A 57,671-nucleotide genomic window follows, 5' to 3' on the forward strand; every position below is an offset into this window, starting at 1 on the left:
CTTCCGCCTGTTCCGCATCGAGGGCCTGGGCCAGCGCGCGATTGCCGAGCATCTCGGGCTCAGCCTCAGCACGGTCGAGAAGGATCTGCAAAAGGCCTATCGCGCGCTGATCCGCCTAAAGGAGATGCACGATGCGGAATGAGCCCGGCGGCGACGTCCATGTCTCAGGATGGTCAGCATGACAGACACGAACGAACATATCCGCCAGGAAGCGCTCGAATGGGCATTGGCCTCGCAGGAGGCCGATTTTGCCGGCTGGGATGCGCTGACCGCTTGGCTCGAGGCCGATGCGCGCCACAACCAGGCCTATGACGCGGCGATGGCCGCCGGGAGCTGGATGGCCGATCTGGTCGCGGCTGTCCCTGCCCTGCCGCAACCGGCGAACGACGAGCAGCCCCTGCCGCCAGCCAGCGCGCGGAGCTGGCGGCGCGGTTATCTGGCGCTGGCGGCCGCGATCGTCGCGATCATGCTGATCCCGCTCTGGCAGATGCGGCCGCAGCCCTACAGCGTCATTACCCCGAACGGCCAGACCAAGACGATCGCGCTCGAGGATGGCAGCCGCATCCTCGTCAACGGCGGCACCCGCCTCACGCTCGACCGGAACGAGCCGCGTTTCGCCAGGCTCGAACGCGGCGAGGCGATGTTCATCGTCCGGCACGATGAATCCGATCCGTTCGTCGTTGAGGCGGGCGATGTGCGTCTGGTCGACGCAGGCACCGCCTTCAACGTGGTGCGCAGTGGCGCCGGGCTGGACGTCGCGGTGTCGGAAGGTGCGGTGATCGTCAACCCGGACGGCGAAAATGTCCGCCTGAACCCCGGGCGGCGTGCCCAGATCGATGGCGCGAGCGGGCGCATCACCGTGTCCGATATCGCGGCCCGCGAGATAGGCGGCTGGCGATCGGGCCAGATCGCCTTTGCCGATGCGCCGCTGCACGAGGTGGCGCAGGCGCTCGAACGCACATTGGGCGCAAGCGTGACGGTTTCGCCCGACCTTGCCGGAGCGCGGTTCAGCGGCATCCTGCAGGTGGCGGGGCGCACGCCCGATGCCCTGCCGCAGATCGCCCCGGTATTGGGCGCACGTGCGGTGCGGCGCGGACAGGGTTGGGAATTGGTGAGCATCGATGCACAGCCGTGACGGCCCGCTCAAGGCCCGGTATCTGCTGCCCGCATTGTGCGTGCTGGCGGCACCGGTCGAGGCGCATGCCGAAGCCCGGACGCAGATCGATATCTCTGCCGGACGGCTCGACAGCGCGATTGTCGCGCTGGGGCGTCAGGCAGGGATCAGCATCGGCCTCACCGATCGTCAGCTCGGCGCGCAACGGGTGCGGAGGCTGCGCGGGGTGATGTCCGCCGAGGAAGCGCTACGGCGGCTGCTCGACGACAGCAACGCGCGTGCGGTGCGACTGTCGGCGCGCGACTGGCGGATCGTGCGCGCGGCACCCGCGGCACGCGCGAGCGGAACGCCGCTGCGCCTGGCCGTCGCCGCGCCTGCCGACCTGTCGCCGCCCGTCGCAGAGATCGTGGTCACGGGCGTGCGAACCGCTGCCGAAATCAGCGCCGCGCGCGAGCAAGGCCTGATCGCGCTGGACGGCCAGTTCGCGATCGACGCGCACAATCGCGGGTCGGATGCGCTGGCCGAGCGTGTGCCGGGACTCGGATCAACGCAGCTCGGGCCGGGGCGCAACCGGCTGTTCCTGCGCGCGATTGCCGATACCAGTTTCAACGGCCCCACCCAGGCGGTGGTCGGCCAGTATCTCGGCACCGCGCGGCTCAACTACAACGCGCCCGATCCCGATCTCCGATTGATCGACCTCAATCTCATCGAGATCCGCCAAGGCCCGCAGGGCACGCTCTACGGCGCGGGCACGCTGGGCGGGGTCATCCGGCTGCTGCCCAACATGCCCGACAGCGCGAACTGGCAGGCGGCGCAGTCCGCCTCGGTCGCCGCGACCTGGCATGGCGAACCCTCGTTCGATGCGAGCGCGATGCTCAACGCGCCGGTGATCGAGGGCAAGCTTGGTGTGCGCGCCGTGGTCTATACCGGGCGTGACGGCGGTTATATCGACGACCGACTGCGGCAGAAGAACGACATCAACCGCGTGCACACCACCGGCGGGCGGATCATCGCCAGGCTGGAGCCGGGCGACGGGTGGACGATCGATCTGGTCGGTGCCGCGCAGAACATCGACGGGCGCGACAGCCAATATGCCGACCGGCTGGGCGACCGTCTGAACCGCGCAAGCCCCTTTGCCCAGCCCTTTCGCAACCGCTTCCGGCTGGGCCAGGCCTCGATCGCCAAGGCCTGGGATACGTTCGAGTTGCTCACCACCACCACCATCACCAGCCTCGACCTCGACGAGACGTTCGATGCAAGCGAGCCGGGCCAGGCCCCCAGCCTGTTCCGCCAGCGTGGGCAAACCCGGCTGATTTCAAACGAGACCCGGTTGTCGGGGATGACCGATGGAGGGCTGACCTGGCTGGTCGGAGGCCAGCTGCTCGGCAATCGATATCGCATCCGCCGCGCGCGGGGCGAACTCGCGCGCGTGTCCGCCATTTCGGGGATCGAGAACCGGGTCGAGGAGGCGACCGGCTTTGCCGATCTCGCCCTGCCCCTGACCGGGAGGCTGGTGCTGATGGCGGGCGGACGTCTAACCCATGCACGGCTGTCGGGCGAGGCGCTCGAACAACCGCTGACGCTCGATGCCTTCCGCCTCGCGCGCAGCCGCAGCCAGACCGCGTTCCTTCCGAGCGCAGGGCTGCGCTATCGCTTTTCCGATGCGCTGTCGGGCCATGTCCGCTATCAGGAGGGCTTCCGCCCCGGCGGGATCAGCGTTCGCGACGACATGATCCGGCGCTTCCTGCCCGACAATGTCGCTGCCATCGAGGCCGGACTGGCGCTCAACAGCGGCAATTTCAGCGCCGATGCGACATTCGCACACACCCGCTGGCGCAACATCCAGGCGGATCTGATCGACAGCGACGGATTGCCCACGACCGAGAACATCGGCGATGGACGCATCATCACGCTCGACGCCAATATGGCGTGGCAGCCACTGCCTGGTTTCACCATCGAGGCATCGGGCGTTTGGGCCGACAGCCGCCTGACCCAGCCTTCGGCGCGCATCTTCCTTGTGTCCGCCCAGCGCGGCAACCCGGTCAGCACGGCCGTGCCGGAGGGCGCCGTGATCGTCGATGGCGACGACCTGCCCAATGTCGCGCGCCTGTCGGGACGGCTCGGCGCGAACTGGAAGACCGAGACCCAGGCGGGCGAGACCCTGACACTGGCTGGGTCGCTGCGCTATGTCGGCAGGTCGCGGCTGGGCGTCGGCCCGATCCTCGGCGTCCGCCAGGGCGATGTGCTCGATACCAGCCTGTCGGTGGAGCTATCGCGCCAGGGCCGGTCGATCTGGATCCGCGCGTCGAACCTGCTCGACAGCCGCGGCAACCGCTTCGCCATGGGCTCGCCGTTCACGCTTGCGCAGGGCGATCAGATCACGCCCTTGCGGCCGCGCACGATCGCCATTGGCGCCGATTTCTCGTTCTGAAATCCGGATTGCCACAAATAATTGCTACTGAATGACATTTGCATTGCGGGTTTCGCGTCCCGGCATCGTCTGAGGGAGAGAACACACTCCCCGCTTCCGAAAAGCTGAAAGGACGATCATGCGCCTCTTGCTGGCCTGCACCTGTTTGACTCCCGTTACCCTGCTCCTCCCGCTGCAAGGTGCCCTTGCCGAGACCACAGTCACCACCGCGCGCACTACCCCCATCGCCACCGGCAGCGCCAAAAATGGTGGCGCGGACAGCATCAAGATCACTTCTGCCGGTTCGATCAAGCCGACATCGGGCGTCGCGGTGACGATCAATTCCAACCATGCCGTGATCAACGAAGGCACGATCCAGCTGACCGATGCCAGTAATGCGGCGGGAATCGTCGCCAATGCGGGGGTGGCTGCCAATATCACCAACAGCGGCACGATCACGATCGACGAGACCTACAAGGCCACCGACAGCGACAAGGACGGCGATCTCGACGGGCCGTTGGCGCAAGGGCAGAACCGCTTCGGCATCCGCACGCTCGGCGCGCTCACCGGATCGGTGGTCAACACCGGAAGCATCACCATCGGTGGCAATGCGAGCGCGGGTATCAGCCTAGAAGGACCACTCACCGGATCGCTGACGCACAGCGGCGCAATCACGGTGGTGGGCGACAGCAGCACCGGCATCCGCGCCGGGGCGGTCTCGGGCAATGTCGCGCTGACGGGCAGCGTATCGGCGACGGGAGCCAATGCGATCGCGATCGATCTTGCCGGTCCGATCGGCGGCGCGCTCACCATCCAGGGGGCGGTGACCGCCACCGGCTATCGCAGCACCACGGCACCTGCCGATACCAGCAAGCTCGATGCCGACGATCTGCTCCAGGGTGGCCCGGCGCTGCGCATCGCGGGATCGGTCGGAGGCGGCATCCTGTTCGACATTCCGCCCAAGGACCTCAAGCCCGACGACAAGGACGAGGACAAGGACGGCGTCGAGGATGCCAAGGAAGGCAGCGCGAGCGTGATCTCCTATGGCGCCGCGCCCGCCGTCCGCATCGGATCGGCAACGCAGGAGGTCGCTATCGGTGCGGTCGCGGGCACTGCCGCAGCGGGCCATGGCTTCGTCAATAACGGACGGATCGAGGGCAATGGCGTTTACAAGGACGTCGCCGCGACCGGTATGGCGATCGGCGGACTGGGCCAGAAGACCATGATCGCTGGCGGCATCCTCAACAACGGCACAATCGCGGCGAAATCGAATGGCGGCAATGCCACCGCGCTGCACATCGGCGCACTGGCGAGCGTTCCTGCGCTGCAGAACAGCGGCACGATCGAGGCGACCGGCGGCTCTGCCGCGACCACCCAGGTGCGTGCGCTGGTGATCGAGAGCACCGGATCGATGACGCGGCTGACCAATAGCGGCCGCATCGCCGCCACAGCCGCCACCGACGGCGCGGCAGGGGCGATCATCGACCTGTCGGGCACGCTGGCGACACTCGACAATAGCGGCACGATTGCCGCGACCGCCGCCAAGCCCGGCGAGGGCAAGGCGGTGGCGATCGACCTTTCGGCCAAGGCCAGCGGCGCGACCATCCGGCAAACTGCGGCGAGCGCGGGTGCCAAGCCGTCGATCACCGGCGACATTCGCCTCGGCGCGGGCAATGATCTGGTCGATATTTCCGCAGGCACCGTCACCGGCGCGATGCGCTTCGGCAATGGCGCCAACCGGCTGCTCGCCAGCGGCGACGCCGCGCTGGTAGGCAATGCGACGTTCGGCAGCGGCGCGGACACTGTCCAGCTTGCGGGCAAGGCGAGCCTGGTCGGCGCGCTCGATCTGGGCGGAGGCGCCGATACGCTATCGCTCGGCGGCACCTCGCTGTTCCGCGGTACGCTGGCCAATGCCGGCCAGGCAGCGGTCACGATCGCAGGCGGCACGCTGCAGCTGACCGCGCCTACCACCGTATCGCTCGCGTCGCTGGCGGTGAGCGACAAGGGCACGCTGGGCGTGTCCATCGATGGCAAGACCGGCACCGCAACACGCATCGTGGTGGCGGGCAGCGCGACCATTGCTGCAGGATCGAAGCTAGCGGTCACCCTTACCAGCATCGGCAAGTCGGCGGGCACGTACCAGATCCTGACTGCAGGCCAGCTGACCGGCAGCGCTAACCTGACGAGCGCCGATGTCGTGTTGCCCTATCTGTTCACCTCGACGGTGACCGGCAACGACACGGCAGGCACCGTGAGCATCGCGATCAAGCCCAAGGCGGCCAGCGAGCTTGCCTTCACGCGGTCGCAGGCGCGCGCCTATGATGCGGTGTTCAAGGCGGTGGACAGCGACGCCGATGTCGCCGCGAGCCTGCTCGCCACCACCACCGCAGAACAGGCGCGGGCGGTGATGCAGCAGATGCTGCCCGATCATGCTGGCGGCACCTTCGCTACGGTCACGCAGGGCTCGCGCGCCACCGCGCGCTTCCTGACCGATCCGGCTGCCGCCTATAGCGACCAAGGCAATTGGGGCTTCTGGCTGCAACAGACCGTCTGGGGCAGCGACAAGGACCGCGGCCAGACCGCATCGTTCGACACCTCCGGCTGGGGTGCGACCGGCGGGGCGGAACTCAAGGCGGGCGATTTCGGCGCCATCGGCTTGTCGATCGCCTATCTGAACGGGCGAAACGACAACAAACAGACCGGCGGCGAAATCCGCGCGAACCAGTATGAGCTCGCGGCACACTGGCGCGGGCAATGGGGTCCGGTGCGCGCATTCGTGCGCGGATCGGCGGCGAAAATCGATTTCGGCGGAACGCGCCGCTTCGCGCAGATGCTGAATGGCAAGCTGGTCGAGCGAAGCGCCAAGGGCGACTGGTCGGGCGATCTCTACAGCGCTTCGGCTGGGCTCGGCTATGAAGCACGTATCGGTAAGCGCCTGATCCTGCGTCCGACGGCGGTGATCGACTATTACAAGCTGGACGAGAATGGCTATGCGGAGACCGGCGGCGGTAATGCCTTCAACCTGATCGTGGACAAGCGGAGCAGCGACGAGCTGGCAGTCAACGGCACGCTGGTGGCGGGATACGAGTTCGGCAGCCTGCGCCCTGACGATGTCTGGATCCGTGCAGAGATCGAAGGCGGTCGCCGCCAGATCATCGGCGGTTCGCTCGGCGAGACCACCGCCCGCTTCAAGGACGGTGCGGCCTTCACGCTGCTGTCCGACGCACGCAGCGATGGCTGGATCGGCTGGCTGCGGCTGGTCGGCGGGCAGCAGGGCTTTGCGATGGCCGGGGAAGTCGGCGCCGAAGAGCAATATGGCAATCTCGCGCTCAACGTTCGCGTGTCGCTCAGGATCGGCTTCTGACCACGTGGTTCGGCCTCGGCCCCGGCCTCTATGCAAGCTGGGCCGGGGCCGAACCGCTTCATCAGCGCGACAGGCATGGCGCTATCCAGCAGCGACGAAACTCAATTGACTCTTGGCATATTTATTTTACCACTCGTCAAACATCCTTCGCGATGGGAAACAGAGAGGATCATTGCCGGTCATGAGCCAAGCCGTCGTCGTCACCTGCGCCATCACTGGCTCGCACCAGGATTTCCACAAGCACCCTGATTATCCGATCACCCCGGCGCAGATTGCGCGCGATTGCATCGCGGCATCGAAGGCGGGCGCAGCGGTCGCGCATGTTCACGCGCGCGATCCCGAAACCGGCTGGCCGTCGATGGATACCGCACTGTACCGGGAGATCATCGACCGGGTGCGCAGCGCGGACTGCGACATCATCCTCAACCTGACGGCGGGCGAAGGCGCTGTGTTCGAACCGCGCCCGGACGATCCCAATCGCAACACCGACCGCGGCAATCTCGCTTCGCCTGCCGCACGCGTGGCGCATATCGAGGCGTTGCAGCCCGAAATCTGCACGATCGATGTCGCCACGATGAATTTCGGCGAGTTCGCCTTCATCAACATGGCGCGCGACCTTCGCGTGATGGCCGATCGGATGATCGCAGCGGGGACCCAGCCCGAGATCGAAGTGTTCGATATCGGGCACGTCGTGCTCGCCAATCGCCTGATCGAAGAGGGCCATCTGCGCGCGCCGTTCCTGTTCCAGCTGTGCCTCGGCATCGCCTATGGCGCGCCTGCGACGCCGCAGGCCATGGCGCTGATGGCCTCAATGCTGCCCGAAGGCGCGGTGTGGAGTGCCTTCGGCGTCGGTCCCAAGGAGTTCGACATTGTCGCCACTGCGGTGACGATGGGCGGCCACGTCCGGGTCGGTCTGGAAGACAATATGTATCTGTCGCGCGGCCGGTTCGCGACCAATGCCGAACTGGTCGACCGCGCGGTGAACATCGTCGGCATGCTCAACCGCAACGTCGCCACGGCCGACCAGGCGCGCGAGATCATGGGTATCAGCGCGCGCCGAAAAGGACTGTCCGCAGCAGCATGATTCCCGGCATGACTTGACGCCCGCCTGGGCTGGCCGGAATGATGGTGCCGCAAGGTTCGCAAAAAGGCGTTAAATGACCCAGCGTGTGAGCATCAATGCGGTCAGCCATGCCGAGCGTCAGAGCGTGATCCACGCGATCGCCACTGCCCTCGGCGAACTCGGCGGCTGGATCGATGACGTGCATCTCTTCTCGAACATTTCGGTCGCGATCCGCAGCTTCCTGCCGCCGGACCGGGTTCAGCCATTTGGCGAGCGACTGGCTGGGCTGGGGCTGAAACTGTCCGACTCCGCCCAGCGCGACCTCGCGGCATTCGCCGCCGCGCCGGGCTCGGCTGTGGAGGTGCTCTGTACCGTCCAGATCACCTTCTTCCACAGCGAGCCCGATCTCAGGCGACCGGTTCCCAGTGTCCCGGGCTGAGCCCGGCAAGCGCACCAGATCTCAGTAGCGCACGCTGAACTCGATCCCGTACGTGCGCGGCGCGGCGTAGAAGGCCGAGGCGATGCCGTTGGGGCCTTCGTTGACCGTTTCGAAATAGGCCTTGTCCCCCAGATTTCGGCCATAGAGCGCCAGGCTCCACGCGCCTTGGTCCGGCGCGATCGTGAGGCGCGCATTCCACAGCGAGAAGGCGCGCTGCGCCGTAAGATCGCGTTCGAACTCGCTGAAGAACATCTTGCTGCGGTGCACGAACTCCACCCTGGGCGTTACGCTGACGCTTCCGACCTCAGCCGCATATTGCGCAGCGAGGTTGACCGTGTGCCGAGGCGAGCGCGGCAGCGTGTTGCCATCGAGCACGATCGTCGGCGGCGCGAGCGCGTTCTGGAAGCTGTCGTTATTGGTGAACCGGTCATAGGTCGCGTCGAGATAGGCATAGGATGCGCTCAGCTCGAGCGCGGGCACGGGTTGTGCCAGCAGCTCGGCCTCGAAACCCTTGACCGTCGCCGCAGCCGCATTCTGGAACCCGGCAGACAATCCGCCATTGCCGGTCGAGATCACGCCGAAGGCCTGCAGATCGGTATAGTCATAATAGAAGCCGACCAGGTTGAACTGGGCGCGATTGTCGAAAGCCCGCGCTTTCAGCCCCGCCTCATAGGCCCAGATGAACTCGGGCCGCACGGGTCTCTGGCCGAAGGTCAGGTTGGAGTTGCCGGGCTTGAAGCCGCGCGTGACCGATGCATAGATCATCGTCCTATCGGCCAGGTCATATTCGAGCGCCAGCTTGGGGGTGAAGGCGTCCCAGCTATTGTCGACCGTGGCAATGCCGCCGATCGGGATCACGCCCAATATGCCGCCGAGATCGAACAGCGAGCTGTCGTCCAGACCCTGCCCTTCCTTTTCATCACGCGTGTAGCGTGCACCGGCGACGACCCGGAACCGATCGGTCAACGAATAGGTCGCCTGTCCGAACACCGCATAGGAACGGCTGCGGATGTCCTGGGTCAGCGTCTGGCGGAACTGGATCGGGCCGGTCGAAAAACCGGGGAACAGCTGGAAGCTTTCGGCCGTGATCGTCCTCAGATCGTAATTGCCGATGGCGTGCTCGCGATAATAATAGGCCCCGACCACCCATTTCAGCCGCCCCTGGTCGTCGCTGAGCAGCTGGATTTCCTGGCTGAACTGGTTCGCAGTCTCGTTCGTCCGCGTGAACGAGCGCGGATCGCTCGAAGCGCTGAGCGAGTTGAGCGCGCGCCAGCTATTCTCGCGATAGGCGGTGATCGTGCGCAGCGTCAGCTCGCCGATGGGAATTTCCATGCTATAGGTGAGTCCCCAGGATTCGCGGTCGGAGCGATTGGGCACGCCTTGCGCCACCCGGTCGGGATCGGTGGTGAAGATGGTGCCGGGAGGCGCACTGGGCGAGACCGACCTTGCCCCCAGAAAATTCTGCGGCAGCTGCCCTGCCGAGGTAAAGGTCTGGTAATCGGCGATCAGGCGAAGCACCAGATCGGACCCATTGGGCTGATATTGCAGCGTCCCGCGGATGCCGTTCAGCTCCTCGCCCGGAATCCGCGGCCCGTTCGTCACGATGTTGCGGCGATAGGGATCGTGCTTGTCGACGATCCCGGCGACGCGAGCGGAAAAGCCTCCCCCCAGCCCACCGCTGGCAAAGGCCTCGAGCTTGATGCGGTCGTAATTCCCGTAGCCCATGATAGCGCCGACCGATAGGTCCTGCGTGGGCTTGGCCGAGTTGATGTTGATGGCGCCGCCGGTGGCATTGCGTCCGTAGAGCGTGCCCTGCGGACCGCGCAGAACCTCGACGCTCTCAAGGTCGTAATAGGCCTGCACCGCCGAGGCGCGGCCGATATAGACAGAGTCGATATTGGTCGCGACGCCCGATTCCACCGCCGATCCGGGCTGTGATGTTCCAACCCCGCGCAAGGTGGTGAAGGCAGCACCGTTCTGGCTGAACACCAGCCCCGGCGCATAGAATTGCAAATCGGCCACCGTCGCAATGCCGCTGCGCGCCAGATCCTCGGCATCGATCTTGGTGACGGCGAGTGAGACTTTCTGCGAATCCTCGGCCCGGCGATTGGCCGTCACCACGATTTCCTTGAGCCCGCCATCATCGGTTTCCTGGGCATCGCCCGGTGCCTGCTCTTGCGCCTGAACCGATGTCGCCATCGCGACCAGGCACGCCCCCGCCAGCCAATATGCTGCCCCGGAAATCCGCATAGCCCTCTCCCCTCACAGTGCATGCGCCGCTTGCTGCGACGCTGCGTTTCGCGAAGGTCTAACGGGTTTTCGCCCCATTGGTCAATACTGCTTGACGATGGGCAAGCAAATTATTTGGTGCATCAGACTGGAGACAGCCTGTGCTCCGCACAGTGCGCCTTCACCCGCTAGAGCGAGCGGGCGATCATCAGCTTCATGATCTCGTTGGTGCCGCCGTAGATTTTCTGGATGCGGCTGTCGCGGTACATCCGGGCGATCGGGTATTCGAGCATATAGCCATAGCCGCCATGCAGCTGCAGGCATTCGTCGACGATGCGGCATTGTGCCTCGCTCACCCAGTATTTCGCCATGGACGCGGTCGCGGCATCGAGCCGCCCCTGCAGATGCCGCACGATGCAATGCTCGACAAAGGCCTTGGCTACGGTTGCCTCGGTCTTGCATTCGGCGAGCTTGAACTGGGTGTTCTGGAACTCTCCGATCGGCTTGCCGAACGCGGTGCGGTCCCGGGTATAGGCGATGGTTTCCGCAAGCGCGCGGTCGATGGTACCCAGGCCCTGGATCGCGATCAGCAGGCGCTCCTGCGGCAACTTTTCCATCAGCTGGTAGAAGCCCTGCCCCTCGCGCCCACCCAGCAGATTGGCGGCTGGCACGGCGACGTTATCGAAGAACAGCTCGGATGTATCGGCCGCTTCGAGCCCCAGCTTGTCCAGATTGCGACCGCGCCGGAAGCCCTCGACCCGGTCTGTTTCCACCACCAGCAGCGAGATGCCCCCTGCCCTTGCGCCCGGATCCGTCTTGCAGACCACGACGATCAGATTGGCGGTCTGCCCGCTGCTGATGAAGGTCTTCTGGCCATTGAGAATGTAATGGTCGCCTTGCCGGATCGCGGTGGTCGTGATGCCTTGCAGGTCCGATCCCGCGCCCGGCTCGGTCATCGCGATCGCGGTCAACAGGTCGCCTGAAACCAGCCCGGGCAGCCAGCGCCGCTTCTGTTCGGCTGTCGCGTAATCGATCAGATAGGGCGCGACCATCGCGTTGTGCAGCGGCAGCGCAAAGGCATCGAGACCGTGGAGATAGATTTCATAGGCCAGCAGCGCCTCGTAGCGAAAATCGGCACCCAGCCCGCCATGGTCCGGATCGACCGACAGGCCGAGCAGGCCGGCGTCGGCAGCCGCGCTCCAGAAGCTGCGCGGTATGACCCCTGCCTTGCGCCACTCTTCCATTGCGGCCGAAGGAGCATGGCGCGCCAGGAACCGGCGGACCGTTGCCCGCATCTGTTCGAGTTCGCCATCCAGCTCCGAGAAATCCATACTCCCTCCCGCCCATTAGGTAGATTGACGATCCTATGAATATTTTTACCTGTCGTCAAACGCTCTCGATCGCGGGGAAATCATCATCAATGCGGGTCACCAAGCCCCTTGCTGGCCGGTAATTTTCATTGCTCGCCTGCCGCGAACATGTCACCAAGCCGAATAGACACCGGTGAACTGGGGATTTTGCAGCGTGGACGCATATATCAAGGGTTGGGAAGCGGCAGATCAGGAGCGTGCGCAATCGCGGGCGCGGCAGCGCGATCTGAAGCTGCAGACCCTTGTCCGGCTGGCCTCGGTGATGCTCAACAAATCGGGCTATGAAGGGCTGTCGCTCGCCGAGATCGCCAATGTCCTCGGCATCACCAAGCAGGCGCTCTATTATTACACCAAGAGCAAGGAAGACCTGCTGTTCAAATGCTATACCCGCGCGCTCGATCTGGCCGAACAGGCCTATGACCATAGCGATGCCCAGGGCGGCACCGGGTTCGACAAGATCGCCAGCTTCGTTCGTTTTCACCTTAACCCCGATGCCGAACCCTATGCCATTCTCGACAATCTGGGTGCGCTGAACGAAGAGCACCGCCAGGCGATCAGCGGCCGCGCCAAGGCGCTGGAACAACGGATGCGCGGGTTCATCCGCGAAGGTGTGGAAGACGGCAGCATCAACCCGATCGATCCGAAATTCGCCGAATTCTGGATCCTCGGCTCGCTGTCGTGGATGCCCAAATGGTTCAAGCCCGACGGCGCGGTGTCGGCCACCGAAGTCGCCGATTCCTTCATCCAGCTCATCGGCGACGGGCTGCGCCCCCGCTAGAACGTCAGCACACCGATCCGGCGGCCCGCATCGCGACTATCGCGCCCTTCTCATAGCCAAGTTCGGTGAGGATCGCTTCGGTCGAGGCTTCATCCGCCATCATGGGCTCGGGCAGGCGCGCGGGCGTCGCACCGATGCGCGGCGACGGCGCCGGTTGCAGCCCCTCCACCCCTCCAAACACGCCCCGTGCTCGGTTGTGTGGATGGTGTGCCGCCTCTTCCAGCGACAGTACGGGCGTGACACAGGCATCGCTGCCATCGAACAGCGCGCACCATTCGTCGCGCGTGCGGCCGATCAGCACTTCGGCCAGACGCTGCTTCTGCGCCGGCCAGTCCGATCGGTGGTGCTGCCGGGCAAAGAGCGGATCGTCTGCAAGCCCCGTGCGCTCGAGCAGTTGCGCATAGAATTGCGGTTCGACCGCCCCCACCGCGAGATACTTGCCATCGCGCGTTTCATAGGTGTCGTAAAAGGGCGCACCGCCATCGATCAGGTTGGACTCGCGGCGGTTCGACCACTGGCCCTGCGCGAAGAGCGAATAGATCATCGTCATCAGTGTGGCGCTGCCGTCTACCATCGCGCAATCGACGATCTGCCCCCTGCCCGTTCGCGCTGCCGCATGCAGCGCGGCCAGCAGGCCGAAGGCGAGCATCAGGCCACCCCCGCCGAAATCGCCGATCAGATTGAGCGGGGGGACCGGGCGCGCGCCGCGCCGACCGATCGCATGCAGTGCGCCCGACAGCGCGACATAATTGATGTCGTGTCCCGCCCTGGAGGCCAAAGGCCCGTCCTGGCCCCATCCGGTCATGCGGCCATAGACCAGACGCGGGTTGTCGCGCATCAGCGCGTCCGGTCCCAGGCCAATCCGCTCCATCACGCCGGGGCGGAAGCCTTCGATCAGCGCATCGCTCCGGCGGCACAGCGCTTTTGCAACGTCCAGGCCATCGGGCGACTTGAGATCGATGGCGATGCTGCGGCGCGAGCGGAGCAGGAAATCGCGCTCGTCCGACCCCGCCATGGCGGTCTGACCGGGACGGCTGATGCGGATCACCTCCGCGCCATGGTCCGCCAGCATCATCGCGCAGAAGGGCGCTGGGCCGATCCCGGCGAATTCGACAACGCGAAGCCCCTGCAATGCCCCGGTCACGCACGCAATCCCGGATCAACGCGTGCGGTCGAGCGCGGCGAAATAATCGTGAATTCCCTCACGCAACCCATCGGGAAGGCCGCTGGGGTCAACGGGAATCCCGTAGATGTTGCGCCAATGGCTGTGGCACAGCTGATGGATCGAAAAGGATTGCAGCATCGCCGTGCGGCGGCCGCAGGCATCCTGGCTCTGGTTGAGAGCCTCCTTGGCCATCTTAAGCGCGAAGCTCGATTTGAGCGCGATGCGTTCGGCGAGCAGCCCGGTCTGTTCGGCAAGGTCATCATCGGCGAACACCCGCGCCACCATGCCGATCGCGCGCGCCTCCTCGGCGCCCAGCCAGTCGGAGGTGAACAGCCAGTCCTTGGCGCGGCGAATGCCCAGTTCGAATGGGTGCATGAAGAATTCCGATCCGCACATGCCAAAGGCGAGCACCGGGTCCTGAAACTTCGTGCTCTCGCCCGCGACGATCAGGTCGCACACCCAGGCGAGCATCAGGCCGCCAGCGATGCACTTGCCCTGCACCTGCGCGATCGTCGGCTTGGGAAGTGCGCGCCAGCGTTCGCAAAAGCCGAGATAGATTTCCCATTCGCGCGCCATCATGCCTTCCTGGCCGGGGGCGCCGAAATCGGCCCAGAGCCCGACCAGCGGGAAATCCTCGGGCCGCTTGCCCGAATCCCCCTTCAGATCATGCCCGGACGAGAAGGTGTCGCCCGCCGCGTCGACGATGATGACCCGCACGTCCCGGTCCTGCGCGGCGCGGCGGAACGCATCATCAAGCGCATAGAGCATCGCCACGTCCTGCGCATTCTTGCGCTCCGGGCGATTGAGCGTGATGCGGACCACCCCGTTTGCAGGCGCGCCATATCGGACGGGATCGGTACCCTCGCTCATCGCGGATCAGGCCGGCAGCGGCCGCTGGACAAGCTCCAGCACATTGCCATCGGGATCACGGAAGCACACGAAGAATGGCGCCCTGGTCCCATCGGGCAGCGTCCGATAGACCGGGTCGGACAGAAAGCTCACCCCCATCTCGCGCAGCGCCGCGACATCGGCTTCGAAATCGGTGGTGGACAGCGCGATCCGGACCATGCCCGGGTCGGTCAGCGTCAGCGGAGATGGCTCCTGGTTGCGCGGGCGGATCCATTCGAGCAGATCGAGCCGGGTCGCGCCATGATCCGATCCCAGGCGGAGCAGCGCGCCCTTGACCCAATGGTCGCCCACCGCCAGCCCTTCGCTCACCATCGGATTGCCCGCTTCGGGAAAGGGCATCTCCACCACGAAGCCGAGCTTCTGGTAGAAGGCAAGCGACACGTCGAAATCGCGGCAGTTGATGTTGATATGGTACATGCTGGTAATGTGCATGGGTCAGGATCCTTTCGCGTGCGCACCGTTCAGCCCGCCCGCAAAGGCGAAGCGCATGACGGCGCAGACTTCCTCAAAGGCGATGCGCGCCTGGAGGATCTGGGGAAACATCGAGAAGAAGCCGTGGATCTGCCCGGCATGGTGGCGGTGCGTGACCGGCACGCCTTCACTCCGCAGGCGCGCGACATAGGCAATGCCCTCGTCGCGCAGCGGGTCGAGCCCGGCGGTGATGACATAGGCGGGGGCAACGCCCGCAAGCGTTTCAGCCCTTAGCGGCGAGGCGCGGCGCGGCGGACGATCGTCGCCGAAATACATGCGCGAGCCGAAGCGGATGTCGCGCTTGGCCAGCATGTAACGAAATTCGTTGATCGACGGGGTCTCCGCCTCATGGTCGAGCAGCGGCTCGGCGAGCACCTGCATCAGCGGCTGGCGCACCCCAGCCTCGCGCGCCTCTAGACAAACCGAAGCTGCCAGGGTCGCGCCCGAGCTTTCGCCGTGCAGGATGATCCGCTGCGGATCACCGCCCCATTGGCCAGCATGCTGGGTCAGCCAGCGATAGACGGCCAAAGCATCGTCATAGGCAGCCGGGAACGGGTGCTCGGGCGGCACGCGGTGCAATGGCACGACCACCAGACACCCCACCTGCATCGCCATCGCGGTTGGTGGCGGCCCCAGATGATCGAGCGAGGTCGCTACGAACGTCCCGCCCAAATAATGGACGATGATGGGCAGATTGCCTTTCGAATCCCACGGACGGAAAATCCGGCACTCGATGTCGCCGCCGGGTCCGGGGATCACTCGGCGCTCGTCGACACAGCCTTCGGGGACGGGCGCTGCCATCAGCGGCCCGTTGCGGTTGTAAAGCGCACGGATGTCCTCGAGGTTCAGCTCCGAATAGTCGCCGAACTGTGCCGCCAGCATGTCCAGGATCGGGCGAACCTCCGGATCGACATAGTGACTGTCAAACACCCATCTCTCCCCCCATTCGGCGCGGCTCCGCGCTTGATTGCCAATCGGTAAAACGTAGATTGCCGATCGTCAAACAAAATCGAATGCTGGGGGTTATATCCCGGCAGATGCGTTACCGGCCAAGCCCGATCGCTGCACGCGCAGGCCTTGCTGTCGTCAGAGAAAATATCCTGCGTACCGCGCGCGCAACTGCTTCTTGTCGATCTTGCCGGTGGCCGTCAGCGGGACCTCCGCAATCTCGATCGCGTCGGGCAACCACCAGCGCGCGACGCTCTGCTGCAGCCGATCCATCACTGCCTTGCGGTCTATCTCCGCCCCATCGTGCGGCTCGATAACGAGGAGCGGCCGCTCGTCCCATTTGGGATGGGCCAGTCCCACGACTGCAGCGACCTTGACACCCGGCGCCCCGGCAGCGGCATTTTCCAGATCGATCGAGCTGATCCATTCGCCGCCGGACTTGATGACATCCTTGGCGCGGTCGGTGATCCGCATGAATCCATCCTGGTCGAGCGTGGCGACATCGCCGGTGTCGAACCAGCCGTCGGCATCGACCGCCGACAGGTCCGTCCCGAAATAGCGCTCGACCACCCACGGCCCGCGCACCAGCAGCGCGCCCGACGTTTCACCGTCGGGCGGTACAGCATTCCCGCAGTCATCGACGATCTTCAGGTCGATACCGAACTGCAACCGGCCCTGGCGCGTCCAGATGGTCTCCCACATCGCATCCTCGCCCCGTTCGGCAAGCTGCGGTGTCGGTGTCGCCACCACGCCGAGCGGGCAGGTTTCGGTCATGCCCCAGATTTGCAGCACATCGACCTGATGCTTGTGGCGAAAGGCCTGGGCCATCGACACGGGAACTGCAGAGCCACCGATGACCACGCGCTTCAGGCTGGTGGGGCTTTGCTGCGTCCGATCGAGCCAGTCGAGATAGGCGGTCCAGATCGTGGGCACACCGCCAGTAAAGGTGACATGTTCGCCCGCGATCAGCTCGTGCAGCGAGGCCGGGTCCATCTTCTCGGCAGGCAGCACGAAGCTCGCCCCCGCCATCGCCGCCACGAACGGCAATCCCCAGGCGGTGGCGTGATAGAGCGACGAACAGGGCATCACGACATCGAATGCACTGAGCCCGAAGGCTGAGGGCAGACCTGCGGCCATGGCGTGGAGCACGATCGCGCGATGGCTGTAAAGCACGCCCTTGGGATCGCCAGTGGTGCCCGAAGTATAGCAGAGGATGGCCCCGGCATTTTCGTCGAACTGCGGCCAGGCCAGATCGTCGGAAGCGCTGGCGATCACTGCCTCATAATGCAGCCCCGACGCGTTCGAGGAAAGCGCGACGAAATGCTCCACTCGGGGCAGACGGTCGCGGATATTCGCAACCAGACTCTCAAAGCTGCTGTCATAGAACAGGACGCGGCTTGCGGCATGGTTGATGGTATAGACCAGCTGGTCGACATGCAGCCTGGGATTGGCGGTATGCAGCACCGCCCCGATGCCCGGCACCGCGAAGAACAGCTCCATGTGACGATGCGTGTTCCAGGCGAGCGAAGAAACGCGATCGCCCGAGGCTATTCCCATCGCCTGAAGCGCCCGGGCCATCTGCCGGGCGCGGCGCACCATGGCGGCGTAATCATAGCGCCACAAAGGTTCGTCGGGCAGCCTCGAGATGATCGGACGCGCCCCGTGCGCGCGTTCGGCATGCTCGGCGATCGAAGCGACCATCAGCGGCCTTGGCTGCATCAAACCTGGAATCAACTCTCGCGCCTTTCTGAATGTTTCCGTGCCGATAGCGTGTTCGAACGGCTCCGTGAGCAAGTGGCATGTGTACAGCCTGGGTCAGGATACGGCTGCACGCGGCCTTTCCGGTCATGCCGGCCTATGGGCATCCGTCCCGACAGCTCAGAGGCTAGGGATTGCGCTTGACGACTGTCAAGCCGAATTTACCCAGCGCCCTGCAATAAAGGATCGGCCGTTCAAGTCGCGTTTCGGCGCTGCTGTTTTTCCAGAATCGCACGCTCGGCCTCGTCCAGCGCGGCGGTATCCGCCAGCACCGCGCCGCGCTGCCCCATCGGCCTGTCGGGGCCTACCGTGGAGTCGCGAAAGGTCTGCCGCTCGGTCTCGGCATTGATTTCCGCGCCGATCAGCACCGCATAGGCAGACAGGAACAGCCACATCAGGAAAATGACGATCGCGGCGAGCGAGCCATAGGTAGCGTTGTAATCGCTGAGATTGGCGGCATAGAATCCGAAGCCCAGCGTGATGGCCAGCCAAAGCACCGTCGATGCCACCGACCCCAGCGACAGCCAGCGCCATTTGGCGGCGCGCCGGTCGGGCGCATAGCGAAAGAAGATGGCGAAGGTGGCGCTGACCAGCAACGCGGCAACCGCCCAGGTCAGCACCTGGATCAGCAACAATGCTCCGCCCCCCAGAAACGGAGCCAGAAAGTTGCGAATATAGCCGAACAGCGAAATGGCGATCAGCCCGATCACGGCGACGGCCGCCATGCCCAGGGTGATGAGCACGGCGACGCCTGTAGTGCGCAGGAACCCCCTGGTTTCGTGCTCCTCGTAGATGATGTTGAGCGCCCCCATGATCGCGGTCGCTGCGCGCATCGCGCCATAGGTCGACAGGAGCAGCGCCAGCACCAGCCCCAGCCCCTGCCGGGTCGCGCTGGTGGTCACGATCTGGATCAACTGTTCGCGCAGGATGACGAGCACTTCGGGTGGTACGACATCGACCAGCAGGTCGAGGCTCGCGGCGACGGTCGAGGGATCTGCGATCAGGCCATAAAGCAGCACCACCACCGCGATCAGCGGGACGAAAGCGAGAAAGGCGAAGAACGCAACGCCTGCAGCGAGCAGCGAAAGATTGTGCACGCCGTTCATCAGATAGACGCGCTTGAGGATGGCGAACCAGGCGCTGCGCGGCATCTGCAACGGGGAATCCGACAGTGCACCAGGTACCTGCTGCGCCATCTCCGTCACGCCATCGCCTGACTGTTCCGCTGCTCTCGCACTGTCGACCGGGGTGGATGCCATCGTCAGTCAGCGGTCAATTCGGCAGGTGCTGCGACAGACTGCGACCGGTCCAATTCGGCAGCGGCCTGTTCAGCCTCGCGCGCCGCAGCGAGCTGCGCCTTGGTCTCTGCCTCGATCTTGCGTGCCTTTGCGCTCAAGTCGCGCGATTGCTGCTCGAATTTCTCGTCGAAACTCGGCTCGCGCTGACAGGCCGAGACCAGCGCCAGGCTTGCCACTGCTGCAAGGGTGAGGCGGACGCGCATCAATAGTCCTTCCGATACTGCACATTGACGTTCGAGCCGCCGAAACTGCCAACCTGGCTGAGCACCGACAAGGCCTTGCTCAGGCTGATCTCTATCTGCGTCGCGGTAAAGCCGCGCGTGTCGGTGATGATTTCGACATAGACGTCGTTCGAGATATACTGGCCGACGGCAAGCGAGGTGCCGCGGCCCGTCTCCTCATCCGCACCCAGAATGCGCAACCGGTCGATGCCCGACGCCGACTGCAGCACGCCCAGCGGATTGAGCCCACCGCTGCCGCCACGCAGGCTGTTCAGCGACGCCGCCAGCTGCACGGCCTGGATAGGGGTGAGCTCGCCGATCGAATTGCCGAACAGGATGCGCGCCATCACCTCGTCCTGCGGCAGCGAGGGGGTCGAGGAGAAGGCGATGTCCGGGTTCTCCCCGGTACCTGACACGACGATGTTCACCGTCACGTCGCCCGCCTCGCCGCTCGCGCGCAGGTTGAGCTCGGGATTGGTCGCGCTGCCACCATTGAAGCGCAGCCGCCCCTCTTCCAGGTCGAACGAACGACCGGCAAAACCGAGCGTGCCGCGCACCAGATCGATCCCGCCGGTGATACGCGGATTGCCCGTGGTGCCGGTGATCCGGATATCCGCCGCCCATTCGGAATCGAGGCCCATGCCCGAGACATAGATCTGGTTGTCGGCGACCACCTTCACATCGAGCTTCCAGTTGCTGGGCACGCCTGAGATCGGTTCGGGATCGCCCGTGATCCGCGCGCGACCGAGCGCCGGCTTGCGCCGTACACCGGTGAGCTTGGCGACCCGCGCCGAGCCCTGGCGGACGATGCGATAGCGCGTTTCGGGCAGGCTGATCGTGCCCGAGATGACCGCGCCCTGCGCAGCGCTGTTGACGATGCGGAGCTGGCCGGTGGCGGTCGCCGCAAGATCATTGCCCTGCGCGAGGCGCGCCTTGTCGAGGTCGAGCGCCAGCTGGACAGGGAAGCCCTGGGCCGAGCTTAGCGAGACAAAGCCCTCGCCGCGGATCGTGCCTTCGCCGGCGCGCGCGGTGAGTTCCTCGACCTGCAGCCGGTCGCCGGTAAAGCTGCCGCGTAGCCGCATGTTGGTGAGCCGCGTGCCATATTGCTCGTTCTCATAGGTCAGGCTGTTCGCCCGCACGATACCGCGCAGCTGCGGCTGCTGAACCCGTCCGGTGAAATCGGCGGCAACCCCGATCGCCCCGGTCAGGCTCTGGTCGGGCAAGGCCGCGAGCGAGAAGAGCGTATCGGCAGGGCCGTTGTAACGCAGGCCTCCGCTCAACGGCGCAGCGAGCAGCCGCGTCGTCCAGCTGCCAGCGCCGGGCGGAAGCGGGTTCAGGCTGACCTGCATCCGCCCGATGATCGCGCCACGTCTGCGGATAATCGCATTGGCCGAGCCGCCATCGGGCTGCAAGCGCCCGACGACGCTCATGTCCACCGGCTGTGAAACCGATGCCAGGCTGGTGCGGGTAAAGTCCTCGATCCGCAGGCGTGCGTCCGCCGAGGGGAAGCTCGTCGCGCTCGCCTGCGCGAAATCGAGGCTGCCCGATGCTGTGCCGCCCAGACCGAGCCCTGGCATGATCGGGTTGATCAGCGCAAGATCGACATCGCTCAGCCGCGCCTCGACATTCATGCCCGCGCCATAGCTGCCGGCGAGCTGGATGGTGCCGCGCGAAAGGTCGATCGTGGTCGGCATCAGCCGATATTGCGCGTTCTGCGGGATGATCCGGGCGGGGCTGCGCGTCTTGAAATCGATGCCATTGGCGCGCCCATCAAGCGCGATCCGCCACAATTCGGGCTGCAATGCGGCGTTGGCAGCGACGCGGAACGGAAAGCCGTTGCGCCCTTCGGCCATGACCCGCGCGCTTCCCCGGCCATCGCGATAGTCCAGCTTGGCGCGTGCGGCGACGATTTGCAGCTGGTTCATCCGCGCACCGGCTATCTGGACATCGGCAACGACCTGCGGCGTCTCGGCCAGAACCATGTCGGCCGCGATGATCGCGCGGCCGATAGTCAGCCCTGCCGGCCCCGGCAGCCGTGCGTCACGGGCATTGAGCGCCAGCACCGCGCGCTGATAGGCACCAGCGGCAGACAGGCTGACATTGCCCGCAACGCCCGCGCCATCGGCAGCCAGGTCGCCTGCAAAGGGTCCGGCGGCGGTCTGGCGCACACGCCCGGTGATCCCGATATCGGCAAAGCGGGTCCCAGGATTGACCGCGATCTCGAGCGGGCCTCGGCTGGTGAAGATGTCGACATCGGCAGTGAACGGACCGTAATCGGTGTCGCCCGATCCCTCGACCGCATAGCTCTCGCCATTGCCGCGCAGGGTCGCGACGACATTCGACATGCCGACGCCGAGGCCGGGCCGTGCCGCCCTGACGGTCGCGACCGGACGCGTCACCGTGCCGGTCACCGCGACGGTGAGCGGCCCATATTGGTTGGAGCTGCCGCTGGCATTAAAGCGGATCTGGCCGTCGGCGCTGTAGGACCCGCTGCCCTGCGACAGGCGGAAGGCGGGCGCTGCCACGGTCAGACGCGTCACGCGGCCGATGCCGTCGCTGCCATAGCTGACATTGGCGTTGATCAGCGCGTTGCCGCCGAGAAACTCACGCAGGCCATCGTTGAAAATCTGGCTCGACCGCGCGCGGACGGTGCCCGCGAGACGGAAGCCGCCATTGCCCGTCGTCTCGAGGTCGATATCGGTCGCGACATTGAAAACGCCGACGCTCTCGACCCGATAGCCGTCGACGCGGCCGTTCAACGCACCGGTGTACAGCCCGGTATTCAGATCGGCGAGGAGCACCGCGATCGCGTCGATCCGGCTCGAGCGGATGCGCATATTGTCCGACATCAGCCGGGCGTTCGAATAGGCGAGATCGCCGTCGAGCCGGACATTCTCGAGCAGTCCGCCCGCCGCAGCGTTCAGCCCTGCGATCCGGCTCGCACGCGCGCTGACAGGGATGATCCAGGCATCGCGGTCAAGCCGCGCTGCACCGCTGGCGCGCAATCCGAGGATCGCCATGTCGTTGAAGCCTAGCCTTGATGCGTTGACCTCATAAGCGATGGTCGGCGAAGCAAATGCGCCGTCGAGCGTGAGATTGGCCACGATACCCGCACCATTCAGGTTCTCTGCAATGGTGCCCGGGCGCAACAGGCGGAAGCCTATCGCCAGATCGCGCATCCGGCTTTCACCGAGATCAATCAGGCCCTTGGCGTCCAGCGCGAAATTCTCGTTTCCGATCCGTGCGGCAAGATCGAACCGGCGCTCGTCGGCAGTGGTCGTGATGTCGATCGCGGTCTCGGGTGCCAGCAGCGTTCCGGGCTGGCTCCTGAGCAGCAAGGCCGGGCGCATTGTGCCGCGCGCAGCGAAGGTGCCGTTGCGGGCGGTCAGCGCGATATCACCGAGCGACTGGTCGCCCAGCGAGCCCCTGAGCGCGCCGTTCCAGGCCTTCCAGTCGCCCTTGCCGCTGAGATCGACCCGCATCGGCTGGGAGATGCCGGTCAGACCCGCAATCAGGCCCTCAGCCGGCGCATCGAGGCGGAAGGTCAGGTCGAGCGTGTTGGTTTCAGGCACCGCGCGCAGATCGATCGCCGCGCTTTCGCCGCCCGCAAATCCCACGCCGCCGGTGGTGGCCGCGCGCGCGCTGACCACGGCGGTGCGGTCGGCGATATGCACCTTGCCGTTCAGCGATGCGCGGTGTCGCCGGCCCGTTACCGGCGCGTCGATATCGATCCGGCGAAGCTGCAGATTGGCGATATCAATGTCGAGATCGGGCAGCAGCGGCTCGTTGGTCGGCGGGGTTTCCTTGAACGCAGGCAGTCGCCGCAGACGCATCTGCGGCACGATCAGCGAGCGGATATCGACATGGCTGCCGATAAAGGCAAACGGCCGCCAGTCGACCGCGACCAAAGGCGAGGATGCGAACACGCCCTTGGGATCGCGCAGGGTCAGCTCGCGAATGCGCATTTCGCCATAGAGCGACCCTTCGATCGCGCCGATGCCGATGCTCATCCCGTTCTCGAACTCCATGCCTTCGATTTGCCTGGCGACGAAGCGCTTGCCGCTGCTGCTGTCCAGCCAGACATAGGCGATGGCGAGCAGCGCCACGATCGTGCCGATCAGCACCGCAAGGCCGATGGCGATCCGGCGCGGCCAGGATGCGCGCGCCGGGCGCGTCACAGCCTGCTCCTCGGCGGGGATGGCGACGCTGTCTTCGGTTCCGGCCATCAGAAGGCCTGCCCGATCGAGATATAGATCGCAACGCGCGATTCCCCCGGGCGGCGGCCCAGCGGCGTGGCGACATCGAGCCGCATCGGGCCGAAATTGGTATAGAAGCGCCCGCCAATGCCGACGCCATAGCGCAGGTCGTCAAAGCCGGGCGTCGAGCGGGTCGAGACTTGGCCCGCATCGATGAAACCGACGATCCCGTAATTGCCGAAGCGATAGCGGACTTCCGCCGCGGCCTCGACCAGGCTGCGTCCGCCGATGGGGCGGTTGTCGGGGTCCTTGGGCCCCAGCTCCTGATAGCCGAAGCCGCGCACCGAACCGCCTCCGCCAGCATAGAAGCGCCGCGACGGGGCTATGTCCGCGCGATCCGCGCCATAGATCGAACCGACGCGTGCGCGCCCGGCGATGACGATATTGTCGCCGACCGGATAATAGCCGGTCGCCTCGAACAGCCCGCGGCCATAAAATTGCGTGCCGCTGCCCAGCGATGCTTCAGGCGATATCTGGGCCGACAGGCGGAAGCCGCTGGTCGGGTCGAGCAGGTCGTTCGAGCGGTCCCAGGTGATCTGCCCGGGCAATGCCGCGACATAATAGGTTCGGCGGTCGCGCTGGCCGGTGGTGAAATTGAAATCCTGCTCGTTGGTGCCGAGCAGTTCGAAGCCATAGCTGTAGGTCACCGGCTTCTGCCAGATCGGCGTGCTGTAATAGGATACACGGCCGGCCAGACGCCCGGTAAAGGCCTCATAGGCGGCAAAGTCGCTGCGCAGCGCGGACAGGCTCAATTCGACCGCGCGGTCGCGTCGGCCCGCATTGGAACGGCGAAAGGTGACCGATGCGCCTTGTTCCTGCGTGCCCCCGGTGGCGCTGACGATCAGCGCGCCTTCGGGCGGAAACAGGTTACGATGCGTCCAGCTGCCCTGCGCGCGGATGCCCTGGCCGGTGCCGTAACCGGCATTGGCCGCCAGCGTACGCGCCGGACCTGCCTCCTGATCGACGGCGAGATCGGCATATTGCGTGCCGCCGGGCGCCTCGACGCCGGTCGGCTGCGGTTGCACCGCCACGGTCGAGTAGAGCCCGGTCGCGACCAGCGCCTTGCGCAGATCATCGACCAGGCGGCTGTCATACAGGTCGCCCTTATCGAACCGTGCCAGCTTGCTGATATGATCCGCATCGAACACGGTCGACCCGCGCGTCACGATGTCGCCGAAGCTGCTGCGCGGCCCCGGCGTCACGGGAAGCGTGTAATCGCCGGTCTCGGTTTCGGGATCGAGAAGCACGTCGCGCTGGCCGACCTGCGCGAACGGGTAGCCAGCCTGGGGCAGCGCCACGGCAATGTTCGCCTCGGCCGCAAGCACCCGCTCGGCATCGATCGGCTGGCCCGGCTTGGGCACAAAATTGCGCGCGATAAGGTCCTCCGGCTCGACTGGCGGAGCGTCGAAGGTGATCGAGCCAAAGCGGTAACAGGGCCCCGGCGAAGCGGTGAGCACGACCACCAGCGGCCCGGTTCCGGCCTCGGGAAATTCGATCGCGCCGTTGACCGTTGCGTCGTGAAAGCATTCGCCGATCAGCAGGTCGGCCAGAAGCTGCTGGTCCTCCAGCATCCGCGCAGAGACCATCGCCCCGTTGCTCGCCTTGCCATCCCCGTCGTCGAGCGCCGAAAGTTCCTCGAACCTGGACCGGATCGCCCCAGCGCCATCGGGGCTGGGATCGGAACCCGCAGCCGCTGCCCCGAGCGAATCCAGCCCTTCGATACGATAGCTGTAGCGTACCGTCTTCGACACGCTGTCGTCCGCCTCGGTATACCGGCTTTCGTCGAAGGGCTCGACGTCGAAGCTCTCGATCGGGCCCAGCGGGGCATCGATCTCGGGTTCGTCGGACAGGCGCGGCAGCATCGGATCGGTGGACAGCGATGGATCGCGCGCGGGCCGCGCCTGCGCTTCAAGCTCAGTCTGTTCGGCATCCCAATCCTCGACCGTGCCCAGCGGGGCATCCGGATCGATTGCAGGGATGGTGGCATCGAACTCCTCGTCGTCGATGATCGCAGGCTCAGCGGGACTGGGAGCCGGTTGCGCTGGGATACTCTGATCCGCCGGCTGCATGGCCTGGGCGGCAGGGCTGGCACATAAGGCGGGCAGAACAACGCAGCAGAACGAGCGAAGGCGCAAAGACATCGAAAATCCTGGTTTCCAGGGCGCCTGGCTGAACGTCCCCCGGCCCACTACGCGCCATCCAGCCAATTGGTTCACGCACATGGGTTAGAATGATGGGCTCAAGCGGCCGAAGCGCTGGGTCGCCTGCATCAAGCCCCGTTTAGGATCGCATCTCGGGTTGAACAGTACTGCAATCGGCCCGACGAAATTCCTTGCGTTACGATGCCGGGACCCGAAGGACAGAGGCATGACGACATCCATTGCATCGCCAGCCCTGCGCAGCATCTCGCTCGATCGGGTCGGTTACGATGACACGCCCGCAGACCGCGTCGACCGCAGCGTACCGGTCGAAGCGCCAATCGCGATCGAATATAACGGTATCGGCTATGCGGTGATGATGGGCACGCCGACCGATCTTGCAGACTTCGTCATGGGCTTCACGCTCAGCGAAGGCCTCGCGCAAGCCGACGAACTGGCCGCGCCGCAGATCGTGCCCGTGGAGGGAGGATGGGTCGCGAGGCTCAATCTGCCGCCGGGTTCGCTGCCGCGTATCCTGGAGCGTGCGCGCAGCCGCGTTTCGGAAAGCGGGTGCGGCATCTGCGGTATCGACAGCATCGCAGCTGCCCTTGCACCGCTGCCAAAGGTCGTCGCTCGGATCGAGGTTGCGCGCAAAGCTATAGCCCATGCGCTGAACGCGCTCAGCGATCGCCAGCTGCTCGGCAAGGAAACCGGGGCCACCCATGCCGCAGCCTTTTGTTCGCCCACCGGCGAGATACTGGCGGTGCGCGAGGATGTCGGACGGCACAACGCGCTCGACAAGCTGGTTGGAACGCTCGCCCGGACAGGCGTGTCACCAGCGACAGGCTTTGTCGTGCTATCGGCCCGGTGCAGCCAGGAACTGGTCGAGAAATGCGTGAGGGCGGGCTTTCCCTTGCTGATCACGATCAGCGCGCCGACCAGCCTGGCGATCGACCGCGCGCGCGAAGCCGGACTCGCGCTCGGCGTGCTGGCGCGCCACGACACGATGCTGATCGCGAACGACCCGCATAAGCTGATTGTGTGAGCGAGGGCGCTGGGGACACGCGCCAACAGGGATCGAATGGCAGCGCTGCGGGTAGGACCGGGATATGTCCGTTTCCACCATTCCCGAATGGCAGCAGCTCGCACTTTATGCAGTCGGAGCAGCACTGGCGCTGGTCGTGCTGTTCAATATCCCGTTCCTGGGGCGGATCTTCCGCAGCCTGTTCTCGGTCGCGATCCTGGCGTTCATGGTCTTCGTGCTGCTGCAACAGGCCCCTTATGACCCGATCTTGTCGCGCTGGACCGAGCGTCTGGGGCTGAGCACACAACAGGTCGTCGGTAACGAGGTACGGATCAGGCTGGCATCCGACGGACATTTCTGGGCGCGCGTGGAGATCAACGGCACCGAGCAGCGCATGATGATCGACAGCGGGGCCACGATCACGGCGCTGTCGGCAGAGACGGCGCGGCAAGCAGGTGTCGGCAAAGAGCTGGCCATCGCGCCAGTGATGCTGCGGACCGCCAACGGGGTGTTGCGGGCCGACACCGGAACTGTCGAGCGGCTGCAGATCGAGGGCATCGAGGCGCGCAACCTCAAGGTCGTCATATCCCCCGCGTTCGGCGGAACCAGCGTGCTGGGGATGAACTTTCTGTCGCAACTCGCATCCTGGCGGGTGGAGAAGGACACGCTCGTCCTCGTCCCTGCCGAAGCACAATGAACGACCCGAGCCGGGTTTTGCACTCTCGGATTCAGTCTTGCGCGAGGATGCGTACCGGGACCGCCTTGCTGGCTGGCGTCTTCGACGCCTGATCATGGTGCGAAAGCGCGATCAGCGTATTGAGTTCGGGATAATAGCCGGCGATCGTGCCTGACGGCAGGTTGAAGGCGATGATTTCCAGCCCGCCAATCCGGCGGTCGATGCCATCATCCGCATCGCCCACCAACGTGATGCGCTGACCGGGTCCCAGACCGGCGGCGGCGATGTCCGCAGGCGACATCAGCACGACATCGCGCTTGCCTTCGATGCCACGCAGCCGGTCACTATAGCCATAGATGGTGGTGTTGAACTGGTCGTTCGATCGCAAGGTCACCAGCCGGTAGCGGCCATGACCATCGGGAATGTTGGTCGCCGCGAGCATGCCGGGCGCGGTGAACTGCGCCTTGCCGCTATCGGTCTTCCACACCCGCTCGCGTGCACTGTTACCGCGATAGAAGCCGCCTGGCTCGAACATGCGGGCGTTCATGTCATGAAACTCGTCGGGATAGGTCTGGGCGATCAGATCGCGCACCAGGCTGTAATCGCCGGTCCAGTCATCCCATCGAACGTTCGGATTGGGCGCCAGGCTATGCTTGGCCATGCCGGCCACGATCGCCAGCTCTGACTTGAGATGCGGACTGGCGGGCGTGCGGTGGCCGAGCGAGCCATGAATATGGCTGAAGCTGTCCTCGATCGTGACGGTCTGCGGCCCGGTCGCCTGGCTGTCTTCTTCGCTCCGCCCCAGGCACGGCAGCAGGAACGACACGCGACCGTTGAACAGATGGCTACGGTTGAGCTTGGTTGCGATCTGCACCGTCAGCTGCAGCTCTTCCCATTGCTGTTCGACGCGGGCCTGGTCGGGGACGGCGCGCAGGTAATTGCCGCCGAGCCCGACGAAAGCCCGGGCGCTGCCATCGAGCACTGCCTCGCAAACCTCCACCGTGGTCATGCCGGTGTCCCGCGGCGGATCGAAGCCGAACATCTCTGCCAGCCTGTCGAGCGGGACCAGTTCGGGCTTTTCCGATATACCGACCGTGCGTTGCCCCTGAACGTTGGAATGGCCGCGCACCGGGCATATTCCCGCGCCTGGCCTGCCGATATTTCCCCGCATCAGCAGCAGGTTGAGCAGCATCGCGATATTCTCGAAGCCGTGGACGTGCTGGGTCAGGCCCATGCCGTACACGCCGATCACGCGTTCTGATGAGACATAGACCTCGCCTGCCCTTTCCAGATCGGCGCGGCTGAGCCCCGATTCACGCTCGATATCCTTCCAGTATGTCGCATCGGCCTTGTCGCGGAACGCCTCGAAGCCGGTGCAATGGTCGGCGACAAAGGCCCGGTCGATCAGCGTCCCGCCGCGCAGTGCGTCCTGCTCGAACACATATTTGCACAGTCCCATGATAGCCGCGATGTCGCCGCCTGCGCGCACCTGCAGATACTGGCAGCTCAATTCGGTATCGCTGCCCGTCAGCATCTGCGCGGGACTTTGCGGATTGGTGAAACTGAGCAGACCCTTTTCGCGGATCGGGTTGAACGTGACGATCCTGCAGCCGCGCTGCGCCGCCTTCTGCAACGGATGTAGAAAGCGCTGGCTGTTGGTCCCGGTATTCTGACCAAAGAAGAACAGCGCATCGCAATGTTCGAAATCGTCGAGCGTGCAGGTGCCCACCGGAGAGCCGATCAGCTTTTTCAGCGTCACCGATGTGGTCTCATGGCACATGTTCGAACTGTCGGGCAAATTGTTATGGCCATAAAGCCGCGCGAACAGCGCGTAGAGATAGGATGTCTCCAGGCTGGCGCGGCCCGACGCGTAGAACACCGCCTTTTTCGGATCGATCGCCTTCAGCAGGGCACCGATCTCGGCAAAGGCCTCGTCCCACTCGCAGGCGACATAACGGTCGGTCGCAGCGTCATAGCGCATCGGGTGCGTCAGTCGCCCGACGCTCTCGAGCGCATGGTCGGTCCATCCGCGCAATTCGGTGACGCTGTGGCTGGCAAAGAAATCGGGCGTGCAGCGATGCGTGGTCAGCTCCCAGAGTGTCGCCTTTGCACCGTTTTCGCAGAATTCAAAGGCGTGCGGGTGCTTGGGCTTGCCCCATGCGCAGCTGGTGCACATGAACCCGCCGGGCTTGTTCTGCGTCCGCAACGTGGCCAGCGCGCCCGGCGAGGGTTTCTCCCGCGCCACCATTTCGGCCATTCCACGAACCGACCCCCAGCCACCTGCAGGTCCGGAATAGCTGGTGGTTCCAGCATCCCTGTCATCGCCGCGTTCGTCCGCCATCTGGGCTCCAATGCTGTTTTCACACCCAGATAAGCCATGGCAGCCATCGGAGTTCCCTGCCTCGGGAAATGTCAGCGCATGGGCGTAAGACCGCGCGTTGCACGCGGACACGTCAGGCCGGGCTGGAAGCCTTCATGCGATAGAAGATGCCGCTTTCGTCCTGACCGGTCAGCTCCAGCACGCCGCTGACCACGATCATCTTGGTCTCGTTTGTCGGAAACGGAATATCGGCATAAACCTCGATGAACTGGTTGGGGACTGCATGGAAGTGGAAGGGACAACCTGGAGGATAGGCGAGCAGCACGAAATGCTTCTGGCGACCACCGGTTTCAAGCGGCTTCATCCAGCCTGCGACCTTGATCCTCTTGCCTGCCAGCGCCCTGACCGCCGGAGTGAACAGGGGCTTGGAATAGAGATAGCCGTCCTTGCCGGTGCGGGTCTGTTCCTTGGTTGCCTCCAGCACGGCCCAGGACACGCCGCCCTTGGGCGTTGCGGCGGGCTTCCAGACATCCTCTACCGGTGCCTTCTTGCCCTGCTGCATCGCGGCCTGGCCTGCGGTCTGCGGTAAGGCGATGAGGCTCAATATGGCAAGAGCGAGAAGGGGCAGGCGCATGTCGTCTTCCTCAGCTGTAGCGGGCAAGCGTGGTGGCAAGGTCGACCCGGAAGATCCGGATCGCGGGGATCAGGGCGGCGACGAGGCCGATGGCGAGCGCGGCAACCAGAATGCCGCCCTCGCCGGGCAGGAAGCGCATTGCGGACAGCCCCAGTTCGTCGAGCGTCAGGAAGCTCGCGCTAGCCAGCGCGATCAGGCCGTGCGCCACGGCAATGCCGCCCAGCGCACCGATCGCGGCGATCAGCAGGCCCTCGATCAGGATCGTGCCGAACACGGTGGAAGGCCGCGCCCCCATGACGCGCAGCAGCGCCAGATCGCCCTCTCGCGCACGCGTCGCATTCCACAGCGCCACGAACAGGCTGAGCCCCGCAGACAGCGCCAGCAGCCAGCCGAACAGCCGCGCACCTTCGATGATCGATCCGAACAGCCCCAGCAGCCGTGCCGCCTCGGCGGCGGGGCCGCAGCCTGAAGCGCGCTCTGGCGGTTGATCTGGCTGGGCAGCCGCATCGCAGCCGAAGCGTTGCGATAGCGCACCAGCAATGCGGTAATCTCCGGCTCCATGCCCGGCATGGCGGCATCTTCATGATGCTCGTCATGTTGAGCGGAATCGGCATCGTGATCGTGATCGTGCCAGGCATGCTCCTCATCGTGATCATGCCCGGCCTCGTCATGATCAACATGCTCGATGCCATGCACGTCCCACACCGATTCGACCGAGGTCAGGATCAGCCGGTCCAGCACCGTGCCGCTCGGGGCGAGGATCCCGACGGTCTCGAATGGCGCATGGTCGTGCCCCTGCCCGTCTGCCTCGCCTGTCTCCAGCCCGTGGCTGCCGATGAACTTCTGCCCCAGCTTCGCGCCGGTGCGCCGGGCCACCTCTGCGCCGAGCACCGCCTCGGCCGGACGGGCAAAACTGCGTCCCTGGGCCATGGTTGCGCCGTAGAGTGGCAGCAATCGGTCGTCGCTGCCGACGATCCGGAAGCCCTGGAAATTGTCGCCCAGCGCGAGAGGGACGACTTCGGCGACACCAGGATCGGCGCGCAGGCGCTCGAGTTCGCCAAGCGGGATGTTTCCGGTCGGAACATCGATATGATAAACGCTGGAAAGCACCAGCTGCAGCGGCGAGCCCTTGGCTCCGACGACCAGATCGATCCCGCGCGCGTCGCGCTCGAATCGCTCGCCGGCCTGCTCGGCAAATTGCAGCAGCAGCACCAGCGTCGCGACCGCAATTCCGAGCAGCAGCGCGTTGAGCGCCACGCCGAGCGGCCTGTCGCGCATATAGGCAAGCGCCAGGCGGATCATGCCGCAGGCTCTGCCGCCAAGGCCGTGATATGCCGCACCGAGGCGACATGATCGCGCAAGCGGTCGTCATGCGTGACGATCAGCAGACTGGCTCCGGCCTCGGCTGCGCATTCGCGCAGCAGCGCGGCCACCTTTTCCATATTGGCATGATCGAGCGCGGACGTCGGTTCGTCCGCAATGATCAGATCGGGCCGACCGATCAGCGCGCGTGCGATCGCGGCACGCTGCGCCTCGCCCTGGCTCAGCTCGCGCGGGTGGGCATGGGCGCGATGCGCCAGACCCAGCCGCTCGATCAGCATCGGCACACGCTCGGTTTCGGTCGCGTGCCCGCTGAGCCGCTGAGCCAGCCGCAGATTGGAGCTAAGATCGAGTGCCGAGACGAGCTTCAGCGTCTGGAAGACCAGTCCGATGCGTCGGCGGCGCAGGTCGTCACGCTGGCTGGGGCCGATGCCGGTCATGCTTTCGCCAGCGATGGAGATCGTCCCCGCATCCGGGCTCAGCAAGCCGCAGATAAGATTGACCAGGGTCGACTTTCCGCTGCCCGAGGCGCCGATCAGCAGGCTCTGTTCGCCTGCCGCCATGTCGAAGCTGAAATCATCGAGTATCTGTCGCCCTCCGTAACGGAAGGCGAGATTGCGGATCGTGAGGCTCATGATCGCAGCGGTGCCGTCAATCCTTGGTCGCCGTGAATCGCTGTGACTGCGCGGCGGCAGCGTCCGCCGACACGGGGGTGAAGCCCTGTTGCGACGAGGCCGAGCGGGACGCATCGGCGCTCGCCTGCTCCTTCTGATCGCTGGACGATGAGCTCTGCGCCTGCTGTTGCGGCTTGGCCTGCGATGCCTGCTGATCGGCGGGGACATTCCAGGCCGCGTGCTGGGCGAAGGGGTTGATCCGGGTGTAGCCGCCAAATCCCTCCATGTCGCAGGCTGCTGCTGGCGATGCTGTCGCCAGAATTCCACCAAGACCGACCAATGCTGCTGCCGCAAACCGCATGTGAACACCCCTTCGCTGAAGAAGGGTGGATGTTACAACATATCTGCAACGATTGGCAAAGGCTTTGTGCGTCCAACGCCTGGCCTGGCGGCGGCCCTAACCGTGCACCAGCAACCTGGGATGCCGCGCCAGCCAGTTGGCGATGTGCGCAAATGCCAGCGAAAGGCTGCCGATGCTGCTGATCACGATTTCCTGGCGCTCGGTGACAGGCAAAACCAGCGCAGCCATGAGCAGCGAGAGGCCGCAGAGCCCCAGCAGCAAAATGCCGTGACGTCGCTGCCACGCTGCCCGGATCAATATCCACAAGCTGACAGGGCCGGCCAGCAGCACGATCCACAGGTGCAGGTCGAAGGGCAGTTCCAAGCTCTGGCTGAGCGCGGGGGCCGAGGCAAGCAGCAAAGGCAGCACCAGGCAATGCGCCAGGCACAGCAGCGACGCGGTGATAGCGGCCCCTTCCGCCACATCCGCCGCCTTTGGCGCGTGGCTGGGCGTTACCCTTCGGCTTTCGGACATGAGCACATTTCTCCACTTGTGCAGCTCGGCTTCCCCCTATAATAATATAACGTATCATAACAACCCCGGAAAGGTCCCCGATGCCCCTCGCCTCTTCGATCCGCAAACTGCCTGTCACGGTGCTGTCGGGTTTCCTGGGGGCGGGAAAGACGACCTTGCTCAACCATATCCTTGCCAATGTCGAAGGTCTGCGCGTCGCGGTGATCGTCAACGACATGTCCGAGGTCAATATCGACGCCGCACTGGTGCGCGGCGGCGAGGCGGCGCTGTCGCGCGCCAGCGAAGAGCTGGTCGAGATGACCAATGGCTGCATCTGCTGCACGCTGCGCGACGATCTGCTGAAAGAGGTGCGCGCGCTGGCTGAAGCCGGGCGTTTCGACTATCTGGTCATCGAAAGCACGGGCATTTCGGAGCCGCTGCCGGTCGCGGCGACCTTCAGCTTCCGCGACGAGGCGGGCGCATGCCTGGGCGATGTCGCCACGCTCGACACGATGGTCACCGTGGTCGATGCGGTCAATCTGCTCAAGGACTATGCCAGCCACGAATTCCTCGCCGATCGCGGCGAATCGCTGGGCGAGGACGACACGCGCAGCCTGGTCGGCCTGCTGGTCGAGCAGATCGAATTTGCCGACGTGATCATCATCAACAAGGCATCGGACGTCAGCGCGGAACATCTCGCCACGGTGACCAAGCTCTGCGCCTCGCTCAACGCCGACGCGCGGATCATCACCGCCGATCGATCGAAGGTCGCGCTCGATCAGATTTTGGGCACCGGGCTGTTCGACGACGATCGCGCCGCCGAGCACCCGCTCTGGGCCAAGGAACTTTACGGCTATGCCAGCCATCGGCCCGAGAGCGAAGAATATGGCATCGAAAGCTTCGTCTATCGCGCGCGCCAGCCGTTCGCGCCGCAGGCCTTTTACGACTTCCTGACCGGCGACGGACTTGAAGCCGTGGTCCGCGCAAAGGGCTTTTTCTGGCTGGCGACGCGTCCGGCCTGGGTGGGCGAGCTGGCTGTGGCCGGATCGCAGACGATGACCGCGCGGCTCGGTCGGTGGTGGGCTTCGGTCCCCAAAAATCAGTGGCCGCACGACAATCAGTTCGAGGATTTCGTCGCGCACAACTGGGACAGACTCTGGGGTGATCGGCGGCAAGAGCTTGTGTTTATCGGCATCGACATTGACGACGCACGGCTGCGGGCAGCGCTCGACGCGTGCCTGGTCGACGCCGATGGCTATACTCCCGAGAGCTGGCAGACCCTGCCCGATCCATTTCCCGAATGGGGCGAGCATGCCCGCATCCTGGAGAGTGCCTGAGCCATGGCAGCCCTGAACCTTCTCGAGTCCCGCGCGCTTGCCCACCAGCGCTGGGACGCGATCCACCACCCCCAAACCCGGATCGTGATCGACAAGGATGCGGTGCTGCTGCCGCGGGGCGATATCGAGCCGCTGCTGGATATCGCCCCCTTCGGCTACCGCGCGGCCGGAAAGCCCGACGCACTGCTGGCCGACCTGCCAGCGCTGCCCGACAGTATCGCACGGTCCATCACGGACCTTGCCCGCCGCTTCGCATCACTGATGCAGTGCGAGACGGTTCGCGTCCGGCTGGAGGGCATTACCGGCAATGCCTGTCGCAAGGTGCATGCGGATTACACCGATCTCAGGCTCATCTGCACCCTGGCGGGGCCGGGTACCGACTATACGCTCGAAGACGATCCCGACGGACCGCTGCAGCGCATTCCGGCGGGGTCCGTCGCCCTGTTCAAGGGGCATGAGTTCGGCGCGGGCCACCAGCCGTGCCTCCACCGCTCGCCGCCGATCGAGGACAGCGGGGAACGCAGGCTCGTGCTGGTCATCGACACCCCGGCGCGCCACGACGCGGGCTGATACGCGTCTCGTCGATCAATCCCCATTGCCCCTCAAGATCTCGCGAATCTTGATCGCCAGCGCGTCAAGCTGGAATGGCTTGGTCATGATCGACATGTCGTGATCGAGCTGGCCCTGGCGGATCGCGGAATTCTCCGCATAGCCGGTGATGAACAGCACCTTGAGCTCGGGTCGCAGGATGCGCGCCGCGTCGGCCACCTGGCGGCCATTGAGCCCACCGGGCAAGCCGACATCGGTGATCAGCAGGTCGATGCGCGTGTCGGATTCGAGAATGCGCAGACCCGACGGTCCGTCTGATGCCTCGATCGTGGCATAGCCGCCTTCCGCCAGCACCTCGCCCACCAGCATCCTCACCGTCGGCTCATCATCGATGACCAGCACCGTCTCCCCCAGGCTCGCCGACAGCGCCGGGCCAGGTTCGGGGGTCATCAACTCGGCATCCAGATCTGCATGATGGCGAGGCAGGTACAGGCACATCGTGGTGCCTTGTCCAATCTCCGAATAGACCCGCACCTGGCCGCCCGACTGGCGGACAAAACCATAGATCATCGACAGGCCCAGTCCGGTCCCCTGCCCCAAAGGCTTGGTCGTGAAGAACGGATCGAACGCCTTGGCGATCACCTCGCGCGTCATTCCCGTGCCGGTATCGGTGACACATAGCGAGATATACTGACCCGGTTTCATGTCCTGCTCAGCGGCAGATCGATCGTCGAACCACTTGTTCGCGGTCTCGATGGTCAGCCGACCGCCCTCAGGCATCGCATCGCGCGCATTGATACACAGATTGAGCAGCGCGTTTTCGAGCTGGTGCGCATCGATATGGGTCGTCCACAAGCTGCTGGCCTCTACAATTTCAAGCTGCACCTGCGGGCCGACGGTACGCCGCACGAGCTCTTCCATGCCCGATACCAGCCGGTTGACATCGACTGTCTTGGGGTCGAGCGTCTGACGCCGCGAAAAGGCAAGCAATCGATGGGTCAGGGCCGCGGCGCGCTTTACGGCCCCCTGCGCTGCATGAGCGTAGCGATCGAGCGTATCGAGCCGCCCCTGAGCGATGCGCGCCTGAATCATTTCAAGGCTGCCGCCGATCGCCGCGAGCAGATTGTTGAAGTCGTGCGCAAGCCCTCCGGTCAGCTGCCCCACTGCCTCCATCTTTTGCGCCTGACGCAACGCCTCCTCGGTCCGCAGCAACTGCCCGGTGCGCTCTTCAACCCGCGCCTCGAGCGTGACATTGAGATCGCGAAGCTCGGCTTCGGCCCGGGCGCGCTCGATATGGGCCCATGACCGGTCGGCAACGTCGCGGATCAGCGCAAGCTCGTCCTCGGTCCACGCCCGCGGTGCCCCGTCATGGATGGCCATCAAAGCGACCAGCCGCCCCTCGCGGATCAGCGGCATGCAGATGGTCGCGCCGATCCCGATCTGCTGGAAGGTCGCCGCTTCCTGAGGCGCAAGCTCGGCAACGATGTCCTGGATGACCAAAGGTCGCCCAGCGCGCAGTTCCTGCACGGCGCGCTTGCCGAACAGCGCAAGGCTATAGCGCCCAATGATGCTCTCCAGCCCCGGTGCCGCCCAGTCGCCGCGGATGGTGAACCCGTCCTGGTCCTCGTCCATGTCCGCATAGGCACAGCTTGTGACGCGCATGTGCTCGCCCACCATCCTGGTGGTGATGGCCATGACTGCATCCGCGTCGCCCGCCTCCGTCGCGGCGCGTCCGACGGAGTCGAGAAAGGTCAGCCGGTCATTGGCGACCCGCAAGGCAAGCTCCGCCCGTCGCCGCTCGACGGCAATGCGCGTGCGATCGGCCACCTCGCGTACGAAATCGATCTCGTCTTCGCGCCAGCAGCGCGGCGTGCCATGGTTCAGATAGAAGAGCGCAACCATCGCGCCCTGCTCCATCACCGGCATGTTGACGACCGCCTGGGCGGTGATCGCCTTCAGTGCGTCGGCGGTGGCAATGGTGCGCGGATCGGTCTCCGCATTCTCGAACCAGACCGTCTCTCCCCTGACCAGGTCCTCGATATAGCTGCCATAGTCGCGAAAATTGAGCGTACCTGCCAGGCTGGTGACGCCTGGCGCGTTCCAGTCCTTCTCGATGGTAATCGTTTCGGCCACCGGATCGACCGTCCCATAGCCAGCCCGATCGACATCCAGCGTCTCGCCCAGGATCTGCGCTGCCGCGAACGAGATATCGGCGCCATTGTCGAGGTCGCGAAATGCGTCCGACAGCGCGATCAGCCCTTGGCGCATCCGCTCGGCCCGCACCCTGTCAGTGATGTCGAGCGAAATGCCGGTGAGCTTTGCATGGCGGCCATCGGAATGCACAGCCGGCCTTCCGCGCAAGGCTACCCAGCGAATCTCGCCCTGCGGCGTCTGAACCTTGCACTCGATATCGCAATCCATGCGCCGCTCGATGCTGGAGGCCAGGCTCTGGCGCACGAGCTCGCGGTCATCGGCGTGCACTGCGGCTAGAAGATCATCATAGCTGAGCGGTTGATCATCCCGAAATCCGAAATTGACGCGGCAGGCCGGCGAGGTCTCCAGTGTCATTTCAGGCGATGTCAGGCTCCAGGCCCCGAACCTTCCCGCTTCCAGCGTGAAGCGCAGTTCGGCGTCGCTCGCCTTCTGCTCGCGCAGGCGGCCCGCGAGTTCGGAGACCAACGCCGCATTGCTGCTTTCAAGATTGGCCAGCCGCTCGCGCTCGAGCGTCACGTCGAGCTGGCTGGCGAAGAAATAGGCAAGCTCGCCGGCGGCATCCCTTACGGGCGCAATCAGCAACCGGTTCCAGAAAGGTTCTCCATCCTTGCGATAGTTGAGCAGATCCAGCTCGATCGGCCGAACATCCTCTAGCGCTTGACGCAGTCGCGCGACCGCGTCTCGATCCGTGTCCGCGCCCTGCAGAAAGCGGCAATTGCGCCCGATGATTTCGTCTCGCTCGTATCCTGCAAGCCGACAGAATGCATCATTGACGAACACGATCGGATTGTCGGGCTGGCGAGGATCGGTGATGACCATGGGCATGCGCGTGGCCCGCACGGCGGCGATGAACGGATCGGTATTTGCATCGCTTCCGTCGATCGCGGCGGCAATGCGGGCGGCGTCGAGTTGCGCCTGTTCGGCATGCGTCATTGGCTGATCATGCAGGTGAGCGATCGCGGGGAGATAGGGGGCACGCCTGAATTCCGTAAGTGAATGAAGTGTCTCCAGCCAACTCGGGAGCGGTCGATCAGTTCCTCATTCCGGCCCAGGGCGGCAGCGGGAAGGGATCGCCACCGTGTTCGATCCCTTCCCGCTGCAAACAATCAATCGACGATGATCGCGTTGCCCATGCGATAGCCGCGTTCAGCCATTTCCTCGATGTAATGCACCCGCTCGTGCTTCAGCTCGACGGCATATTCTTCCCAGGCGTCGCGGCGGTCCTCGATGTCGGTGGCGCGGCGCAGGTCGCTCCCCAGCTCCTTTTGCGCCTCGGTGACGTTGATGCGATAATCGAACCACAGCCGGTTCTCGATCCCCGCGATCGGCAAGGTGATGATGCGCGCTTCCTCGGTCCGCGCAACCTGTTCCTCGTGCATCATCGGGACCGCTGCCGTGGCTGCGGCTGCGAAGCCCAGAAAGGCGATCGACGTCGTGACAAATTTGATCATGCTATTCTCCCTTTGCTGAGTGCCGCCATGGCAAGCGGTCAAAAGTAAAACGATCGGTACATCCGGTTTAATCCGTTAATGATGCACATTCTTTCGGCGGAGCACCGAGCGGCGGCCGGTCAGATAAAGGAAGGCGGACGCCGGGAGAGTGTCCGCCTTGAGGAGGCCGCGGTTTGCTGCCCGCACAGGCAGCGAGCAGCACACCGCAGCTGGACTCGGCTTCAAGACAAGCCGATCATTCCGAAGGCTCCGCCGCTTCTGGCGCAGCGGCTGTGCTGCCGGTCTCGGCCAGCACCAGCGCATTGCCAGAGGCCGAGAACATGCCGGCCGGCAGCGAGCGTGTGACATTGCCCTGTTTCACCACGATCTGCTCGACCGCGCCCCGGCTGTTCGCGACGACGTCCTTCACCTTGCCGAGCGATGATCCGTCGGCGAGCGTGACCGGCATGCCGCGGCTGACCATCGCAGCACCGTCACCAGCCGCCGCCGCGCTGCCCGCAACGGCCAGCGGACTGGCCAGCAGCGATCCGCTTGCAGCGCCCGCGCCACTTCCCGCCGCGGTCGCTCCGGCAGGCATTGTGACCCCACGCACGCTTGAGACAGCCTCGCCAGCGCGGGCGCGCGTTCCCTGCGCGATGGGGGCAACCGCGTCGGTCAGGGCGTCCGTGCCGATCAGCTGGGCTTGCGCGCTGCCCTGGCCGCTCGCCGTGCCGGAGCCTTGCGCCTCGGTCATCGTGTCGGCGGGCGGCACCACGATATCGGCCAGGCTGGCGCTCGAGGCGAGGACCGAGCCGTTCGCGCTGCGCTGAGCCGAGACGGTGCCGCGCCGCGCATCGACCGATTGCGTGCCGGTGGTCGAGCCATTGGCTTCGGCCGAACCGCGTACGGTGCGCGTAGTCCGCTCGAGCGTGCCGCCGACCGGGCGTTCGATCCCTCCCCCGAGCGTATCGCCCAATGTACCGCCCAGAGTGCCACCCAATGCGCCGCCAAGTCCGCCACCGCCGAGCAGTTGCGCCTGGGCGGCAGCCGGGATCAACGCGACCGTCGCGGCGGCAATCAGAATCTTCTTCATGATGGGTTCCTTTCAGCTTGAACGCGGGCATCACTGCCTGCCCGTCTGAAAGGACAACGCTTCGCCTGGCCGGTTTAATTCATGGCTTCGCCGGAAAGTTCACGGCTTGCAGGCGCATTGTTCGCACAACAAGCCGCGCCCGAAACGCTTGTCTTCACCCCTGGGTCCCAGATCGCGCGCTTCCCGATCAAGCCTCGCCTGCCAGTCGCCGCCCCTGGCCAGCGCATCGGCAAGTCTGATGGCGACCAGCGGCGTGGCGAACGATGTGCCGCGCAGGCTGACCGGCCTGCCCCTGGCATTTATCGCGTGAACCTCTGCCCCGGGCGCCGCATAGTCGACATGCAGCGCCCGCCCCGCCTCGATCAGCGCGCGTCCGTTCCGATCCACCCCGGTCACCGCCACGACAGCGTCATAGGATGCGGGATAGGCAGGCGGCGCAGCCGGCCCGTCATTGCCCACCGCTGCAACGATGACGATGCCGCGTCGCTGCGCCTGCCGGATCGCGCGTTCGAGCACGGCATTGCGCGGGCCGACCAGGCTGATCGTGACCAGCTTGCAGCCACTGCTCGCCAGCCAGCCGAGTGCCCGGACGATGGCCAGCGCGTTGCCCCCAGCGGGATCGCTGCCATAGACATCCGCCACCCATAGCCGGCCTGCGCCTTCATTGCGCAGCAGGCTGACGATCGCGCTGCCATGATCGGAGGCCAGCGGTGCCCCCTTGGCAAAGCCCTTGATGGCTATCGGACGAAAGGATGGCCCCGGTGCACCATCAATGATGCCGATGGGCGTATCGACCGGCGATCCTGCGGTTGCCGCCAGGAGCGCGGAGCTGGGCAGAGCCGAGCTCTGTCGGCCGAGCGAACCCGATTGCCAGTGCAGATTGTCCACCGCGATTTCGGCCTCGGGCGCAGCCTTCCGCGCCAGCGCTTCGGCCCTGGCGAGGCTGAGACCAGCTGGAACGCGCAGCCGCACGATCGCGAGGTCGAGGCCCTCGACCTGTTCCTCGGCGATCACCGAAAAGCCCGCGCGCCGGAGGGCATCCGTCGCGCCTTCGGTCGGACCGGTGACCAGGATCTCGCCCCGCCGCGCCAGATAGCCGCGCATGTCAGTTTCGACCAGATCGCGGTTCTGCCGCAGCAGCTGGGTCAATCGCCTGTCGCGCAACTGCAGCAATCGGTCAGCCTCGCGCTGGGCCAGCCTGCCCAGTCCGTCGATCCCATTTCCGGCCGTGTCGAGAAGGTCACCGACCCCGCGCCCGATGCCAGGCAACCCGACATTGCCCAGCGGCGTTTGCAACTGCGCAAACAGCGGTGTTGCCGCAAGCAGCGCGCCGCAGGTCAGCATGCTCAGGATCATGGCGGGGATGCGCATTTCTTTTCCGTCCGATTTTTTTTCGCTTAACCATGGATGAAACGCACGAGGCCAGCCGTTTCATCCATCAGAAAGGCCTGGACCCTGACACAAACGTTCGAGACCCTGCTCGTCGACCTGCTGCCGCGAATGCGGCGGTTCGCCTATGGCCTGACCGGGGCATCGGCGGATGCCGACGATCTGTGCCAGATGGCGATCGAACGGGCGCTGGCGCGTCGCGACCAGTGGCAGCCGGGAACGCGCCTCGACAGCTGGATATACAAGATCATGCGCAACCTGTTCATCGACGAAATCCGCGCCACCCGGCGCCGCCGCGAAACCTTCGTGCCCGACGAGGCAGGCCTCGCCATCGGGGCCGAAGGCGGCCAGGAGGCGACGGTCGAACTTGCGATGATCGACCGGGCCATGCTGCGCCTCCCAGACGAACAGCGTGAAGCGGTCCTGCTGGTGATGGTCGAAGGCTGTTCCTACAAGGAGGCGGCCGAGATTGTCGGCTGTCCTGTCGGCACGCTCAATTCGCGCCTGGTGCGTGGTCGCGATGCCCTGATGGACCTGCTGGAGGATGCGGCATGACCGTGACGCCCGAATTGATCGCCGCCTTTGCCGATGGCGAGCTTGGCGCTGACGAGAGGCGTCGGGTGGAAGCCGCGATCGCCGCCGATCCCGAACTGGCAGCGCAGCTCGAGCGGCATCGCAGGCTCAAGGGCCTGCTGACGGCCCGCTATGCGCCCATCGCCGGAGAACCGGTACCCGATCGGCTGCTGACCCTGATCGCGCAATCCGCACATGCCGAGACAGGCTCGGGCGAGGTCGTGAGCTTCGCGCAGGCACGTGCCAGACGCAGTCTTGCCCCGATGGTACGGCGCTGGTTGCCGGTAGCAGGCCCCGCCCTGGCGGCATCGCTGGTGCTCGCGATCTGGCAGCCCTGGCAGGGTTCGCAGCCAGCAGGTTATGCGGATAGCGCGCTCGCGACCGTGCTCGAGTCCCGGCTGGTAGCGGAGCAGCCGACCAACGCCGATCCGCGCATTCTGCTCAGTTTCCAGGCCAGCGATGGTTCGGTCTGTCGCGCATGGCGCAGCACCGCCGATGGCGGCATCGCCTGTCGCGACGGCAAGGGCTGGAAAGTGACGCGGCGCTTCGCCGGATCACCGGAAGCGGACCGCGAATATCGGCAGGCGGGCAGCGACGCGGACATTCTTGCCGTCGCGCAGGAGATGGCGAAAGACGGAGCGATGGATGCGCAGGCGGAGCGAAGTGCCCGCGCTGCTGGCTGGCTCAACCTTCGATAATCGATGCCAGCGCCCGCGCGACGCGGGGCAGCGTTTCGGGATGCGACCACATCGGGTGTTCGCGCGAACGGTCCGACAGCTCGGTTTCACGCCCCGCCAATATCCCGCCGATCGCCCCGCCCATGAAGACGAGGCGCTGGTTGAGCAGGTCGCCTGGGCAATGCGCCATCAACCGTCGAACCTCTTCCAGACAGCGCTGATAGCCCGAGTTCCAGCGCCCCTCGAGCGCGTCCATGAACAGTGCCCGGTTCGATAGCTGGAGCCCGACCACGAAGCGGTTGTAGCATTCGCCCCAGGACGGAGGGTCGGGATCGATCGAAGTCTCGACCAGGATCTCCATAACCTCGAGCACGCTGTGCGGGCCGCCCGCAGCCGTGGCACGGTCCAGCGCGGCATTGCGGCGCGCATCGATCGCCTGCGCGCCATCGACGACAAGCTGCCGGATCAGCGCCTCTTTCGACCCGAAATGATAGGTGATCGCGGCATGGTTCTTCTGCCCTGCCGCCTCGGCAATCTGCCGCACGGTGACGCCATCGATCCCGCGTTCGGCAAAAAGCTTGAGCGCCACTTCCTTCAGATGCTGCGGCGCTGGCGATTGCGCGGTCGACGGGTCACGGGCCATGGCCTGGATTTGCCATTGACAGCTCGGCGCGTCAAATGCATTTATCCATATGGATAAAAGAGAGGTGGCGGATGATCGAGGGGATAAACCTCGCGGCGCTGGAAGGCTGGATGGACGCCCAAGGCGTCGGTACTGGACCGATTGCCGAAGCGAGGCTGCTGTCGGGCGGGACGCAGAACATCCTGATGCGTTTTCGCCGGGGTGAAGCGGCCTATGTACTGCGAAGGCCCCCGCCGGTGCCGCGCGCCAGTTCCAACGACACGATGCGGCGCGAGGCGCGCGTTCTGGCCGCGCTCGACGGCAGTGCCGTGCCCCATCCGCGATTGATCGCCGCCTGCGCCGACGATCAGGTCCTGGGTGTCGCCTTCTACCTGATGGAACCGGTCGACGGCTTCAACCCGACCCAGGGCCTGCCGGATTTCCACGCGAACGACGCTGCCGCACGCCACCGGATCGGGCTGTCGATGGTCGAGGCGATCGCGGCGCTCGGCGCGATCGATTATCGGGCGGTCGGGCTCGACGGGTTCGGCAAGCCCGACAATTATCTCGAGCGGCAGGTCGGGCGCTGGAAGGCGCAGCTTGCGGGCTATGCCGACCTGCCCGGCTGGCCCGGCCCCGGCGCAATCCCCGGCGTCGATCAGGTCGCCCACTGGCTCGATGCACATCGACCTGCGGATTTCCACCCCGGAATCATCCATGGCGATTTTCACCTGGCCAATGTGATGGTGCGTCCCGACAGCGGGGACCTGGCGGCGGTGGTCGACTGGGAACTGAGTACGATCGGCGATCCGCTGCTCGACCTTGGCTGGCTGCTCGCGACCTGGCCCGAGGACGATGTGCCGCGCGCCACCGATGTCGCCATCACGCCATGGGAGGGATTTGCAAGCCCCGACGAACTGGTGGCGCATTATGCCGCAGCCAGCGGGCGCGAACTGTCGGCGCTCGACTGGTACGTCGTGCTCGCCTGTTTCAAGCTCGGGATCATCCTGGAGGGCACGCACGCGCGCGCCTGCGCCGGCAAGGCGCCGAAGGAAACCGGCGATCGCCTGCACGCCCACACGCTCGACCTGTTCGAACGCGCGCTGCGCCGCATCAGATGAAGGGAAAAGCCATGATAGACGATACCGATTTCACGGGCCGGAAGGTGCTGGTCGTCGGCGGGTCGAGCGGCATCGGCAACGGCATCGCGCAAGCCTTTCGCGCGCGCGGCGGCGAGGTGCATGTCTGGGGCACGCGCGCTTCGGCCAGCGATTACGATCCGGCGGACGGATCGGACCTGACCGGCCTTGGCTACACCGGTGTCGATGTCGGTAATCCCGATGCGATCGAGGCGGCGGATCTGCCATTCGATAGCCTGGATGTGCTGATCCTGTGCCAGGGCACCGTGGTCTATCGGCGTGGCGAGTTCGAGCGCGAAGGCTGGGACCGGGTGATGGCGGTCAATCTCGACAGCCTGATGCACATTTCGCGCAAGTTCCGCGCGCAATTGTCGCAGGCAAGCGGATCGATCGTCATCGTCAGCTCGATTTCGGGGCTGAAGGCCAATATCGGCAATCCCGCTTATGCGGCATCCAAGGCGGGGGCGATCAGCCTCACCAAGACGCTGGGTCAGGCCTTTGCGGCAGATGGCATCCGCGTCAACGGTCTCGCCCCCGGGCTGGTCGATACCAAGCTGACCAAGGTGACCACACAGAACGCCGAGCGGCTGCAAGGCGCGCTCGCGCAGATCCCGCAGCGGCGGATGGGCACGCCCGAGGACATGGCGGGCGCCGCGATCTTCCTGGCATCGCCGCTCGCTTCCTATGTCACCGGCCACACGCTCATCGTCGATGGCGGGCTCTCCCTGTAACGAAAGGCAGACAGATGGATTTCGAATATAGCGACAAGGTCGCCGGGCTGATCGCGAAGATCGAGGCGTTCATGGACGAACATATCTATCCGAACGAGCAGGCCTATTACGACTTTGTCCACGACCAGAACAACCGCTGGCAGGAATGGCCGGGGATGGAGGCGCTGAAGGACAAGGCGCGAGCCCAGGGCCTGTGGAACCTGTTCCTGCCGCACGAATATGGCGAATTCTCCCCGGGCCTCACCAATCTCGAATATGCGCCGCTCGCCGAATTGATGGGCCGCGTTCCCTGGTCGAGCCAGGTGTTCAACTGTTCGGCGCCCGATACCGGCAACATGGAGGTGCTCGCCAAGTTCGGTTCGCCCGAACAGCAGGAGAAATGGCTGAAGCCGCTGCTCAACGGCGAGATCCGCTCGGCCTATGTGATGACCGAGCCGCAGGTGGCATCGTCCGACGCCACCAATCTCGAGCTGTCGATCATCCCTGATGGCGACGACTATGTCATCAACGGCCGCAAATGGTGGATATCGAATGCGATGCACCCGCGCTGCGAGATCTTCATCGTGATGGGCAAGACCGATTTCGACGCGCCGCGCCATGCGCAGCATTCGCAGATCCTCGTCCCCCGCGACACGCCCGGCGTGACGATCGTCCGCCACCAGACCGTCTTCAGCTCGTACAACTCGCCCGGCGGCGAATCCGAGCTCCGCTTCGACAATGTCCGCGTGCCGAAGGAGAATCTGATCCTGGGCGAGGGCCGCGGGTTCGAGATCGCGCAGGGACGGTTGGGGCCGGGCCGCATCCACCATTGCATGCGCTCGATCGGCCAAGCGCAGCGCGCGCTCGAACATATGGCGTGCCGCGTCGACAGCCGCGTCGCCTTCGGCCGGAAGCTCGGCGACCAGAGCAGCATCCGGCAGGATGTCGCGCGCAGCTTCTGCGAGATCGAGATGGCGCGGTTGCTGACCCTCAAGGCCGCCGACGCGATGGACCGCCATGGCAACAAGCAGGCGAAGGACCTGATCGCCGCGATCAAGGTGGTCGCGCCGACCATGGCGCAGACCGTCGCCGACCGCGCGATCCAGGCGCATGGCGGCATGGGGGTCAGCGAGGACACGCCGATCGCCTATTTCTTCACGCTCAACCGCTATGTCCGGATTACCGACGGGCCGGAAGAGGTGCATATGTCACAGCTCGGCAAGCAGAAGATCGCCGAATATGTCGCCGCGAACCGGCGCTGAACACCAGGGGGAGGCAAGGTCATGAAGGCTCTTCGCTATTATGGCGCGCACGATATCCGCTACGAGAGCATGGACGATCCGGTGCCGCAATCGGACCGCGATGCGATCGTGAAGGTCTCGGCCTGCGCGATCTGCGGCAGCGATCTCCACATCTATCACGGTCACGGCTTTTCGGAGGATATCGGCTTCTGCGTCGGGCATGAGGCGGTGGGCGAGGTCGTCGAAACCGGACGCGGCGTGTCGCGACTCAAGGTGGGCGACAAGGTGATGATCCCTGCCGCCGTCGGCTGCGGATCATGCCGCGCCTGCCTATCGGGCGTGGTCAACCTGTGTGAGAATGGCATGGCGGGCTGCTATGGCCTGTCCGCAAAACTGCAGGGATCGCAGGCCGAGGCGGTGCGCGTGCCAGCCGCGGACGTCAACGCGGTGCCGATCCCCGATGGCGTGACCGAAGAACAGGCATTGCTGATGACCGACGCACTCGCGACTGCGTGGTTCGGCGCGCGCAATGCCGATATCGTGCCGGGCAGCAGCGTCGCGGTGATCGGATGCGGGCCGATCGGGCTGATGGCGGTGGACAGCGCCTTCGTGATGGGCGCGCATGTCGTCTATGCGATCGATCCGGTGCCCGAGCGACAACCGCTTCTCGATCCCCTGGATCCGAAATTTGCAGTACCAGAGTTTCGAACCGTTAGGCCGAATCTCCAAATACAGTCCATTTTGATCCGTTTTGCGGTAGGGGGTATCAGCTGGCTGAAACCCACGGATTTCTGCGGCTTTCAGGGACATTTGGGGGCAACGCCTTTCTTCCCTGCTCGTTGCCCCCAGATTTGCCCCCTATTTTTCGAGACTTGGTGACATCACTCGGAACAAAACGAGATTCCAGTTAGGGGCAGTATAGCCCGAAACCCGCATAAAATCGAGGATTTGCAACGTTTTGGGAAGGTGCACTGGTGCCGCTTACGTGACTCGAACACGTGACCCCATCATTACGAATGATGTGCTCTACCAACTGAGCTAAAGCGGCGCGCGGGGCCTTGGTTGGCCGGTGCGAGCGGTGCCGTTATCAGCCTCGCGGGCCGGATGCAAGACGCCTTGAGCAGCTTGCGGCCCGGGGACGCGAAGTCGGCAGCGTCGCCAACTCTGGCACGGGGTCTGGCTAACGCACTGATGTGGTTAATTAACCCTAGTTTTACCTCCTTGCGAGACAGTGGCCGCCTAGGACACTGATTGGGACCGTTCCATGGATACTCTGCGCGGATATCGCGATGTCGGACAAGGCCATGATGCCGCAGACGAAGAGCTGCTGGCATCGGCAGACGCAAGCAGCGATGACGAAGCGCTGATGGACCCGCCCCAGACCTTTGGCAGCGACGAGCGGCGGATGCACGTCCGTGCCTATAACCATTGGGCCAAGTTGCTGGGAAATAGGGTATTTCCGTCGATCGAGGACTTGGATCCGGAAAATATCGAGGACTTCGGACCGCACAGCGTGCTGCTCGATTTCACGTCGGGAATCGAGAACCCGGCGATCCCGTTCATCGGCAAGGCGCTGCGCGAGGAAAGCAACCTGCCCGAGGCGATCGCCTATCTCGACGAGGTGCCGGGCCGGTCGCTGCTGTCGCGAATCACCGATCATTACATGCAGATCCTGGCCAACCAGGCGCCGATCGGATTCGAGGCCGAATATGTGAACGATCGCGGATCGACGATCATGTATCGCGGCATCCTGCTGCCCTTCTCCACCGACGACGACACGATCGACTTCGTCTATGGCGTGATCAACTGGAAGGAACTGGCCGACCGCAAGCTCACCGAAGAGCTGATCCTGCAGATCGACGAAGCCGTAAGACAGGCCCCGCGCAAGCCCGCGCTGCCGGTCTGGGAAGATGATCCCGTGCAGAATCTGGCACCGGGTGAAATCGGCGCGGAGCCGCTCGACGAGCCGCTGTCGCTCGATGGCTATGCGATGTTCGACGATTTGTCCGATGGCCTGATCGAGGTCGGCTTCGGCGGGCTCGAAGACGAGCCGGCAGCCAATCCCTTTCCGGTGGTCGACCTGCCGGGCGGCGACGAAGCGCTCGCCGATCTGCTTGATTTCGCCCGCGCCCATGTCGAGGCCGCGCTGGCGACCGAGGACCGGTCGCGTCATGCGCTCTATGCCGCAATCGGACGCGCCTATGATTTCGCGCTGGCGGCGCGCGGCAGGCCTGACGATTATGCCGCGCTGCTGGCCGATAGCGGCATCGCGGCCCAGGCGCGTGCACCGATGACCCCGCTGGTCAAGCTTGTCTTCGGCGCAAGCTATGACAAGACGCGGCTTGCCGAATATGCGTGCGTGCTCGCCCATGCGATGCGCCGCGACGTGCCGCGCGGCGGCCTCGCTGACCTGCTCGCGCAGCAGCCCGGCGGGCTCAAGGCGATCGTGCAGATCGAGCGCAAGGCGCGCCGTGCGCGCGACGAGGATACCGAAAAGCTCTGCCGCAAGCACGAGACGCGCCAGCGTCTGCGCGCGGCGCCTGCCCAGCCGGTCAGCGCGGTGGACCTGGGCGACAGCGAATTTGCGGTGCTGGTCGCGCGGCGCGATGCCAATGGCACGCTCGGCGTGATCGGCATTATCGGCGAGGACGACCCGGTAGCCGATCGCATCCTGCGCAAGATCGCGGGTTGAGCCCGGAACGCTATCTGCAAAGCTCGTAACATTTAATCGATCGACTGAAAGAAAATTACGTCATTTTGGCGTGGTTACCCGGCTGTATGCTTGAGAAGCCGCGAGCGATGGCGCATAAGCCGGGGCAGCAGACCCCATAAAGAGGCGGCAAACCAGCGCGCACGCGGGGCACGAGGAACCCATGGCCGACATCCAGAATGCTGCGTCCGATGCAGACGCGCCGTCCAGCACCCCGTTTTCCGATCCGAAACAGCATGAAAGCCTTCGCCAGACCTTGAGCGACGCGTTTCTCAAGGGCGCACTGCCGGGCGAGAACGAGGGATTTGACGCAGAGGCGAGCAAGCAGGCTGCCGATTTTGCGCTTAGGGCGATGGCGCGGCGTCCCTCGCCCGATACCGTGCTCGCGATCGAATCGATCCCGGGACAGGCCGGGCAACGGCACATGCGCCTCGCGATCATCAACGACGACATGCCGTTTCTGGTCGATTCCATCGCTGCCACCATCTCGCGCTTCGGCCTGGCGATCGATCGGGTCATCCATCCGGTGGTGGCGCTGCGCCGCGATGCCGATGGACTGCTGAGCGAAATCTATACCGACGAGGCCCCCGGCGAGCGGCGCGAGTCCGTCGTCTATCTCGAGGTCGAGCGCGCCGATGCCCGGCAGCGCAAGGCGCTTGAAGCCGCTTTGCTTTCGGCCATGGCCGATGTGCGCGCTGCGGTAACCGACTGGCCGATGCTGCAGGCGGCGATGGCGGCCGATGCCGCTGCGATGGCCGATGGCGAAGGCGCGGCGCTGCTGCGCTGGTTCCTCGACCGCAACATGACCCAGCTTGCGCATCTGCGCTATCGCCGCGATGGCTCTGCCGAAGCGCCGCTGGGCCTGGCGCGCATGGCGGGCGAGGATCGCCATCTGCTTGCCGCGCATTCGTTCGACCGCGCCTTTGCCTGGTTCGAAAGCGGCAAGGCTGCGCCGCTGATCATCAAGTCGAACTTCATCTCGACCGTGCACCGCCGCGCGCCGCTCGATCTCATCATCCTGCCGATCTGGGAGGATGGCCGCGTCGCCGCGCTTTCCGTCCATGGCGGCATCTGGACCAGCGCCGCGCTCGCCGCCGCGCCCGAGCGCGTGCCGGTGCTGCGCGCGCACCTGAAGCTGCTGATGGACAAGTTCGGCTTTGCGCCCAACGGCCATGCGGGCAAGGCTTTGTCGCATGCACTGACCGCGCTGCCGCACGATCTGCTGATCGCGTTCAGCCTGGAAAATCTGGAACGCGTCGCGCTGACCGCAATGTCGCTGGCCGACCGTCCGCGCTCGAAGCTGGTCACGGTGCAATCCTCGCTCAAGCGGCACCTGTTCGTCTTTGCCTGGTTGCCGCGCGACGAGGTCTCGACCGGCAGGCGTGTCGCGATCGAGCGGATGCTGATCGAAGCGTCGGGCGGCAAGACGCTGAGCTGGTCGATCTCACTCGAGGACGGCGAGATCGCTCTGCTGCGCTACGTGCTCGACGTGCGCGATGGTGCCGACCAGATTGACGATGCCGCGCTCGATGCCGCGCTGCGTGCAATGGTGCGCGGCTGGGAGCCCTCGGTCGAGGAAGCGCTGATCGCGCAGGGCGAAGACAGCCGCGCCGCCGCGCTGGCCAGCCGTTATGCCGCGCAGTTCCCGATGGCCTATCGTTCCGATTACGGCCCGCAGGAAGCCGCGCTCGACATCCTGCGGCTGCGCAATCTCGAAGGGCCCGAGCAGCACGGCGCGCGGCTCTATCGCAAGAGCCTGGACGCGGCGCAGAACCTGCGGCTGAAGCTCTATAGCCAGGCGGGCGCGATCCCGCTGTCCGAGACCGTTCCGGTGCTCGAGAATTTCGGCTTCGACGTGCTCGAGGAAATCCCGACCCAGATGGGCGGGGCCGATGGCGGGCATATTCACGATTTCCTGCTCAGTCTGCGTGGTCAGGGCGATGTCGAGGCGCTGCTGCAGCGCGCGTCTGCAATCGAGGCGGCGATTTCCGGCACGCTGGAGGGCAAGGCCGAGAACGATCCGTTCAACCGGCTGATCGCCGCAACCGGGCTTGAGCAGCGCGCCGTCATCTGGCTGCGCGCCTGGTATCGCTATCTGCGCCAGGCGGGCCTGCCCTATGGCATCGGCACGATGGTCGATGCGCTGCACGATGCGCCCGATGTCGCGCACGCGCTGGTTGCGCTGTTCATCGCGCGGCATGATCCCGCGTTTACCGGCGACCGCGAGGCAGCGACCGAGGCGAATCTCGCCGCGATCAACACCGGGCTGACCCAGGTGTCGGCGATCGACGATGACCGGCTGCTGCGCATGCTGCGCGCGCTGGTGATGGCGGTGCTGCGCACCAACGCCTTTGCTCCGGCGGCGAAGCTGGCCATGGTGATGAAGATCGAAAGCGCCAAGGTGCCCGGCCTCCCGGCCCCGCTGCCCTGGCGCGAGATGTTCGTCTATTCGCCGCAGGTCGAAGGCATCCACCTGCGCGCTGGCCCCGTTGCGCGCGGCGGGCTGCGCTGGTCCGACCGGCGCGACGATTTCCGCACCGAGGTGCTGGGCCTGATGAAAGCACAGCGCGTGAAGAACGCCGTCATCGTGCCGACCGGTGCCAAGGGCGGCTTCTTCCCCAAGCAGTTGCCCGATCCCGCGACCGACCGCGACGGCTGGCTGAACGGCGGCAAGGAGGCGTACAAGACCTTCATCCGCACGCTGCTGTCGGTTACCGACAATATCGTCGATGGCAAGGTGGTGCACCCGGCGGATGTCGTGGTGCATGATGGCGAGGACCCGTATTTCGTCGTCGCCGCCGACAAGGGCACCGCGACCTTCTCGGATACTGCCAATGCCATTGCGGCGGAGTTCAACTTCTGGCTGGGCGATGCCTTCGCCTCGGGCGGATCGCAGGGTTACGACCACAAGGCGATGGGTATCACTGCCAAGGGTGGCTGGGTCTCGGTGCAGCGACATTTCGCCGAAATGGGCGTCGATGTGCAGGCCGATCCGGTGCGCGTTGCAGGCTGCGGCGACATGTCGGGCGACGTGTTTGGCAACGGCATGCTGCTGTCAAAGGCGATCAAGCTGGTCGCCGCGTTCGACCACCGGCATATCTTTCTCGATCCCGATCCCGATCCGGCGAAGAGCTGGGAGGAACGCGCACGGATGTTCGCGCTGCCGCGCTCGAGCTGGGACGATTATGACAAGGCGCTGATCTCGAAGGGCGGCGGCGTCTTCCCCCGATCGATGAAGGCCATTCCGCTGACCGCCGAGGTCAAGGCGATGCTGGGCATCGATCAGGACGAGATCGAACCGGCGGCGCTGATCTCCGCGATCCTGCGCTCGCAGGTCGACCTGATCTGGTTCGGCGGCATCGGCACGTACATCAAGGCCGCGTCGGAGAATAATATCGACGTCGGCGATCCCTCGAATGACCCGCTGCGCATCAACGCCGAACAGCTGCGTTGCAAGGTGGTGGGCGAAGGCGCGAACCTGGGCGTCACCCAGGCCGCGCGCATCGCCTTCTCGATGCTGGGCGGCCGGATCAACACCGATTTCATCGACAATTCCGCCGGCGTCGACTGTTCGGACAACGAGGTGAACATCAAGATCGGCCTTGCCGCCGTGATGCGCGCCGGATTGCTCGACGAACCGTCGCGCAACGCGCTGCTCGCCTCGATGACCGACGACGTGTCCAGCCTGGTGCTCGAGGACAACCGTCTGCAAGCGCTCGGGCTTTCGATCGCCGAAAAGGGCGGCACGCGTGCGCTGCCCAGCTATCTGCGGCTGATCGAGCATTTTGAGGAACAGGGCCGGCTCGACCGCAAGGTCGAGGGGCTGGCCGACAATGCCACGTTCAAGCGCCGCGCGCAGGAGGGCCATGGCCTGACCCGGCCCGAGCTCGCGGTACTGCTCTCGACCGCCAAGCTGGCGCTGCAGGACGCGATCGAGCGCATCCCGCTCGCCGACGATCCGACGATGCGGCCCGAGCTGCTCGCCGCCTTCCCGCCGCAGATGCGCGAAGCCTATGGCGATGTGCTGATGCAGCACCAGCTGCGCGGCGAGATCATCGCGACCAAGCTCGCCAACCGGATGATCAACCGGCTGGGCCTGATCCATCCGTTCGAGCTGGCGGAGGAGGAAGGCTGCACGCTGGGCGATGTCGCCTGCGCGTTCATCGCGGCCGAGCGGCTGTTCGGCCTGCCCGCGATCTGGACCGAGTTCGACAATGCGGCGATGGACGAACAGGTCCGCCTTATGCTGTTCGACGCGACCGCCAATATCGTGCGCGTGCACATTGCCGACGTGTTGCGCGCCAGCCCCGACGGCCTGATGCCCGGCGAGATCGTCGCTGCACTGAAGCCCGGCGTCGATGCGCTGATCGCAGGCATGGACGATCTGCTCAACGCCGAGGCCCGGCTGCAGGCCGCGCGCCAGGCGCAGGACCTGACCGCGCAGGGCGCAGCCCCGACCCATGCCGCGCATATCGTGCGGCTGACCGGGCTCGACGGCGCGGCGGGCCTCGCCAACCTTGCCAGCCATAGCGGCACCGGCCCGCTGCCGCTGACCCATGCGTTCGCCGACCTAGGCGCGACATTGGGCCTCGACTGGACGCAGATGACCGCCGCGCGCATGTCGCCCAGCGATCCGTGGGAGCGGCTGCTGGTTTCCGGGCTGGCCCGCGACTTCCAGCAGATGCGCCTCGACTTTCTCTCCAAGGCGCAGGGCGGCGACCCGCAGGATTATGTCGCGAACTGGACCGAGGCCAACCTGCCGAGGATCAAGCAGTTCCGCGGCCTCGTCGACCGCGCAAGGCTCGACGCCGCGCCGAGCGTCGCGATGCTGGCGCAGATCGCGAGCCAGGCGCGGATACTGCTGGGGCGGTAACTTCCCGTCCCGCCGCAGCCACGAAAAAGGGGCTCGTGCAGCGCTGCACCAGCCCCTTTTCATTTTCTGCTGAAGGCCCGGCTTACGCCGCTTCCTTCTTCCGGCTCTGCTTCTTGCGCTCGTTCGGGTCGAGGAAGCGCTTGCGCAGGCGGATGGTCTTGGGGGTCACCTCGACCATTTCATCGTCGTCGATATAGGCGATGGCCTGTTCCAGGCTCATCAGGCGCGGCGGGGTCAGGCGGATGGCGTCGTCCTTGCCGGTCGAACGGAAGTTCGTGAGCTGCTTCGACTTCATCGGGTTGACCTCGAGGTCTTCCGGCTTGGCATTCTCGCCGATGATCATGCCTTCATAGACGGGCACGCCCGATCCGATGAACAGGCTGCCGCGATCTTCCAGCGCATTCAGCGCATAGCCCACAGTGTCGCCGGTGCCGTTCGAGATCAGCACACCGACGGGACGGCCCGCGATCGCGCCCTTGTACGGTCCGTATTTCTCGAACAGGCGGTTCATGATGCCGGTGCCGCGCGTGTCGGACAGGAACTCGCCATGATAGCCGATCAGCCCGCGCGAGGGCGCGCTGAAGGTGATGCGGGTCTTGCCGCCGCCCGAGGGGCGCATGTCGGTCATCTCGGCCTTGCGCAGCGCCATCTTCTCGACGACCGTGCCCGAATGCTCGTCATCCACGTCGATGACGACGGTTTCATAGGGCTCGGTGCGGTTGCCGTTCTCGTCCTCGCCGAACAGCACGCGCGGACGCGAGATGCCCAGCTCGAAGCCCTCGCGGCGCATCGTCTCGATCAGCACGCCCAGCTGCAATTCGCCGCGCCCGGCGACCTCGAAGCTGTCCTTGTCGGCCGATTCGGTGACCTTGATCGCGACATTCGATTCGGCTTCGCGCATCAGGCGATCGCGGATCATGCGGCTGGTCACCTTGGTGCCCTCGCGGCCCGCAAACGGGCTGTCGTTCACCGCAAAGCGCATCGACAGCGTCGGCGGATCGATCGGCTGCGCGTGCAGCGGCTCGGTGACGCTGGTGTCGCAGATGGTGTTGGCAACGGTCGCGGTGGTGAGGCCGGCGATCGAGATGATGTCGCCCGCGCTCGCCTGATCGACCGGAACGCGCTCCAGCCCGCGGAACGCCATGATCTTCGAGGCGCGGCCCGCTTCGACCACATTGCCGTCGGGGTCGAGCGCGTGGATCTGCTGGTTGGTCTTCACCGTGCCGCTGGCGACCAGGCCGGTAAGGATGCGGCCCAGGAAATTGTCGCGGTCGAGCAGCGTGACCAGGAACTTGAACGGGCCATCGGGATCGGCGCTCGGCGCGGGCACATGGCCGACGATCTTCTCGAACAGCGGCTGCAGCGTACCTTCGCGCACTTCCGGGCTGTCGCCGCAATAGCCATTGCGGCCCGAGGCGAAGAGCACGGGGAAATCGAGCTGCTCGTCATTGGCGTCCAGCGAAACGAAAAGGTCGAACACCTCGTCCAGCACTTCCTGCGGGCGACCATCGGGACGGTCGATCTTGTTGACGACGACGATCGGCTTGAGGCCGAGCGCCAGCGCCTTGCCGGTGACGAACTTGGTTTGCGGCATTGCGCCTTCGGCGGCATCGACCAGCAGGATCACGCCATCGACCATCGAGAGGATGCGCTCCACCTCGCCGCCGAAATCGGCGTGGCCCGGGGTGTCGACGATGTTGATGCGGGTCTTCTCGCCGGCATTGTCCCATTCGATCGAGGTGCACTTGGCCAGGATCGTGATGCCGCGTTCCTTTTCCAGGTCGTTCGAATCCATCGCGCGCTCTTCGACGCGCTGGTTGTCGCGGAAGGTGCCGGACTGGCGGAACAGCTGGTCGACGAGGGTGGTCTTGCCATGATCGACGTGCGCGATGATGGCGATATTGCGAAGGGACATGAAATAGAGCCTGTATCAGGGGGATGGTCGCGGACACGCCGCTGCCCGGCACGCCTGTTGCTGGCGCGCCCATAGCCGAAGGTCTGCTGCAGCGCAACAGATTGCGGCGGGGTATGGTGGGGTGGAACAATGCGCACCCCTGCTCTCTCCTCTTCAGGGGAGAGATACGCAGGCTTGCCAGCTTGCTGGCTGGCCGGAGTTGAGAGGGGCATGCATTGGCGCACTCCCCCCTCCCAACCCTCCCCCTGAAGGGGAGAGGGCTCTACAAGCCATCACTCAACCTCATCGCAATGGGAATCCTTAACCACCTCCGCTCATCCTGAGCAGCGGGCGCAGCCCGCGTCGTCGAAGGACCCGCGTCCACGCTGGCCGTATAGCGGGGCCTTCGACAGGCTCAGGCTGAGCGGAGGTAGGGCAGCTTTTCAATCGTTCTGAAAACAACCTGTCATTCAGCAACCGACTCTATTCCTGACATTCAGCCGTTCAAGTTTCTGCTGTAGCCCGCTCACATACGAAAATGGCGCCGCCGATTTGGACAATCAAATTCTGGTTAGAAATGCGCTCTGTGGTGATTACGTTGTGAGAAACGTTCTGCCTCCGCAGTTCCTTTACAACCAGTTCGTGAATCTTTGGTGGCGCTTCGGCTAGCAAGTAAGAGCTTGTGCCCGTTATCTCACAGAAGCGCGCAAGTGAGTCGTTCGGGATATTAAGGTAGTCTCTCGCAGAGCGTGGGGCTCCAGCGTCCCAAAGGTAATCCTGAATAATTGAGTAGAGCTGTAGCGGATGCGGCAGCGGCTCAGAGCAGTATGTCGCAAAGGATGTGCCTGCTTCAGCCCACTCCTTTTCCGACAGCAGTGAAACCTCGAAAACCTCAAGCGCTTCGTCTTCCTCCATGTCCAAGAGTGTCGCAAGATCCAGGAACCCTTCGCCAATTCCTTCGAATGTGAAAACAATTTGCGCTTCTTCAACATTTGCATCGTTCCGCCACCATTGGTTGCCAGAAACTATGATGCGAAGTTGTCTGTGGCCCGCGTCAACAGCAACAATGCGCGTAGGGTGACAAATGCTGGTTCGTTTGAGCAGTTCTAGCAAGTCGGCTTTCATGCGTCGCAACTGTCCACAAATAGCGTTACAAAGCAACAGGCTTGAACGGCAGCTTCCCACCCAGCTTCCGCCGTCCGCGCCGCCGCGCTCCTCACCCAATAGCTGCCTTGCCCCCTATTCCGCACAATCCCCCATCCACATGTCGCGCGGCATCTCGACGCGCATCGGCGGGCCACCCTTCGGGTCTGCAATGCCGTCATACCAGAGCGAACGCGCCAGATCGGGCAGGAACACGCCCAGCGGCGCCGGCGTGTCGAGCATCGGCGGTTCGGCGACATATTTCAGGCCGTTGGGTTCGCCCGCAAAGGCGTGGAAATAGAGCGGCTCCTCGCCCTCTTCCTCGGGCAGCATTTCGGGCGGGTTTTCTTTGTCGCCCAGGCCGTTGACCGGGATCAGCGTCGTCGAGCCGAAGCCGTTCGAGCCTGCGAACGTGTAGTAGTTGCGGAAGATCAGCGCGTCGTCCTCGTCCTTCTGCTCGAGCACCGCGACCATGTCCGATTGCGCACTCGGCGGCAGCGCGGGCTTTTCGAAATGCAGCGTGAAGCGCGTCGGCCAGGGCGAGCGATAGGTGGCTTTCAGGATCGGGCAGGCGAGAGGCTTGACCTGCACGGCGGCGGCGGGGTTGATCTCCAGCGTGTCGATGGCGAGCCGGTCGTTGACGATCTTGAAGCTGGCATAGGCATCGCCCGCGGTCGGGCAGCAATTGGCATCGCTGTCGCGCCA

At 64.9% G+C, this 57,671-nt stretch carries 45 protein-coding genes, 1 tRNA gene and 1 pseudogene (2 of these 47 running past the window's edge); 19 read left to right on the plus strand and 28 right to left on the minus strand.

Annotation, left to right across the window (positions count from 1 at the left end; translation table 11 throughout):
• The 6 genes from OPU69_RS11730 to OPU69_RS11755 form a co-directional block, all read left to right on the plus strand.
• Window positions 1-142: the end of an RNA polymerase sigma factor gene (locus tag OPU69_RS11730; protein ID WP_498511224.1), read on the plus strand. It extends 392 nt beyond the left edge of the window; 142 of the gene's 534 nt are visible here — the last part of the coding sequence; the start codon falls outside the window, past its left edge; its stop codon occupies window positions 140-142.
• A gap of 36 nt (window positions 143-178) precedes the next feature.
• Window positions 179-1,135 (plus strand): FecR family protein, encoded by a 957-nt coding sequence (locus OPU69_RS11735; protein WP_498511226.1) that lies wholly within the window; start codon window positions 179-181, stop codon window positions 1,133-1,135.
• A complete protein-coding gene (locus OPU69_RS11740) occupies window positions 1,122-3,545 on the plus strand; it encodes a TonB-dependent receptor (RefSeq protein WP_498511228.1) in 2,424 nt (807 codons plus the stop codon). Before OPU69_RS11735 ends, OPU69_RS11740 begins: the two co-directional genes overlap by 14 nt.
• 118 nt (window positions 3,546-3,663) lie before the next feature.
• On the plus strand, window positions 3,664-6,888 hold the full coding sequence (locus OPU69_RS11745; protein WP_498511230.1) for an autotransporter outer membrane beta-barrel domain-containing protein: 3,225 nt from the start codon (window positions 3,664-3,666) through the stop codon (window positions 6,886-6,888).
• Window positions 6,889-7,069: 181 nt separating this feature from the next.
• Window positions 7,070-7,972, plus strand: a complete 903-nt coding sequence (locus OPU69_RS11750; RefSeq protein ID WP_060978332.1) for a beta-keto acid cleavage family enzyme — start codon at window positions 7,070-7,072, stop codon at window positions 7,970-7,972.
• A gap of 73 nt (window positions 7,973-8,045) precedes the next feature.
• Window positions 8,046-8,390 (plus strand): hypothetical protein, encoded by a 345-nt coding sequence (locus OPU69_RS11755; protein WP_498511232.1) that lies wholly within the window; start codon window positions 8,046-8,048, stop codon window positions 8,388-8,390.
• 21 nt (window positions 8,391-8,411) lie between these two features.
• On the opposite strand, the gene OPU69_RS11760 is transcribed toward OPU69_RS11755, so the two are convergent.
• Entirely contained in the window at window positions 8,412-10,640 is a 2,229-nt protein-coding gene (locus OPU69_RS11760) for a TonB-dependent receptor (protein WP_498511234.1), read from the minus strand.
• Window positions 10,641-10,807: 167 nt separating this feature from the next.
• Window positions 10,808-11,950 carry an acyl-CoA dehydrogenase family protein gene (locus OPU69_RS11765; RefSeq protein ID WP_498511236.1) on the minus strand — a complete coding sequence of 381 codons (1,143 nt, stop codon included), beginning with the start codon at window positions 11,948-11,950 and terminating at the stop codon, window positions 10,808-10,810.
• A gap of 193 nt (window positions 11,951-12,143) precedes the next feature.
• Between OPU69_RS11765 and OPU69_RS11770 the strand changes: the two genes are divergently transcribed.
• A complete protein-coding gene (locus OPU69_RS11770) occupies window positions 12,144-12,767 on the plus strand; it encodes a TetR/AcrR family transcriptional regulator (RefSeq protein WP_060978328.1) in 624 nt (207 codons plus the stop codon).
• Between the two features lie 4 nt (window positions 12,768-12,771).
• Here OPU69_RS11770 and OPU69_RS11775 read toward each other — a convergent pair whose 3' ends face one another.
• From OPU69_RS11775 to OPU69_RS11815, 9 genes are all read right to left on the minus strand, one after another.
• Complete coding sequence (locus OPU69_RS11775) at window positions 12,772-13,911, minus strand: CaiB/BaiF CoA transferase family protein (RefSeq protein WP_060978327.1); 1,140 nt, start codon at window positions 13,909-13,911, stop codon at window positions 12,772-12,774.
• A 15-nt stretch (window positions 13,912-13,926) separates the two neighbouring features.
• Complete coding sequence (locus OPU69_RS11780; RefSeq protein ID WP_498511239.1) at window positions 13,927-14,802, minus strand: enoyl-CoA hydratase; 876 nt, start codon at window positions 14,800-14,802, stop codon at window positions 13,927-13,929.
• Window positions 14,803-14,808: 6 nt separating this feature from the next.
• On the minus strand, window positions 14,809-15,273 hold the full coding sequence (locus OPU69_RS11785) for a VOC family protein (protein WP_066215504.1): 465 nt from the start codon (window positions 15,271-15,273) through the stop codon (window positions 14,809-14,811).
• A 3-nt stretch (window positions 15,274-15,276) separates the two neighbouring features.
• Window positions 15,277-16,242, minus strand: a complete 966-nt coding sequence (locus OPU69_RS11790; RefSeq protein WP_498511241.1) for an alpha/beta hydrolase — start codon at window positions 16,240-16,242, stop codon at window positions 15,277-15,279.
• 156 nt (window positions 16,243-16,398) lie between these two features.
• A complete protein-coding gene (locus OPU69_RS11795; RefSeq protein WP_498511243.1) occupies window positions 16,399-17,979 on the minus strand; it encodes a long-chain fatty acid--CoA ligase in 1,581 nt (526 codons plus the stop codon).
• A gap of 233 nt (window positions 17,980-18,212) precedes the next feature.
• The gene (locus tag OPU69_RS11800) at window positions 18,213-19,277 is read right to left on the minus strand and encodes a YihY/virulence factor BrkB family protein (protein ID WP_498511245.1); all 1,065 of its coding nucleotides are present in this window, start codon (window positions 19,275-19,277) and stop codon (window positions 18,213-18,215) included.
• A gap of 2 nt (window positions 19,278-19,279) precedes the next feature.
• Window positions 19,280-19,519, minus strand: a complete 240-nt coding sequence (locus OPU69_RS11805; RefSeq protein WP_498511246.1) for a hypothetical protein — start codon at window positions 19,517-19,519, stop codon at window positions 19,280-19,282.
• Window positions 19,519-23,763 carry a translocation/assembly module TamB domain-containing protein gene (locus tag OPU69_RS11810; protein WP_498511248.1) on the minus strand — a complete coding sequence of 1,415 codons (4,245 nt, stop codon included), beginning with the start codon at window positions 23,761-23,763 and terminating at the stop codon, window positions 19,519-19,521. Before OPU69_RS11810 ends, OPU69_RS11805 begins: the two co-directional genes overlap by 1 nt.
• Window positions 23,763-25,862 carry an autotransporter assembly complex protein TamA gene (locus OPU69_RS11815; protein WP_498511250.1) on the minus strand — a complete coding sequence of 700 codons (2,100 nt, stop codon included), beginning with the start codon at window positions 25,860-25,862 and terminating at the stop codon, window positions 23,763-23,765. The genes OPU69_RS11810 and OPU69_RS11815 overlap by 1 nt, the downstream gene beginning before the upstream one ends.
• Window positions 25,863-26,160: 298 nt before the next feature.
• Here OPU69_RS11815 and fdhD point away from each other — a divergent pair, with 298 nt between their 5' ends.
• The gene (gene fdhD, locus OPU69_RS11820) at window positions 26,161-26,976 is read left to right on the plus strand and encodes a formate dehydrogenase accessory sulfurtransferase FdhD (RefSeq protein WP_498511252.1); all 816 of its coding nucleotides are present in this window, start codon (window positions 26,161-26,163) and stop codon (window positions 26,974-26,976) included.
• A 64-nt stretch (window positions 26,977-27,040) separates the two neighbouring features.
• Window positions 27,041-27,652: a retropepsin-like aspartic protease family protein gene (locus OPU69_RS11825; RefSeq protein ID WP_060978318.1), complete on the plus strand. Its 612-nt coding sequence runs from the start codon at window positions 27,041-27,043 to the stop codon at window positions 27,650-27,652.
• Window positions 27,653-27,683: 31 nt separating this feature from the next.
• Here OPU69_RS11825 and OPU69_RS11830 read toward each other — a convergent pair whose 3' ends face one another.
• The 7 genes from OPU69_RS11830 to OPU69_RS11860 form a co-directional block, all read right to left on the minus strand.
• Window positions 27,684-29,972: an FdhF/YdeP family oxidoreductase gene (locus tag OPU69_RS11830; protein ID WP_498511255.1), complete on the minus strand. Its 2,289-nt coding sequence runs from the start codon at window positions 29,970-29,972 to the stop codon at window positions 27,684-27,686.
• 112 nt (window positions 29,973-30,084) lie between these two features.
• Complete coding sequence (locus OPU69_RS11835) at window positions 30,085-30,585, minus strand: DUF3299 domain-containing protein (RefSeq protein ID WP_060978316.1); 501 nt, start codon at window positions 30,583-30,585, stop codon at window positions 30,085-30,087.
• A gap of 10 nt (window positions 30,586-30,595) precedes the next feature.
• Entirely contained in the window at window positions 30,596-30,937 is a 342-nt protein-coding gene (locus OPU69_RS11840; protein ID WP_498511257.1) for an FtsX-like permease family protein, read from the minus strand.
• Entirely contained in the window at window positions 30,841-31,887 is a 1,047-nt protein-coding gene (locus tag OPU69_RS11845; protein WP_498511259.1) for an ABC transporter permease, read from the minus strand. Before OPU69_RS11845 ends, OPU69_RS11840 begins: the two co-directional genes overlap by 97 nt.
• Window positions 31,884-32,540: an ABC transporter ATP-binding protein gene (locus OPU69_RS11850; RefSeq protein ID WP_060978314.1), complete on the minus strand. Its 657-nt coding sequence runs from the start codon at window positions 32,538-32,540 to the stop codon at window positions 31,884-31,886. The genes OPU69_RS11845 and OPU69_RS11850 overlap by 4 nt, the downstream gene beginning before the upstream one ends.
• Window positions 32,541-32,556: 16 nt before the next feature.
• Window positions 32,557-32,880 carry a hypothetical protein gene (locus tag OPU69_RS11855; protein ID WP_498511261.1) on the minus strand — a complete coding sequence of 108 codons (324 nt, stop codon included), beginning with the start codon at window positions 32,878-32,880 and terminating at the stop codon, window positions 32,557-32,559.
• 96 nt (window positions 32,881-32,976) lie between these two features.
• The gene (locus OPU69_RS11860) at window positions 32,977-33,342 is read right to left on the minus strand and encodes a MerC domain-containing protein (RefSeq protein WP_060978312.1); all 366 of its coding nucleotides are present in this window, start codon (window positions 33,340-33,342) and stop codon (window positions 32,977-32,979) included.
• Window positions 33,343-33,473: 131 nt separating this feature from the next.
• Between OPU69_RS11860 and OPU69_RS11865 the strand changes: the two genes are divergently transcribed.
• On the plus strand, window positions 33,474-34,709 hold the full coding sequence (locus OPU69_RS11865) for a GTP-binding protein (protein WP_498511264.1): 1,236 nt from the start codon (window positions 33,474-33,476) through the stop codon (window positions 34,707-34,709).
• A gap of 3 nt (window positions 34,710-34,712) precedes the next feature.
• A complete protein-coding gene (locus OPU69_RS11870; protein WP_498511266.1) occupies window positions 34,713-35,279 on the plus strand; it encodes a DUF1826 domain-containing protein in 567 nt (188 codons plus the stop codon).
• 15 nt (window positions 35,280-35,294) lie between these two features.
• On the opposite strand, the gene OPU69_RS11875 is transcribed toward OPU69_RS11870, so the two are convergent.
• From OPU69_RS11875 to OPU69_RS11890, 4 genes are all read right to left on the minus strand, one after another.
• Complete coding sequence (locus OPU69_RS11875; protein WP_498511268.1) at window positions 35,295-38,405, minus strand: PAS domain-containing protein; 3,111 nt, start codon at window positions 38,403-38,405, stop codon at window positions 35,295-35,297.
• A gap of 173 nt (window positions 38,406-38,578) precedes the next feature.
• Window positions 38,579-38,923, minus strand: coding sequence for a hypothetical protein (locus OPU69_RS11880; RefSeq protein ID WP_498511270.1), 345 nt, complete (start codon window positions 38,921-38,923; stop codon window positions 38,579-38,581).
• Between the two features lie 235 nt (window positions 38,924-39,158).
• Window positions 39,159-39,995, minus strand: coding sequence for a hypothetical protein (locus tag OPU69_RS11885; protein ID WP_498511272.1), 837 nt, complete (start codon window positions 39,993-39,995; stop codon window positions 39,159-39,161).
• A 99-nt stretch (window positions 39,996-40,094) separates the two neighbouring features.
• Entirely contained in the window at window positions 40,095-41,366 is a 1,272-nt protein-coding gene (locus OPU69_RS11890; protein ID WP_498511274.1) for a S8 family serine peptidase, read from the minus strand.
• Window positions 41,367-41,402: 36 nt separating this feature from the next.
• Between OPU69_RS11890 and OPU69_RS11895 the strand changes: the two genes are divergently transcribed.
• Window positions 41,403-41,939, plus strand: coding sequence for an RNA polymerase sigma factor (locus tag OPU69_RS11895; RefSeq protein ID WP_081096934.1), 537 nt, complete (start codon window positions 41,403-41,405; stop codon window positions 41,937-41,939).
• Window positions 41,936-42,655 carry an anti-sigma factor gene (locus OPU69_RS11900; RefSeq protein WP_498511276.1) on the plus strand — a complete coding sequence of 240 codons (720 nt, stop codon included), beginning with the start codon at window positions 41,936-41,938 and terminating at the stop codon, window positions 42,653-42,655. Before OPU69_RS11895 ends, OPU69_RS11900 begins: the two co-directional genes overlap by 4 nt.
• Here the strand turns inward: OPU69_RS11900 and OPU69_RS11905 are convergent.
• The gene (locus OPU69_RS11905) at window positions 42,642-43,277 is read right to left on the minus strand and encodes a TetR/AcrR family transcriptional regulator (protein ID WP_498511278.1); all 636 of its coding nucleotides are present in this window, start codon (window positions 43,275-43,277) and stop codon (window positions 42,642-42,644) included. The genes OPU69_RS11900 and OPU69_RS11905 overlap by 14 nt on opposite strands.
• Window positions 43,278-43,348: 71 nt before the next feature.
• Here OPU69_RS11905 and OPU69_RS11910 point away from each other — a divergent pair, with 71 nt between their 5' ends.
• The 4 genes and pseudogenes from OPU69_RS11910 to OPU69_RS11925 form a co-directional block, all read left to right on the plus strand.
• Entirely contained in the window at window positions 43,349-44,377 is a 1,029-nt protein-coding gene (locus OPU69_RS11910) for a phosphotransferase family protein (RefSeq protein ID WP_060978304.1), read from the plus strand.
• An 11-nt stretch (window positions 44,378-44,388) separates the two neighbouring features.
• Complete coding sequence (locus OPU69_RS11915; protein ID WP_060978370.1) at window positions 44,389-45,126, plus strand: SDR family NAD(P)-dependent oxidoreductase; 738 nt, start codon at window positions 44,389-44,391, stop codon at window positions 45,124-45,126.
• Window positions 45,127-45,140: 14 nt separating this feature from the next.
• Complete coding sequence (locus OPU69_RS11920; RefSeq protein ID WP_498511281.1) at window positions 45,141-46,367, plus strand: acyl-CoA dehydrogenase family protein; 1,227 nt, start codon at window positions 45,141-45,143, stop codon at window positions 46,365-46,367.
• Window positions 46,368-46,436: 69 nt separating this feature from the next.
• Window positions 46,437-46,793, plus strand: a pseudogene (locus OPU69_RS11925) (alcohol dehydrogenase catalytic domain-containing protein); the annotation flags it as partial.
• On the opposite strand, the gene OPU69_RS11930 reads toward OPU69_RS11925, so the two are convergent.
• The gene (locus tag OPU69_RS11930; RefSeq protein WP_331710215.1) at window positions 46,677-47,156 is read right to left on the minus strand and encodes an Arm DNA-binding domain-containing protein; all 480 of its coding nucleotides are present in this window, start codon (window positions 47,154-47,156) and stop codon (window positions 46,677-46,679) included. The pseudogene OPU69_RS11925 and the gene OPU69_RS11930 sit on opposite strands and share 117 nt — an antisense overlap.
• 162 nt (window positions 47,157-47,318) lie before the next feature.
• Window positions 47,319-47,394: transfer RNA gene (locus tag OPU69_RS11935), tRNA-Thr, on the minus strand.
• A 216-nt stretch (window positions 47,395-47,610) separates the two neighbouring features.
• Between OPU69_RS11935 and OPU69_RS11940 the strand changes: the two genes are divergently transcribed.
• Together OPU69_RS11940 and OPU69_RS11945 are read left to right on the plus strand one after the other, a co-directional pair.
• Window positions 47,611-49,038, plus strand: coding sequence for a PAS domain-containing protein (locus OPU69_RS11940; protein WP_498511283.1), 1,428 nt, complete (start codon window positions 47,611-47,613; stop codon window positions 49,036-49,038).
• A 181-nt stretch (window positions 49,039-49,219) separates the two neighbouring features.
• Window positions 49,220-53,929, plus strand: coding sequence for an NAD-glutamate dehydrogenase (locus OPU69_RS11945; RefSeq protein ID WP_498511285.1), 4,710 nt, complete (start codon window positions 49,220-49,222; stop codon window positions 53,927-53,929).
• An 82-nt stretch (window positions 53,930-54,011) separates the two neighbouring features.
• On the opposite strand, the gene typA is transcribed toward OPU69_RS11945, so the two are convergent.
• The 3 genes from typA to OPU69_RS11960 form a co-directional block, all read right to left on the minus strand.
• Entirely contained in the window at window positions 54,012-55,844 is a 1,833-nt protein-coding gene (gene typA, locus OPU69_RS11950) for a translational GTPase TypA (RefSeq protein ID WP_060979737.1), read from the minus strand.
• A 483-nt stretch (window positions 55,845-56,327) separates the two neighbouring features.
• Window positions 56,328-56,948, minus strand: coding sequence for a hypothetical protein (locus OPU69_RS11955; RefSeq protein ID WP_498511287.1), 621 nt, complete (start codon window positions 56,946-56,948; stop codon window positions 56,328-56,330).
• 114 nt (window positions 56,949-57,062) lie between these two features.
• Window positions 57,063-57,671: the end of a hypothetical protein gene (locus OPU69_RS11960; protein WP_498511289.1), read on the minus strand. 810 nt of this gene lie beyond the right edge of the window; 609 of the gene's 1,419 nt are visible here — the last part of the coding sequence; the start codon falls outside the window, past its right edge; it ends in the stop codon at window positions 57,063-57,065.

The organism is Blastomonas sp. 34TW (assembly GCF_059803595.1).

Excerpts from the sequence above, each read along its gene's own strand:
- OPU69_RS11785 (WP_066215504.1), bottom strand. The coding sequence starts at position 15,273 with ATGCACATTACCAGCATGTACCATATCAACATCAACTGCCGCGATTTC.
- OPU69_RS11825 (WP_060978318.1), top strand. The coding sequence starts at position 27,041 with ATGTCCGTTTCCACCATTCCCGAATGGCAGCAGCTCGCACTTTATGCA.
- OPU69_RS11890 (WP_498511274.1), bottom strand. The coding sequence starts at position 41,366 with ATGCGCATCCCCGCCATGATCCTGAGCATGCTGACCTGCGGCGCGCTG.
- OPU69_RS11930 (WP_331710215.1), bottom strand. The coding sequence starts at position 47,156 with ATGTCCCTGAAAGCCGCAGAAATCCGTGGGTTTCAGCCAGCTGATACC.
- OPU69_RS11945 (WP_498511285.1), top strand. The coding sequence starts at position 49,220 with ATGGCCGACATCCAGAATGCTGCGTCCGATGCAGACGCGCCGTCCAGC.
- OPU69_RS11885 (WP_498511272.1), bottom strand. The coding sequence starts at position 39,995 with ATGAAGAAGATTCTGATTGCCGCCGCGACGGTCGCGTTGATCCCGGCT.
- OPU69_RS11735 (WP_498511226.1), top strand. The coding sequence starts at position 179 with ATGACAGACACGAACGAACATATCCGCCAGGAAGCGCTCGAATGGGCA.
- OPU69_RS11900 (WP_498511276.1), top strand. The coding sequence starts at position 41,936 with ATGACCGTGACGCCCGAATTGATCGCCGCCTTTGCCGATGGCGAGCTT.
- OPU69_RS11830 (WP_498511255.1), bottom strand. The coding sequence starts at position 29,972 with ATGGCGGACGAACGCGGCGATGACAGGGATGCTGGAACCACCAGCTAT.
- OPU69_RS11795 (WP_498511243.1), bottom strand. The coding sequence starts at position 17,979 with ATGCAGCCAAGGCCGCTGATGGTCGCTTCGATCGCCGAGCATGCCGAA.
- OPU69_RS11870 (WP_498511266.1), top strand. The coding sequence starts at position 34,713 with ATGGCAGCCCTGAACCTTCTCGAGTCCCGCGCGCTTGCCCACCAGCGC.
- OPU69_RS11755 (WP_498511232.1), top strand. The coding sequence starts at position 8,046 with ATGACCCAGCGTGTGAGCATCAATGCGGTCAGCCATGCCGAGCGTCAG.
- OPU69_RS11765 (WP_498511236.1), bottom strand. The coding sequence starts at position 11,950 with ATGGATTTCTCGGAGCTGGATGGCGAACTCGAACAGATGCGGGCAACG.
- OPU69_RS11740 (WP_498511228.1), top strand. The coding sequence starts at position 1,122 with ATGCACAGCCGTGACGGCCCGCTCAAGGCCCGGTATCTGCTGCCCGCA.
- OPU69_RS11760 (WP_498511234.1), bottom strand. The coding sequence starts at position 10,640 with ATGCGGATTTCCGGGGCAGCATATTGGCTGGCGGGGGCGTGCCTGGTC.
- OPU69_RS11800 (WP_498511245.1), bottom strand. The coding sequence starts at position 19,277 with ATGGCATCCACCCCGGTCGACAGTGCGAGAGCAGCGGAACAGTCAGGC.
- OPU69_RS11955 (WP_498511287.1), bottom strand. The coding sequence starts at position 56,948 with ATGAAAGCCGACTTGCTAGAACTGCTCAAACGAACCAGCATTTGTCAC.
- OPU69_RS11880 (WP_498511270.1), bottom strand. The coding sequence starts at position 38,923 with ATGATCAAATTTGTCACGACGTCGATCGCCTTTCTGGGCTTCGCAGCC.
- typA (WP_060979737.1), bottom strand. The coding sequence starts at position 55,844 with ATGTCCCTTCGCAATATCGCCATCATCGCGCACGTCGATCATGGCAAG.
- fdhD (WP_498511252.1), top strand. The coding sequence starts at position 26,161 with ATGACGACATCCATTGCATCGCCAGCCCTGCGCAGCATCTCGCTCGAT.
- OPU69_RS11745 (WP_498511230.1), top strand. The coding sequence starts at position 3,664 with ATGCGCCTCTTGCTGGCCTGCACCTGTTTGACTCCCGTTACCCTGCTC.
- OPU69_RS11850 (WP_060978314.1), bottom strand. The coding sequence starts at position 32,540 with ATGAGCCTCACGATCCGCAATCTCGCCTTCCGTTACGGAGGGCGACAG.
- OPU69_RS11845 (WP_498511259.1), bottom strand. The coding sequence starts at position 31,887 with ATGATCCGCCTGGCGCTTGCCTATATGCGCGACAGGCCGCTCGGCGTG.
- OPU69_RS11855 (WP_498511261.1), bottom strand. The coding sequence starts at position 32,880 with ATGCGGTTTGCGGCAGCAGCATTGGTCGGTCTTGGTGGAATTCTGGCG.
- OPU69_RS11905 (WP_498511278.1), bottom strand. The coding sequence starts at position 43,277 with ATGGCCCGTGACCCGTCGACCGCGCAATCGCCAGCGCCGCAGCATCTG.
- OPU69_RS11940 (WP_498511283.1), top strand. The coding sequence starts at position 47,611 with ATGGATACTCTGCGCGGATATCGCGATGTCGGACAAGGCCATGATGCC.
- OPU69_RS11875 (WP_498511268.1), bottom strand. The coding sequence starts at position 38,405 with ATGACGCATGCCGAACAGGCGCAACTCGACGCCGCCCGCATTGCCGCC.
- OPU69_RS11835 (WP_060978316.1), bottom strand. The coding sequence starts at position 30,585 with ATGCGCCTGCCCCTTCTCGCTCTTGCCATATTGAGCCTCATCGCCTTA.
- OPU69_RS11750 (WP_060978332.1), top strand. The coding sequence starts at position 7,070 with ATGAGCCAAGCCGTCGTCGTCACCTGCGCCATCACTGGCTCGCACCAG.
- OPU69_RS11805 (WP_498511246.1), bottom strand. The coding sequence starts at position 19,519 with ATGCGCGTCCGCCTCACCCTTGCAGCAGTGGCAAGCCTGGCGCTGGTC.
- OPU69_RS11810 (WP_498511248.1), bottom strand. The coding sequence starts at position 23,763 with ATGGCCGGAACCGAAGACAGCGTCGCCATCCCCGCCGAGGAGCAGGCT.
- OPU69_RS11895 (WP_081096934.1), top strand. The coding sequence starts at position 41,403 with ATGAAACGCACGAGGCCAGCCGTTTCATCCATCAGAAAGGCCTGGACC.
- OPU69_RS11915 (WP_060978370.1), top strand. The coding sequence starts at position 44,389 with ATGATAGACGATACCGATTTCACGGGCCGGAAGGTGCTGGTCGTCGGC.
- OPU69_RS11920 (WP_498511281.1), top strand. The coding sequence starts at position 45,141 with ATGGATTTCGAATATAGCGACAAGGTCGCCGGGCTGATCGCGAAGATC.
- OPU69_RS11780 (WP_498511239.1), bottom strand. The coding sequence starts at position 14,802 with ATGAGCGAGGGTACCGATCCCGTCCGATATGGCGCGCCTGCAAACGGG.
- OPU69_RS11910 (WP_060978304.1), top strand. The coding sequence starts at position 43,349 with ATGATCGAGGGGATAAACCTCGCGGCGCTGGAAGGCTGGATGGACGCC.
- OPU69_RS11865 (WP_498511264.1), top strand. The coding sequence starts at position 33,474 with ATGCCCCTCGCCTCTTCGATCCGCAAACTGCCTGTCACGGTGCTGTCG.
- OPU69_RS11815 (WP_498511250.1), bottom strand. The coding sequence starts at position 25,862 with ATGCAGCCGGCGGATCAGAGTATCCCAGCGCAACCGGCTCCCAGTCCC.